The sequence below is a fragment of the Rhodococcus sp. C1 genome, from assembly GCF_020809065.1.
GTDB lineage: Bacteria > Actinomycetota > Actinomycetes > Mycobacteriales > Mycobacteriaceae > Rhodococcus_F > Rhodococcus_F qingshengii.
The window spans coordinates 2,761,728-2,819,398 of sequence record NZ_CP078080.1; the positions used below are offsets into that span (position 1 = coordinate 2,761,728).

General features: G+C 62.7%; 47 protein-coding genes and 1 tRNA gene (2 of these 48 cut by a window edge). 26 read left to right on the forward strand and 22 right to left on the reverse strand.

What is annotated here, in order from left to right; all coding sequences use genetic code 11:
• Nucleotides 1-424 carry the final stretch of a hypothetical protein gene (locus tag KTR60_RS12780; RefSeq protein ID WP_054827139.1) on the forward strand. The gene continues 1,004 nt to the left of window position 1, outside the view, so the window shows 424 of its 1,428 coding nt (coding positions 1,005-1,428); its start codon lies off the left edge, out of view; it ends in the stop codon at nucleotides 422-424.
• A 313-nt stretch (nucleotides 425-737) separates the two neighbouring features.
• Nucleotides 738-1,400, forward strand: coding sequence for a GAP family protein (locus KTR60_RS12785; protein ID WP_030535592.1), 663 nt, complete (start codon nucleotides 738-740; stop codon nucleotides 1,398-1,400).
• 51 nt (nucleotides 1,401-1,451) lie between these two features.
• On the opposite strand, the gene KTR60_RS12790 is transcribed toward KTR60_RS12785, so the two are convergent.
• Nucleotides 1,452-2,915 carry a glycoside hydrolase family 5 protein gene (locus tag KTR60_RS12790; RefSeq protein ID WP_030535591.1) on the reverse strand — a complete coding sequence of 488 codons (1,464 nt, stop codon included), beginning with the start codon at nucleotides 2,913-2,915 and terminating at the stop codon, nucleotides 1,452-1,454.
• 176 nt (nucleotides 2,916-3,091) lie between these two features.
• Between KTR60_RS12790 and KTR60_RS12795 the strand changes: the two genes are divergently transcribed.
• Nucleotides 3,092-4,012 carry an alpha/beta hydrolase gene (locus tag KTR60_RS12795; RefSeq protein ID WP_030535590.1) on the forward strand — a complete coding sequence of 307 codons (921 nt, stop codon included), beginning with the start codon at nucleotides 3,092-3,094 and terminating at the stop codon, nucleotides 4,010-4,012.
• A gap of 51 nt (nucleotides 4,013-4,063) precedes the next feature.
• Here KTR60_RS12795 and KTR60_RS12800 read toward each other — a convergent pair whose 3' ends face one another.
• Nucleotides 4,064-5,230, reverse strand: coding sequence for a PucR family transcriptional regulator (locus KTR60_RS12800; protein WP_007735099.1), 1,167 nt, complete (start codon nucleotides 5,228-5,230; stop codon nucleotides 4,064-4,066).
• A gap of 196 nt (nucleotides 5,231-5,426) precedes the next feature.
• Between KTR60_RS12800 and KTR60_RS12805 the strand changes: the two genes are divergently transcribed.
• The 5 genes from KTR60_RS12805 (at nucleotide 5,427) to KTR60_RS12825 (ending at nucleotide 9,991) form a co-directional block, all read left to right on the forward strand.
• Nucleotides 5,427-5,684 (forward strand): DUF3311 domain-containing protein, encoded by a 258-nt coding sequence (locus tag KTR60_RS12805; protein WP_003942271.1) that lies wholly within the window; start codon nucleotides 5,427-5,429, stop codon nucleotides 5,682-5,684.
• Nucleotides 5,681-7,177, forward strand: a complete 1,497-nt coding sequence (locus tag KTR60_RS12810; protein ID WP_030535588.1) for a sodium:solute symporter family protein — start codon at nucleotides 5,681-5,683, stop codon at nucleotides 7,175-7,177. The genes KTR60_RS12805 and KTR60_RS12810 overlap by 4 nt, the downstream gene beginning before the upstream one ends.
• Nucleotides 7,174-8,763: an amidohydrolase gene (locus KTR60_RS12815; protein WP_007735103.1), complete on the forward strand. Its 1,590-nt coding sequence runs from the start codon at nucleotides 7,174-7,176 to the stop codon at nucleotides 8,761-8,763. Before KTR60_RS12810 ends, KTR60_RS12815 begins: the two co-directional genes overlap by 4 nt.
• A 50-nt stretch (nucleotides 8,764-8,813) precedes the next feature.
• Nucleotides 8,814-8,969, forward strand: coding sequence for a hypothetical protein (locus KTR60_RS12820; RefSeq protein ID WP_157770401.1), 156 nt, complete (start codon nucleotides 8,814-8,816; stop codon nucleotides 8,967-8,969).
• Between the two features lie 107 nt (nucleotides 8,970-9,076).
• Nucleotides 9,077-9,991 (forward strand): tyrosine-protein phosphatase, encoded by a 915-nt coding sequence (locus tag KTR60_RS12825; RefSeq protein ID WP_007735104.1) that lies wholly within the window; start codon nucleotides 9,077-9,079, stop codon nucleotides 9,989-9,991.
• 174 nt (nucleotides 9,992-10,165) lie between these two features.
• On the opposite strand, the gene KTR60_RS12830 is transcribed toward KTR60_RS12825, so the two are convergent.
• Complete coding sequence (locus KTR60_RS12830) at nucleotides 10,166-10,741, reverse strand: TetR/AcrR family transcriptional regulator (RefSeq protein WP_007735105.1); 576 nt, start codon at nucleotides 10,739-10,741, stop codon at nucleotides 10,166-10,168.
• Nucleotides 10,742-10,849: 108 nt separating this feature from the next.
• On the opposite strand from KTR60_RS12830, the gene KTR60_RS12835 reads away from it, so the two are divergent.
• The 3 genes from KTR60_RS12835 to KTR60_RS12845 all read left to right on the forward strand — a co-directional run bounded on the left by KTR60_RS12835 (nucleotide 10,850) and on the right by KTR60_RS12845 (nucleotide 13,477).
• On the forward strand, nucleotides 10,850-12,031 hold the full coding sequence (locus KTR60_RS12835; RefSeq protein WP_007735106.1) for a GDSL-type esterase/lipase family protein: 1,182 nt from the start codon (nucleotides 10,850-10,852) through the stop codon (nucleotides 12,029-12,031).
• A 71-nt stretch (nucleotides 12,032-12,102) separates the two neighbouring features.
• Nucleotides 12,103-12,609, forward strand: a complete 507-nt coding sequence (locus KTR60_RS12840) for a glyoxalase/bleomycin resistance/dioxygenase family protein (RefSeq protein ID WP_039973461.1) — start codon at nucleotides 12,103-12,105, stop codon at nucleotides 12,607-12,609.
• 52 nt (nucleotides 12,610-12,661) lie between these two features.
• Complete coding sequence (locus KTR60_RS12845) at nucleotides 12,662-13,477, forward strand: MerR family transcriptional regulator (RefSeq protein ID WP_052027951.1); 816 nt, start codon at nucleotides 12,662-12,664, stop codon at nucleotides 13,475-13,477.
• 19 nt (nucleotides 13,478-13,496) lie between these two features.
• Here the strand turns inward: KTR60_RS12845 and KTR60_RS12850 are convergent, their stop codons facing one another.
• Nucleotides 13,497-13,652: a hypothetical protein gene (locus KTR60_RS12850; RefSeq protein ID WP_003942131.1), complete on the reverse strand. Its 156-nt coding sequence runs from the start codon at nucleotides 13,650-13,652 to the stop codon at nucleotides 13,497-13,499.
• A 276-nt stretch (nucleotides 13,653-13,928) separates the two neighbouring features.
• Between KTR60_RS12850 and KTR60_RS12855 the strand changes: the two genes are divergently transcribed.
• Nucleotides 13,929-14,978 carry a lipoate--protein ligase family protein gene (locus KTR60_RS12855; RefSeq protein WP_003942269.1) on the forward strand — a complete coding sequence of 350 codons (1,050 nt, stop codon included), beginning with the start codon at nucleotides 13,929-13,931 and terminating at the stop codon, nucleotides 14,976-14,978.
• A gap of 45 nt (nucleotides 14,979-15,023) precedes the next feature.
• On the opposite strand, the gene KTR60_RS12860 is transcribed toward KTR60_RS12855, so the two are convergent.
• Nucleotides 15,024-16,184 (reverse strand): hypothetical protein, encoded by a 1,161-nt coding sequence (locus tag KTR60_RS12860; protein ID WP_007735109.1) that lies wholly within the window; start codon nucleotides 16,182-16,184, stop codon nucleotides 15,024-15,026.
• Nucleotides 16,184-17,131: a metal-dependent hydrolase gene (locus KTR60_RS12865; protein ID WP_030535581.1), complete on the reverse strand. Its 948-nt coding sequence runs from the start codon at nucleotides 17,129-17,131 to the stop codon at nucleotides 16,184-16,186. Before KTR60_RS12865 ends, KTR60_RS12860 begins: the two co-directional genes overlap by 1 nt.
• Before the next feature lie 225 nt (nucleotides 17,132-17,356).
• On the opposite strand from KTR60_RS12865, the gene KTR60_RS12870 reads away from it, so the two are divergent.
• Nucleotides 17,357-18,013 carry a TetR/AcrR family transcriptional regulator gene (locus KTR60_RS12870; RefSeq protein WP_007735111.1) on the forward strand — a complete coding sequence of 219 codons (657 nt, stop codon included), beginning with the start codon at nucleotides 17,357-17,359 and terminating at the stop codon, nucleotides 18,011-18,013.
• On the opposite strand, the gene KTR60_RS12875 is transcribed toward KTR60_RS12870, so the two are convergent.
• Nucleotides 17,979-18,713 (reverse strand): energy-coupling factor transporter transmembrane component T family protein, encoded by a 735-nt coding sequence (locus KTR60_RS12875; protein ID WP_007735112.1) that lies wholly within the window; start codon nucleotides 18,711-18,713, stop codon nucleotides 17,979-17,981. The two genes, KTR60_RS12870 and KTR60_RS12875, sit on opposite strands and share 35 nt — an antisense overlap.
• Entirely contained in the window at nucleotides 18,710-20,749 is a 2,040-nt protein-coding gene (locus tag KTR60_RS12880) for an ATP-binding cassette domain-containing protein (RefSeq protein ID WP_007735113.1), read from the reverse strand. The genes KTR60_RS12875 and KTR60_RS12880 overlap by 4 nt, the downstream gene beginning before the upstream one ends.
• Before the next feature lie 111 nt (nucleotides 20,750-20,860).
• Between KTR60_RS12880 and dapB the strand changes: the two genes are divergently transcribed.
• Nucleotides 20,861-21,616: a 4-hydroxy-tetrahydrodipicolinate reductase gene (dapB, locus tag KTR60_RS12885; protein ID WP_007735114.1), complete on the forward strand. Its 756-nt coding sequence runs from the start codon at nucleotides 20,861-20,863 to the stop codon at nucleotides 21,614-21,616.
• Entirely contained in the window at nucleotides 21,613-22,077 is a 465-nt protein-coding gene (locus tag KTR60_RS12890; protein ID WP_003942246.1) for a hypothetical protein, read from the forward strand. The genes dapB and KTR60_RS12890 overlap by 4 nt, the downstream gene beginning before the upstream one ends.
• A 34-nt stretch (nucleotides 22,078-22,111) precedes the next feature.
• Here the strand turns inward: KTR60_RS12890 and KTR60_RS12895 are convergent, their stop codons facing one another.
• Both KTR60_RS12895 and KTR60_RS12900 read right to left on the reverse strand, forming a co-directional pair.
• A complete protein-coding gene (locus tag KTR60_RS12895) occupies nucleotides 22,112-22,768 on the reverse strand; it encodes a DUF3105 domain-containing protein (protein ID WP_003942235.1) in 657 nt (218 codons plus the stop codon).
• A 48-nt stretch (nucleotides 22,769-22,816) separates the two neighbouring features.
• The gene (locus KTR60_RS12900; protein WP_228402210.1) at nucleotides 22,817-23,764 is read right to left on the reverse strand and encodes a hypothetical protein; all 948 of its coding nucleotides are present in this window, start codon (nucleotides 23,762-23,764) and stop codon (nucleotides 22,817-22,819) included.
• Nucleotides 23,765-23,964: 200 nt separating this feature from the next.
• On the opposite strand from KTR60_RS12900, the gene KTR60_RS12905 reads away from it, so the two are divergent.
• Nucleotides 23,965-24,363, forward strand: a complete 399-nt coding sequence (locus KTR60_RS12905; protein WP_007735116.1) for a DUF1801 domain-containing protein — start codon at nucleotides 23,965-23,967, stop codon at nucleotides 24,361-24,363.
• Nucleotides 24,364-24,370: 7 nt separating this feature from the next.
• Here KTR60_RS12905 and KTR60_RS12910 read toward each other — a convergent pair whose 3' ends face one another.
• Nucleotides 24,371-25,528, reverse strand: coding sequence for an isochorismate synthase (locus tag KTR60_RS12910; RefSeq protein WP_007735117.1), 1,158 nt, complete (start codon nucleotides 25,526-25,528; stop codon nucleotides 24,371-24,373).
• 199 nt (nucleotides 25,529-25,727) lie between these two features.
• Here KTR60_RS12910 and KTR60_RS12915 point away from each other — a divergent pair, with 199 nt between their 5' ends.
• From KTR60_RS12915 to KTR60_RS12955, 9 genes are all read left to right on the forward strand, one after another.
• The gene (locus KTR60_RS12915) at nucleotides 25,728-25,958 is read left to right on the forward strand and encodes a phosphopantetheine-binding protein (RefSeq protein WP_003942230.1); all 231 of its coding nucleotides are present in this window, start codon (nucleotides 25,728-25,730) and stop codon (nucleotides 25,956-25,958) included.
• Entirely contained in the window at nucleotides 25,946-26,746 is an 801-nt protein-coding gene (locus tag KTR60_RS12920) for a 2,3-dihydro-2,3-dihydroxybenzoate dehydrogenase (RefSeq protein WP_007735119.1), read from the forward strand. Before KTR60_RS12915 ends, KTR60_RS12920 begins: the two co-directional genes overlap by 13 nt.
• A gap of 41 nt (nucleotides 26,747-26,787) precedes the next feature.
• On the forward strand, nucleotides 26,788-28,452 hold the full coding sequence (locus tag KTR60_RS12925) for a (2,3-dihydroxybenzoyl)adenylate synthase (RefSeq protein WP_007735122.1): 1,665 nt from the start codon (nucleotides 26,788-26,790) through the stop codon (nucleotides 28,450-28,452).
• A 36-nt stretch (nucleotides 28,453-28,488) separates the two neighbouring features.
• Nucleotides 28,489-29,136, forward strand: a complete 648-nt coding sequence (locus KTR60_RS12930) for an isochorismatase family protein (RefSeq protein ID WP_007735125.1) — start codon at nucleotides 28,489-28,491, stop codon at nucleotides 29,134-29,136.
• A 47-nt stretch (nucleotides 29,137-29,183) separates the two neighbouring features.
• Nucleotides 29,184-29,636, forward strand: a complete 453-nt coding sequence (locus tag KTR60_RS12935; protein WP_003942217.1) for a flavodoxin family protein — start codon at nucleotides 29,184-29,186, stop codon at nucleotides 29,634-29,636.
• A gap of 207 nt (nucleotides 29,637-29,843) precedes the next feature.
• The gene (locus KTR60_RS12940; protein WP_228402211.1) at nucleotides 29,844-42,305 is read left to right on the forward strand and encodes a non-ribosomal peptide synthetase; all 12,462 of its coding nucleotides are present in this window, start codon (nucleotides 29,844-29,846) and stop codon (nucleotides 42,303-42,305) included.
• A gap of 40 nt (nucleotides 42,306-42,345) precedes the next feature.
• On the forward strand, nucleotides 42,346-43,359 hold the full coding sequence (locus KTR60_RS12945) for a Fe2+-enterobactin ABC transporter substrate-binding protein (protein WP_003942170.1): 1,014 nt from the start codon (nucleotides 42,346-42,348) through the stop codon (nucleotides 43,357-43,359).
• Nucleotides 43,356-44,657, forward strand: a complete 1,302-nt coding sequence (gene entS / locus KTR60_RS12950) for an enterobactin transporter EntS (RefSeq protein WP_007735127.1) — start codon at nucleotides 43,356-43,358, stop codon at nucleotides 44,655-44,657. The genes KTR60_RS12945 and entS overlap by 4 nt, the downstream gene beginning before the upstream one ends.
• Nucleotides 44,654-45,499 carry a siderophore-interacting protein gene (locus tag KTR60_RS12955; protein WP_007735129.1) on the forward strand — a complete coding sequence of 282 codons (846 nt, stop codon included), beginning with the start codon at nucleotides 44,654-44,656 and terminating at the stop codon, nucleotides 45,497-45,499. The genes entS and KTR60_RS12955 overlap by 4 nt, the downstream gene beginning before the upstream one ends.
• Here KTR60_RS12955 and KTR60_RS12960 read toward each other — a convergent pair.
• Complete coding sequence (locus KTR60_RS12960; protein ID WP_007735130.1) at nucleotides 45,448-46,896, reverse strand: MFS transporter; 1,449 nt, start codon at nucleotides 46,894-46,896, stop codon at nucleotides 45,448-45,450. The two genes, KTR60_RS12955 and KTR60_RS12960, sit on opposite strands and share 52 nt — an antisense overlap.
• Before the next feature lie 522 nt (nucleotides 46,897-47,418).
• Between KTR60_RS12960 and KTR60_RS12965 the strand changes: the two genes are divergently transcribed.
• Nucleotides 47,419-47,829 carry a hypothetical protein gene (locus KTR60_RS12965; protein WP_228402212.1) on the forward strand — a complete coding sequence of 137 codons (411 nt, stop codon included), beginning with the start codon at nucleotides 47,419-47,421 and terminating at the stop codon, nucleotides 47,827-47,829.
• Between the two features lie 87 nt (nucleotides 47,830-47,916).
• Here KTR60_RS12965 and KTR60_RS12970 read toward each other — a convergent pair whose 3' ends face one another.
• From KTR60_RS12970 to nuoL, 10 genes are all read right to left on the reverse strand, one after another.
• A complete protein-coding gene (locus KTR60_RS12970; protein ID WP_228402213.1) occupies nucleotides 47,917-49,542 on the reverse strand; it encodes an ABC transporter permease in 1,626 nt (541 codons plus the stop codon).
• Nucleotides 49,539-50,330 (reverse strand): ABC transporter ATP-binding protein, encoded by a 792-nt coding sequence (locus KTR60_RS12975; RefSeq protein WP_019748159.1) that lies wholly within the window; start codon nucleotides 50,328-50,330, stop codon nucleotides 49,539-49,541. Before KTR60_RS12975 ends, KTR60_RS12970 begins: the two co-directional genes overlap by 4 nt.
• 120 nt (nucleotides 50,331-50,450) lie before the next feature.
• A tRNA-Cys gene (locus KTR60_RS12980) sits at nucleotides 50,451-50,521 on the reverse strand.
• A 104-nt stretch (nucleotides 50,522-50,625) separates the two neighbouring features.
• Nucleotides 50,626-51,252 carry a class I SAM-dependent methyltransferase gene (locus KTR60_RS12985; RefSeq protein ID WP_007735133.1) on the reverse strand — a complete coding sequence of 209 codons (627 nt, stop codon included), beginning with the start codon at nucleotides 51,250-51,252 and terminating at the stop codon, nucleotides 50,626-50,628.
• Nucleotides 51,253-51,272: 20 nt separating this feature from the next.
• Nucleotides 51,273-51,989 carry a hypothetical protein gene (locus KTR60_RS12990; RefSeq protein WP_007735135.1) on the reverse strand — a complete coding sequence of 239 codons (717 nt, stop codon included), beginning with the start codon at nucleotides 51,987-51,989 and terminating at the stop codon, nucleotides 51,273-51,275.
• Entirely contained in the window at nucleotides 51,986-52,570 is a 585-nt protein-coding gene (locus KTR60_RS12995) for an RNA polymerase sigma factor (protein WP_007735137.1), read from the reverse strand. Before KTR60_RS12995 ends, KTR60_RS12990 begins: the two co-directional genes overlap by 4 nt.
• Nucleotides 52,571-52,600: 30 nt before the next feature.
• Nucleotides 52,601-53,284, reverse strand: a complete 684-nt coding sequence (locus tag KTR60_RS13000) for a lysoplasmalogenase (RefSeq protein WP_007735138.1) — start codon at nucleotides 53,282-53,284, stop codon at nucleotides 52,601-52,603.
• Between the two features lie 4 nt (nucleotides 53,285-53,288).
• Entirely contained in the window at nucleotides 53,289-54,884 is a 1,596-nt protein-coding gene (gene nuoN / locus KTR60_RS13005) for an NADH-quinone oxidoreductase subunit NuoN (RefSeq protein ID WP_007735139.1), read from the reverse strand.
• Entirely contained in the window at nucleotides 54,881-56,485 is a 1,605-nt protein-coding gene (locus KTR60_RS13010; RefSeq protein ID WP_210378358.1) for an NADH-quinone oxidoreductase subunit M, read from the reverse strand. Before KTR60_RS13010 ends, nuoN begins: the two co-directional genes overlap by 4 nt.
• Nucleotides 56,479-57,671: the 3' portion of an NADH-quinone oxidoreductase subunit L gene (nuoL, locus tag KTR60_RS13015; RefSeq protein WP_007735142.1), read on the reverse strand. The gene runs 700 nt beyond the window's last position; 1,193 of the gene's 1,893 nt are visible here — the last part of the coding sequence; its start codon lies beyond the right edge, outside the window — the gene reads right to left on this strand; it ends in the stop codon at nucleotides 56,479-56,481. Before nuoL ends, KTR60_RS13010 begins: the two co-directional genes overlap by 7 nt.

A 57,671-nucleotide genomic window follows, 5' to 3' on the forward strand; every position in this document is an offset into this window, starting at 1 on the left:
GACTCCGAAGACGACAGGCGGCGCAAAGAATCTCGACAGCGCAGTCGACATGCGGTTCTGGTCGATGTGCAGCAATGAATCGCTGGCAACGACGAAGGTAGCGACGTGTCTGTTCGACGAGCAGATGGCCACTGATGCGGATGGTCGCTACACGATTGTCGCGTCGCTCCCTGAAGACCGACCCGCAAACGCTACGAAGGAATGTGGGGTGTCATGGCTTTCGCTCTCGCCGGCCGGTGACGGCGCAGGGCATCCCGACGATTCCCTCTTGATCATGCGGAACATGCTGCCGGCCAAGGACTTCAGCCACGCTGCACACGATACCAAGACGCCCGGCGACGAGAAGGCCGTGATGGGAGAGTATTTGCCGGACGGGCAATATACGTCCAAGCTCGCGTTCGAGGGCAGTGGCTGCGCGAAGTAACCCGTCTTTACGCGTGAGGTCACTACTCGAGATTGTGTCTGGTGATCCTCCTCGATGATGTCGGCTGCGCTCTGCTGCGAGCGCAGCCGACACACCGTTAGCCAAGTCTTTTCGCGATCTTCGGTGGGGAATCGAGGCCTGCGGTTCAGGCACTCATCCCTTTCGAATGAGGCATCAACTACGCAGGCGCTCGCAGTGTCAGCATTGTCGCGCAGCGGTATCAGCTGTGCTCTGTTGTCCGTCGTGGCGGACAGGGGCGCCTTTTCTCGCCTACCGCCTATCCTGCTTGCTGCAATCAGAAATGAGTTTTGACATGGGTTCCGTTGTCGGAGAACTTCTCCCATTGGCCGTCGGTGTCGCCGTGTCGCCGGTGGCCGTCATCGCCACTATCTTGATGTTGCTCTCCAAGCGAGCGGGTAGCACCAGCGCCGGGTTCGCGGTGGGCTGGTTACTCGGAATCTTCATCGCTACAGTTCTTTTCGTCATCTTGTCCAGTGTCGTCAGCACGTCAGACGACGGACCGTCCGCCACGGTTTCGTGGATCAAACTAGCTCTCGGTGTCCTTCTGTTGGCCGTCGGGGTCAAGCAGTGGCGGGGGCGCAGCGGCGAGCACGAAACACCGAAGTGGATGCAAGCCGTCGACGAGATGACCGCGGCCAAGGGATTGGGCCTTGGATTCGCGCTCGCCGCGATCAACCCGAAGAACCTGCTCATGTGCATCGCGGCCGGAGTGTCGATCGGCTCGGCGTCGTTGGCGACCAGCGGAGCGATCACCTCGATTCTCGTCTTCACGGTCATCGCCAGTTCAACTGTCGCGATCCCGGTCATCGGATACGTGGTGGCTGCTGATCGCCTGCGAAAGCCGTTGGCCAATCTCAAAGTCTGGCTCCAGGACAACAACACCACGGTGATGAGTGTGTTGATCTTGGTCGTCGGAGTTGTTCTGATCGGCAAGGGAATTGGCGGAATCTTCTGATACCCGCTCTTTCGCGTGGTGTGAACGCGCGATTCCCGGATGATCGTTCGATCAGGCGCGCTTGACCGCGTAGTCGCCGTCGGCGTGGCCGATCAGTTGCCATCCGCCCTCGATCGGGGACAGTCGGACGTCGGAGAGATTCGTGGTCTCGAGCTGTGGCCGGTCGGTGCCGGGGTACCAGGCCTCGACCCGTCCGGTGCCGCTCCCGTCAAACCCGTCACGCGATACCTCCGTCAGCGTGCCGGGCGCTGCCCGCGGATACGCTCGCGAGAGTGGCGCGGCGAATCCCTCTACGAGCCCGAGTGATTCACCGGACGGGCAGTCGATGCGATTCAGATTTCCCTGTGGCTGGTGGGTATTGCCGTCGCGAACCGGGTGGGGGTCACCGCACGCTTGTGTCCACGACCACCACGCGCCGCCCATCCGGTACTTGTCGGTGGCATCGACGAAGCGGTCGACGTCTGCTCTCTGCTCGTCGGCGTCGCCGAACCAACCCCATTCACCTGTCCACAACGGTGCGTCGTACCAGGCGGCAGCGAGGTCGGCGATCTTGAATCCGTCTTCGATTCCGGGAAATTCGCTACTGACCGTTATCGATTCGCTGTAGAGATGGGGCGAGAAGACCACCAGGGGATCGGTCAGGTAATGGCGTGGAGGCAGCGCGTCGAGGCCGAAAGCCGACCAGATCGCGCTGGGCTCGAAGAACACGAGGTGTGGAAATCCTCCTGCTTCGGCCTGTCTGATGGCGTCGGTAGCCCGCTTGTAGAACTGCCCGATCTGATCAGCTGCCGTGAATGGATCGCGCAGGCCGGGGTTCGGTTCGTTCAACAGGTCGTATCCGGCTACAGCTGGTTCGTCTTTGAACTCGGCAGCCAACCGCGCCCACGTCGCGACGAGGCGACTCTGGATTCCTTGCTCGTCGTCGTAGAACGCCTGGAAGGCATGGGCGATCGCGGGTGCGGCTTCCCTGAGTCCACCGATGTTGCAGGTTGTCCATCCGCCGGTCAGGGTTGCCCACTCGGGTGCGCCGTCCCAGCCGACTCCCGGCTCCATGAAAGACGGGCACGACTGGTCGCTCGGGGTGCCGACGTACGGGCCCCATGCATCCTGATGCATGTCGAGAATGGTGTAGATGCCGTGGTCTTTTGCATCCTCGACCGCTACTCGAACGCGGTCGACGTACGCAGTGTCGAATGCACCGCGGGTCGGTTCCAGGAGGGACCACGCGACGTTGAGTCGGACGACGTTGAAGCCCAGCGCTGCCATCTGCGCGAAGTCCGTTCTTCCCAGCGGCGTAACGGTGGGTAGACCGGTGCCGTTGGTTGCGTAGTCATTGAGACCGTTGGCGTTCACGCCGCGGAGCAACACCGTTCGTCCGTCGACGTCCTTGATCGTTCGATCTGCGACGGTCAGTTGGGGGAGAGTCCAGCCCGGATCCGGTGGTGCAGCGTTCGCCGCCGGAGTTGCAATCTGGAGGACCAGGATTGCGAGGGTGGCAAGCAACAGCGCACGCATCCATCGACCTTTCTAGACAAACGTCCAATTCCGAGTCGAGGCTAGCGTGAGAAGACCTCTTTCCGGCGCGGTTTGCTCATACCTGTCACGGCCCCGCGTTGCCGAGAACACGTCGGACACGTGCTCCTGCTGGAGGTGTCATCATTGTCGACAAGTCTCGACCCGAGGGAGCCCTGGTGAAGCTTGCATTGACTGATCTGATCGAACAAATGCCTCGTGACGATTTGGCGAGTACGCGAGCGTTCTATGCGTCGCGGCCTGCCGGTGTCGGTCCGAGTTCCCTGCAGGAACTGCTTGTGGTGCGAGCATCCAGGGTGGTTGATCCCACGGCGAGCCGGGCTGTTGAACACACACTCGACATCGAGGGCCGATCCGTTTCGGTGCGCGTAGTCACTCCGAAAGACGGCGATGTCAACGGGGTCTATCTGTATCTTCCGGGTGGGGGTTTCTACATGAGTTCAGCGGCCAGCGCTGACGCCCGAAGCATGAGACTTGCCGACGAGGTCGGGGTAGTAGTGGTTACCGTCGATTACCGGCTTGCACCGGAATTCCCTTGGCCGGCAGCGCCGGACGATTGTGAGGCAGTCGCCTTGTGGCTGCTTGAGGTCGCTGCCGAACGGTTCGGGACGACCAGGCTCGCCATCGGTGGCATGTCGGCGGGAGCAACCTTGGTGACGACGACGTTGCTGCGCCTTCGTGATCGAGGTCTGGCCAAGGCATTTTCGGGTGCGGTGCTGGAAGCGGGCACGTACGACGTCAGTGCCCAGACTCCCGCGGGCCGCACCATCAGCGACGAATACTTCATCGAAGCCTACGTCGGCCATGTCGATGATCGCACTCTTCCGGATATTTCTCCGACATTCGGCGACCTCAGCGGCCTGCCGCCGACCCTCGTTGTCGTTGGATCAGAAGACGTGGTCCTGGCAGAGAACCTTGCCATGGTGGCGCGACTGTCGGCGGCCGGAAACGACGTCGACTTGCGTCTCTATCCTGATGTCCCGCATGGATTTACAAACCATCCAACGCCTGTTGCCCGGCGTGCTGCGCTAGATATGGGTGCTTGGCTTCGGAATCGACTCGACTCCGACCCCGCGTGACAAGCACGGGCGCGGTTCAGTGTGCCGAGGAAAAGCGGACTGTGTTCGGTGTCAGATCTTGGCGAGCGTTTTACGATGAAACAATTCGAGGCTCACCATGGATTTCATCAGGCCGTCGAGGGTTCGCGCATCCCATCCAGTCAGATGCTGCCAGCGGTCGAGTCGATAGGTGACAGAGTTCGCATGTAGGTGGATGTCACGGGCGGCGGCGCTGACAGAGAACCCGCTTCGCGCGAAGGCGCGGACGGCGTCCATCAGATGTGAGTGCTCTTCGGCCACAGATGCCCCGGCCTGTAGAAGCGGCAGCAGCTCGTCCTGGTGGGTGGCAAGAGTGGCGATGAGCCATTCGTCGGCAAAACTGACCGTCGTGCCCGGCGCTGTCGCCAACTGCAATGTGCGCTCGGCGTCGGTGATGCTTTGAGCTGCGCCGACGAGCCCGACCCGGGGCATCCCGATACCTAGTGACGTTCGTGGATGATCTCGCATGATTGCGTGGATGACTTCGGTTGGTTCGCCCTGACACATCACGATTACTCGGGAGCCATGTCGACTGCAATGCGCGACAACATGCACGGAATCCAGGGTTCGTTGCAGGTGTTCCACTTGTGCTTCTGACCATTCGTCCTCGACGGCCGACAGTGCTTGGAACGATTTCTGTGTATCGAATCCGAGGGTTTGTGCCAGCTCTCGGGCGTTGCTCAGTTCCATATCCGTTGCACTGTGCAGTGTTTCGAAGAATCGGTATCGAACGCCGGCGCGGATGGCCTGCTCGCTGCGCGTTGCCTCGGAGTGTCCGACTGCGACTGCGCTCGTCGCGGCGTGAACGAGGTCCCAGAGTTTGCCGCCTGCTTGCAGCAGCTCGTGTGTTGGTTTCGTGGACCGCTGGACCATCGTGTCCCAGAGCTCACGAGATGCAATGTGATAGGTCTCGATGACATCGGAGAGGGGGAGCCCTTGCATCGCGCGACGGCGCCCGAGTTCGCGGTTTCGGTCGGTGTCTTCTGTGGTGATCGTTTCGTTCTCGGCGACGGCACACAGCATTGCGGACAACTGTTTGCGGATGTAGTTGCCTTGCTCGGCCACTGGTACCGCGGAGTAGGCCGGGAGTTCGCTGCGAATCTGTTGTACCGCGCGCTCGGTGAGCGCTTCGAGCTCGTCGGAAACCTCGCGACACAACCGTCGGATCGTGTCTTCTTCTTCGACGTCGGTTACGTCCACGGGGTTACTCCTTTGTGCGTGCTTGGTCTTGCGTCCCGTGAATTTCACGAACGAGCGTCGTGGATTCCGGGGTTCACCCATGGTCCCGCCATAGTGACGGGAGGCACACTCAACGCTAGACCGGACGACGATTCGACGGCAAAACGCCCCTCGCCTCATCTGCTCCGGATCGATCAACGGCTAAGGAGCCACAATCATGTCCAACGAGGCGAAGAGTGCCTTGCTCGCAATCGGAGTTCCGTTCGTCGGGGTGCTGGGCGGGATAGTTGCGCTCTCCGGATCCGAACTGACTGTTCTCGGATTTCCCATTTTGTTCGCGTGGCTTTTCCTGTGGATGCCGCTGACCTCGTTGTGTCTCCACATGGCATGGAAGTTCTTTGACCGCAAGGACTTCGAGGAAGCGGAACGAAACGAACTGGCTCAGGCCAAGACCGAGATCGGGGATCCGACATGATCGCTGCAACATTTACGCTCGTGCTACTCCTCGCGCTCGGCGCCGGAGTGCTTTCACGCCGTGGAAGCAAAAAAGAGATCTCCGACTACCTAGTGGGCGGGCGGTCTTTCGGTCCCGTGCTGGTTTTCATCCTGGGAGCAGGTGAGGCCTACAGCATCGGCACGCTCATTGGATTTCCCGGGGGTGTGTACGCCCACGGGGCAAGCTACGGCGTCTGGTTCATCGGATACATCTTGCTTGCCTACCCGATCGGATACTTCTTTGCGCCCTATCTCTGGCGGGCAGGCAAGCGGTATAACGCGATGACGCTGCCCGATGTGGCAGGGCGGCACTTTCGGTCGCGCGGGTTGGAACTGACAATCGCGATTGCCTCGGTAGTCTTCCTCATTCCCTGGGGGCAGTTGCAGCTTGCCGGCCTCCAGGTCGCACTGAGCGGACTTGGCATCACCATCAACCCGACGGTGGCGGTTTTCGTCGGCGCTGCGCTTGCTCTGCTCTTCCTCCTGCTTTCGGGTGTGCGTGCACCGGCGTTCGTGTCTTACGTCAAGGACGCAGCTCTGCTGTTGGGAGCGATCCTGATCGGACTGGCCGCCACGGCCAAATCGGGCGGTATCACGAAGCTCTTTGCCGATGCGGCATCCCATGGGGCCGGGCAGGCCTCGCAATCCACCGTCACCGGTTCGTCGCTGACCTTCGTTCTCACCACAATTGTGTTCCAGTCACTCGGTTTTTTCGTTTTCCCCTTCATCGTGCAAGCGGTGCTATCGGCGAAGTCCGAGGCAACCCTCAAGCGAGTCGCCCGATTCAACCCGCTGTACATGCTCATGTATCCCTTCCTCGTCGCTGCTGCCTTCGGCGCAATTTCATTGCTGCCCAACAAGCTCGAGGGCGCAGAGTCCAATGAGGTGCTCCTGCAACTGTCCCGTCTCGTGCTCCCGGACTGGCTGACCGGAGTGGTGGCGGGTGGTGCGGCACTGTGCGCGATCGTTGTTCTGTGTGGCTCGGCGCTGGGAATCGGCTCGATCGTCTCGCGAAACATCGTTCCTGGAATACCCGAATCACGTCAGAGAGTGTGGGTGCGCGGGGTCATCGTCGCCTACCTCGGCCTGTCGCTGATCCTCACCCTCGCCGCACCCCAATTGCTGCTGACGCTGGTGAATACCGCGTATTACGGGGTGACCCAGGCCGTGGTGGTGTTCGCGACGATGATCTTCGGATGGAAGCTGCGACCGGCAGCGCTCGCGATGGGCGTGGTGCTCGGCGACGTGCTGGTGCTCTGGCTGTACCTCGACACACACGGCACGGTATCGATGTGGTTGGCGGACAAAGGCATGAACATCGGTGCCGCAGCGCTCGTTCTGAACGTGTTGTTCGTGTCCGCCACCCGAGTGATGTGGCCTCCTGTCGAAGCGGTTTCGGGCCTCCGTGCAGAAAATCGATCGGCACCAGTGCCTTGCCCCGCAGCCCCGACCACGAAGGCGGATATCCGATGACTCGGACACTACTCACCGCAGATGCAATCCTCACCCAAGACGCAGCGTCACCCCAGGTTGAGGCGCTCGTCCTCGATGGAGGCCTGGTTGTCGCCACCGGAAGTCGAAAGGACATGGGGGAGTACGCCGGACCGGAAACTCGTCGGCTCGATCTCGCCGGCGCTACTGTGATCCCGGGGCTGATCGAGTCACACATTCACCCGACCTACTCCGGCTTGACTGACGGATGGGCCGATTGCCGGACGCCACCGTGCGCCTCGATCACGGATATCCAAGGGGCTCTGCGGAACTCCACTCCCACTCACGGCTGGATACGTGGATGGGGGTACGACGACACACAACTTCGAGAAGGTCGCCATCTCACACGCGATGACCTCGACGCAGTCTGCACCGACCGCCCGATCATCGTTCTGCACATCTCGGGGCACTTTGCGGTGGCAAACACTGTTGCGCTTGCAACTGCAGGCATCGACGAATCGACGGTGGATCCCGGGGACTCGCAGTTTCCGCGTGGGGCGGACGGGAGGCTCACAGGGATGGCCTGGGAAATCGACGCCGTGGCACGGTTGAGCGGCGCGATACCAGACCTGACACAGGCAGAGGTGCAGACCGCGTTGCTGCGTAGCTTGACACTGGCGCGTTCGCGAGGAATCACGACCGTCCACGATTTAGGGGTCGGCCTGTCGGCGGGCATGCAGGAGTTGGCCGCCTATCGTGCCCTGGACACCATGGGCGAGATGCCCGTGCACACGGTTGGCTTCCTTCGGGGTGATCTCGCGATCGCAGAACTGGAGGAAAGGAACATCGCTTTCACGGCTGCACCGGCCCCAGGGTCACGCTTCCGCCTGGCCGGCGCCAAATTCTGGGCGGATGGGTCCATTCAAGGATTGTCTGCAGCCTTGCGAACTCCGTATACCTGCAGCCCGAACCATCACGGTGATCTGCTCTATCCGCAGGAGCAACTCGACGACATGGTTCTCCAGGTGCACCGCGAGGGAGGTCAGGTCGCGGTGCACGCCAACGGCGATGCGGCTGTAGCCGCCGCCATCGCGGCGCTGCGCAGTGCGCACCGCAGTGACGGACGTCGAGCGCGGCACCGTATCGAGCACTGCCAGGTGAGTAGGCCTGCGGATCTCGAGGCGATACGTGATGCCGAGATCGGGGTGAGCTTTTTCGTCAACCATGTTTTTCATTGGGGCGATCGTCACCGTGACCGTTTCCTCGGTCCTGAGAGAGCCGGCAACCTGGACCCGCTGGCGTGCGCCGATGACATCGGCTTGAAATTCGGGCTGCACTCGGATTGCCCGATAACGCCGATGGATCCCCTCCAGACGATTAGGACTGCTGTGAATCGGCTGACCATGGGCGGTGCCGTGCTTGGCGCCCACCAACGGATCGGAGTGCAGCGTGCAGTGCAGGCCATGACTGTGGACAGTGCGTACTTGGTCCATGACGAAGGACGGGTGGGGATCTTGGCGCCGGGTCGTCGTGCGGACCTTGTCGCGCTCGACGGCACTCTTGCTGCTCTCGCAGACGCTTCGTCCGACATTCCTCAGCCTGCACTGGTCATGGTCGACGGCAGGTAGCGCATGAGATTGATTTCGTCCCAACGGTTACCAGCTCGAGGTGGAGATTCGTGCAGTTGCTCGACAGTGAAGTTGTTCGGCGCTGTGCAGTTACGGCTGCCGCCGCGGCCGCGGTCTGTCGTTCGAACGGGCCCGGCGTGGTCGATGGCGACGCAGTGACGGGCAAGAGTTTCTTCCTGCAGGATGGCGGCTGGCCGGGCACCTGAACACATGTCCGGTTTCTGGAGCAAAGTCGGGACGAGGAGCGTGCCACCCTTGTAATCTCGCACGGGAGTTTGCGGGGCGCGGGGTATCCCGCACAGCGAATGAGAGGATGAAGGTGACAACTGTCTACACGCGCCGCCGAGGGGCGCGCCCTTTCGGAATCGCCCTCGCTGCGCTGGTCGCCATGGGTGCGGCCCTGACAGGCCCCACACTCGCCTCCGCCTCGAGCGGCGACCTGCAATTGGGTTCGAGTCAGTTCGGATCGTCCGGGGAGCAACCGCCGCTGCCGGAGATCCCACCGCCGTCCGCGGCCGAGATCAGGCTCGACGAGGCGCGGAACTTCCGCGACATCGGCGGGTATCGGACTACCGATGGCAGGACCGTCCGGACAGGCCTGGTGTTCCGTTCCAACAAGCTCAGCTCGCTCAATGAGACTGATCTGGCAAAACTCACCGCCGCGAACCTGACCCTCGACGTCGACCTGCGCAACGCCTCCGAACGTGCGGAGGATCCCGATCGGATCCCCGCCGGGGTCACCTACCAGGTCGCCGACGTCGTCAGTATCGAACACGGCATCGCGTTCCACGAGTTCGTTCCCTTGACCCTCGGTCGCGCGTTGATCGACGGCGCAGTCAAGGGAACCTCGAACATCGGCCAAAGCATCGGCTACCCGTTCATGGTCAACTACCGTGGTTCCGATGTCGCCTTCCGTGACCTGCTGACTGCGATCGCGAACAACTCCGACGGCGCAACCGTCTACCACTGCAGTGCAGGGAAGGACCGCACCGGTTGGGGTACCGCGATCCTGCTGACCATTCTGGGTGTCCCGCGTGAGTTCATCAGTGCCGATTTCATGGCGTCGAACACGTACCTGGGCCGGGACGACGCGGTGGACCTGTCGTGGCTCGATGCGGCGTATGCACAGGTGGACCGGCTCTACGGCGGTATGGATACTTACGTACGGGAGGGCCTCGGCGTCGACCAGGGCACTGTCGACTCTCTGCGCGCCAAGCTTCTCCTCTAAGCGGAGCTCCACGCCCGGCTTCTTGCCTACTCGGACCTTCTTCTGTCCCAGTGCGACCTGTGGTTGCGGGAGCGCGCGATTGTGTGGCGCCGCTCCTGGGGTGGGCCCGAGGTTTCTTGGCCGTGTGCGATCACCAAGTGGCGCAAGAACTTGGCGCGCAAGAATCACGCCTGGTCATGGACTCGACGCTGGCCAATTGGTCAGCATCGAATCGAGAGCCTCGAGGGTTCTTGCCCAGCTTTCGGCGCTGTCCGGTGCACTGTGGCTGAACGATCCACCCAACTCGAGGCTGGCGTACCCATGAAAAACGCTGCCGAGCAACCGAACTGCGTGGGTCTGATCGAGATCGGTGAGGTTGTACCCGCGCAGAATCGATCGCATCATCTGCGAGTGTCTGAAACCCGCGCTCGCGGCCGCGGTCTCCGGGGTGAGGCGCATCTGTGACGCGGCGTACCGACCAGGGTGTGACCTCGCGTAGTTGCGGTACACGTTCGCGAAGGCGGTCAAGGCGTCGCGGCCGGACCGACCGGCCACGGCGTCGGCAGCCTGGTCGGCCATCTCTTCCAAGGCAAGCAGCGCGATTCTGGTTTTGAGGTCGTTCGAACTCTTCACGTGGGAGTACAGGCTTGCGACCTTGACGTCGAACGCTCTGGCGACCGCCGATACGGTCACCTGCTCGAAGCCCACCTCGTCGGCCAATTCGGCGCCCGCCACGGCGAGGCGTTCGGGTGTCAGTCCTGCGCGAGGCATGTCCGTTGGTCCTGTTCGTCGAGAAGTGAAACCGCTTGCCTAAATAGTATAGGCAAATTACTGTGTGCTGTAGTTAAAACCTTCGCAACTTATCTACAGGTGAATGAGATGAACAGCCAGAGCAGCTGGATTACTACCGCAATTTCCGAGGAAATCGTGCGCGGAGCCCTCGAGCTCGAGCGGACCGAACGCGGTGTGCTGACACACCGTCTGCCTGCCAGAGCTCGCACGCAATTCGCTGACGGGCAGATGGCAATGGCGCAATCACAACCGTCCGGAGTGCGGCTGGTGTTCCGAACCAGCGCTACGGCCATCGAACTCGACACTCTGCCCACGAAAATGATCTACATCGGTGCTCCGCCGAGGCCGCAAGGGGTGTACGACCTGATCGTCGACGGCGAACCAACCGGGCACGCAATCGCTGAGGGTGGCAACACGGTGACGATCGACATGGCGACCGGTACCGCTCAGAGACAATCCGGACCCGTCAGCACCATCCGCTTCGCGGACTTGCCCGCGCGATCCAAGACCGTCGAGATCTGGTTGCCGCACAACGAAACCACCGAACTTGTCGCATTGCGAACCGACGCCCCGCTCGAACTCGCAGTCGGCACGAAGCGTGATGTGTGGCTCCATCACGGAAGCTCGATCAGTCAAGGCTCCGGCGCTGAAAGTCCCTCCCGCACTTGGCCTGCTCTCGCAGCCTCCCTCGGCGGCGTGGATCTGATCAACCTCGGGTTCAGCGGCAGCGCTCTGCTGGACCAGTACGTCGCCCGCGCTATGCGAGACACTCCTGCCGACCTCATCAGCATCAAGATGGGCATCAATCTGGTCAACTCCGACGTGATGCGCCTGCGGGCCTTCACGTCGGCAATGCACGGCTTCCTCGACACGGTCCGCGACGGTCATCCAGTGGCTCCACTGCTGGTCGTCTCGCCTGTCTATTGCCCGATTCACGAAGACACGCCTGGACCTGGTGCATTCGATTTCGACGCGCTTGCCAGAGGCGAAATGCGATTCGTTGCTACCGGCGATCCCGCCGAGCGCGCAGCCGGAAAGCTGACGCTGCGCTCTATTCGGGAAGAGTTGGCGCGCATCGTAACCCAGCGATCGGCGGATGATCCCAATCTGCATTACGTCGACGGGTGCGATCTCTATGGTGCGGCCGAGAACGAAGAGTTGCCGCTTCCCGATCAGCTCCATCCGGACGCTGCGACGCACCGTCTCATCGGCGAACGCTTTGCCCAACGGGTATTCGCAGACGACGGCGCATTCGCACGCTCGGTGTGATCGCGCAATCTGGTTCGATCGGATTTCACACGATTTGACCCTGACGTAGCGTGAGGGCTCACGATGACTTCATGACCGATACTTACCCAGCATTCGACATCAGCCCCGTCCCTGTCCCCGCTATAGACGCCGTGCCTCCGGAACAGTTCCGAGGTCTCTACGGAATGCCCATGTTCGTGTCGGTTCCGACATCGGATCTGGCCGAATCTGCCGACTTCTGGATCCGTGGGCTCGGTTTCTTCGACCTCTTTTCGGTACCGGATCGACTGACGCACCTGCGACGCTGGGCATTTCAAGACGTTCTGCTCGTGCCCGGCGAATGTGCAGATTCACCACCGTCCGTCAGTGTGAGCTTTGCGTGTGTGCTGAGTCAGATGGACCAGATAGCACAGGCGTGTGAGGAATTGCGGCCCGGATGCACCAGCGGTCCACATCTGAAGCCGTGGAATTCACTGGAGTTGGAGATTGTGACACCGGAGAACGCGCGCGTGATCATGACGGCCGCTCGTCCGTACGACCCGAACAGTGCCGAGGCCGAGCATCTGCGAGGGATGGGAATTGACGGACCCGACGACTGAACCGAGGTCTGACGCTGTGGCCTCCCGAACCGCGTCTGTCAGACTGGATCACGTGACGGACCAACTCTTCGGAGACGAGGCAGACAGTGCTCTCACTGTCGGTGCTGCCGCATCACGACTAGGCATAACCGTACGTACCCTCCATCATTGGGACGCAATCGGTTTGGTGCGTCCGTCCGGGCGCAGTGACGGGGGCTACCGGCAGTACACCGACGCGGACCTCGGCCGCATCGGCCGGGTGCTTGTCTACCGTGACGTGGGTTTGTCGCTCGACGAGATCAGGATATTGCTCGATGCGCCCGCAGCCCACGTGGACGAGACGCTGCGTGGGCAGCGCGCCGAGTTGCGGCAACGGATAGCCGACTTGGAGGAACTGGGCGAGTCCTTGGATCGCATCATCGATGCCAGGAAGTCGGGTGTGCTGTTGCCGGCACACGAGCAGGTCTCGATCTTCGGCCGACACTGGCAGCCGTCATGGGGACCTGAGGCGCACGAGCGTTGGGGTGACAGTGCGCAGTGGGCGCAGCACGCGGAACGGTCGGCGGGTAGGACCGCTGAGGATTGGCAGAAGATCGCCGACTGCGTCGAGACGCTCAACGAAAATCTGGCGCTGGCCTGCCGATCCGGTGTCGAACCGGGAAGCGCCGAGGCGAATTTGCTGGCAGAACGGCACCGAGCGTCGATCGGGGTTTACTTCGACTGCACACATTCGATGCAGGTGTGTCTGGGACGGATGTACGTGGCCGATCCGGGATTCACCGCGTTCTACGAGCAGGTCGAGACCGGTCTGACAGTGTGGCTCCGCGCTGTCATCGATGCGAATGCTCGGGCCAACGGGGTTGTCCCCGAATCGGCGACGTGGGTGTGAGTGAGCTGGTGGTCGCTCGTCAGTCCAAAGACGCACACGCAGTGCACCACGGTCGGCCGTCGACTCCGGGCGCACGATGGGACACTGCGATGCGCGCGGCCAAAATGCAGCTTTCGTTGTCGTGATAGACGTCGAGATCCGAAGGAACCGTCGAGTGGAACGCCGGGACCTTCATGTCTACCTCCGTTGTGGCTCGCCAGGGAGTTGGCTCGTTGCGGCAATCCTCCCACCACAGAGATCATCTCGCCTGTCGGCAGAAGCAGGGCCGTTGCTCGGCCAAATTGCCAGGGGTCGACACGTGCGGTCCCGTCCGCGCGATTGTGCAGCCCCGCAGCGACTTACAGGTGTGGTTACTTGATCGCCCTGCCTTCCGAACAGATGCGCACTGCGCGCGGGGTGTGATCTTCGACGGCGCTCACCGCAGAGAATCCCGCAGGGATAGGCTGGACGGATGCGTGGAGAGTACAAGGTTCCTGGTGGAAAACTGGTCGCGGTCGACGTCGAGGTGGCGGACGGTCGGCTGTCCGAAGTCGCAGTCTCGGGGGACTTCTTCCTCGAGCCCGACAGCGCGCTCGACGACATCAACGCGGCGTTGCGCGGAATGCCCGCCGACTCGGATGCAGAACAGTTGGCGCATGCCATATCCACTGCGCTCGACGAGTCCGTCTCGATGATCGGCTTCACGCCGCAGTCGGTCGGCATCGCGATCCGGCGCGCACTCGGCCACGCCACGAGCTGGGCGGATCACACCTTCGACCTCATCCCGCCGGTGGTTCTCGATCCCGCGATGCACGTCGCGCTGGACGAGGTCATCGCGCGTGAGGTCGCATCGGGTGAGCGTCCGCCGACATTGCGTTTCTGGGACTGGGACTCGCCCTTGGTCGTGATCGGATCGTTCCAGTCCGTGCGTAACGAGGTCGACTCCGAGGCGGCTGCGCGGTACGGCATCGGGGTGGTGCGCCGAATCTCCGGTGGCGGCGCGATGTTCATGGAACCGGGCAACTGCATCACGTACTCGTTGGCAGTACCGGCGTCATTGGTCGAGGGTTTGAGTTTCGAGCAGTCCTACGCGTTTCTCGATCAGTGGGTCATGGGAGCGCTTGCCGAGGTCGGTATCAACGCTCGGTATGTGCCGCTCAACGATATCGCCTCGGACAAGGGCAAGATCGCCGGCGCCGCTCAGAAGCGATTCGCGTCCGGCACTGTGCTCCATCACGTGACCATGGCCTACGACATCGACGCTGAGAAGATGACGCAGGTGTTGCGAATCGGACGAGAGAAGATGTCGGACAAGGGAACCAAGAGTGCGGCCAAGCGCGTCGATCCGCTGCGTTCGCAGACCGGAATGACGCGTGCAGCAATCCTGGAGTCGTTTGCGCAGCACTTTCGAGGTCAATACGACACCCACGACAGCGATTACACGGACTCGGAGTTGGAGCAGGCGCGCAAGCTGGTGGACACGAAGTTCAGAACCGAAGAGTGGACTCACCGCGTCCCGTGAAACCGAGAAACCGGGACGAGACCCGAGCGGTCTCGTCCCGGTCGCCTAGGTAGCCGGAGTCGCTGAGTTTGCCCCGAGGAGCTCGGCGTCGGCCGTCCCGGAGTTCCGCTTCGGAATGGTGAAAGTTGCGCTCACGCACAGGATTGCGATGACGAAGCACGCCACTGTGTACCAGAGGTTCCCGATGGGATCTCCAGCGCTGGTGGAACCGTCGACCGCGTCGAAGAAGTCGGGAAGCGCACTCGCCCACAGGACGGCCATGACAACCAGGTACACCACGCTGTAGATCTGCACGAACCTGTTGGTGTGTGCAGGAGTGTTCGAATCTGCCGAGCGCAGGTGCGTCCATTGGCGGACGAGAACCACGATCGCGACCACTGTGAGGACTGCAAGTTCAGCGGCGTAGAGGAACCCGCGGACAGTGTCGCTTCCTATACCGAAGACCGTCGCCGGGAGCGGGAGAATGAACGTACCCAGCGAGGCCAGCAGGCCGATCACGATGGTGCGCCATACCAATTGAAGTCCGGAGAAGTGCTTGCCGGCATCGACGTGCCGTCCGACGAAGTACTGGACGCAGAATGCCAACGACATCGGCCACAGCGCGGCGAAGACGACCACGCTGGGAAGTGGAACCGCGTCGAACATGGGTTGGTTGATCGGGTTCGACGTCGACCACTCCCACCACCGCAACTGGGGCCCCAGGTGGTCGAAGATTTCGTAGAACGCATGGTGGACGAAGCCGACGCAGACAGCGCCCAGTAGTGGACCGTATCTGCGGAAAACGCCGAGCATTCTGACTATTTCGAAGGCCAACGTCGCCATCAGTGGATAGATGGCAACGATGTACAGCGGCAGTCGACCCCACATGAAGTCGACGGTGAACACGTTGTGCGCGAACATCGTGTCCACTTGTTCTTCGATGCCGAACGCCGCCGGGAAGTACAGCGGAGGCTCGATGATGAACAGGTAGGCGGTGGCGCCGAACCAGAGAACCAGATTGGTGGGGTCGCCGTTGCGGCGCAACCGCACGATCGCCAGGACCAGTGCGAGCACCGAGCCGACGATGATGGTCCATTCGAGGACGGGCAGGGTCCAGTTCTCCAGCGCCGCCGGGTTACGGAACTCGACGAGTCCACCTGCTTCCTGACAGGAGAAACCGAGTTCTGTTGCGAGCTGGGAAAACGTGGGGGAGCAGTGTTCTGCCATCAGTTGGCCCCTGACGTGATCGACTCGGCTTGTGCCTGAGATTCGGCGGTGTACCAGCGTGTGCAGTCGTAGCCGTCGTCGTAACGCTTGAACCACTGGTCGGCGAGTGCGGGGAGTTTCTCGTGGTCCGGGTTGTGATTGGGCATCTGGCTGCGGAAGACACCGCCGAGTGCAACGAGTTGTTCTCCGAGTTGAAGGTGATCGAAGGCGCGAGGCATCGTGCCCTTGGTCAGATACGGAGCGAACGACGTCAGAATCTTCTGCTTGGTGCGGTGGGTGGCGAACATCGACAGTGAGTCGACTTGCCGCTCGGAGAGCGGAACGTGCTGGTTGAAGCCTGCGCAGGCGATACGAATCACCTTCATCACGTGCGCGAAGATCGACGGTGCCATCCGCATCCGGTAAAGCTCGCTTCCGACAACGGAATTGAAGATGATCAGAGCCGAGCTGCGATGCTCGACCTCCTCGACGAAGTGCCAGATGAACAGCGACGCGACGCGGTCGTCTCCCGGGCGGAACAAGGTCGCCTCGTTGTCGAGCATCAGCTTGAACACCGGAGTGAAGGTCGCCTCCAGGTCCGCGGTGTATGCAAGCCGGTAGTTCAGCGAGGTCGCCTCGGTCAGTAGATCGAATTCACCGATCACAGCGTCGAGCGTGTTCTGTAGTCCGGGGTAGCGCCTGATCAGAGCCTTCACATGCTGGCGGTGCGCGGTCGAGTGATGGCCTTCCTGACGCATGAACGCCACGGCTTCCTCGGCCACTTCAGGATCGCTGATCCGCGACTTGGTCTGCATGATCATCTTCACGATCATCTTCTCGAAACCGATGGCCAGGAACGAGACCGCGTTGGACATGCTCGACCAGGCCGGATTCTCCGGGTTCCACAGGAAGGGAACGTCCTGATCCTCGAATCCGAAGTCCATTTTTCGGGGTTGAAGGTTGGTCACTTGTCGAACCTCGTCTTTCGGAGGGGCTGGTCAGGTGGCCGCTCTGGCACTCGAAGCCACGTGTGGCGGTAATCATACATATTGGTGTGCAGTTGTATGTTCACTTTCGGCGAGGGGAGTGAATTCGAGGGGCGCAGATGCAAAACCTGCCTGTGTTAGCCTGTGGCTCTTGGACTTCGAGCGCAAAGACATGGTTCGAGCCTCGTTCGAGCGAGGAAGTGGGCAGTGGCACGAAGGCGTGGGTGGGGCGGCAATCCACCGGACAGTGACGAAGATGCGTCTCGTCGCATTGTCGAGGCCGCGGTCGAGTTGATCGGACGGACGAGTTCGGAAATCAGCATCGGCGACGTCGCCGAGTCACTGGGCGTGATCCGGCAGACCGTGTATCGATACTTCCCCAGCGCTGACGCTCTGATGCGGGCAGCTGCAATCGCGTCGGTCGACGGCTACCTCGATCGGCTCACCACACACGTGAGCGGCATCGAAGATCCCGTCGAGGCGATGACCGAGGGTGTCGTCTACACCCTGACCCAGGTCCACCGAACGCCGCATCTCGGCATTCTGCTCACCAGCACGAATTCGAGTCTTCATCCCGAAGGTCTGACCTCTCAGGAGGCGCAGGCCTTCGGAATGGCGATGATCACCCGCTTCGACGTGGACTGGGTGCGTTTCGGATACGACGACGCATCACTTCAGGAACTGGTCGAATACGTCCTGCGGACGATGCAGTCGTTTTTCCTCGCGCCCGGCGACCCGAAGCGGAGCGACGAGGAACTGCGGCGATACCTACGGCGCTGGATGGGTTCTGCGATCATCGCCCAGGGAAATTCTGTCAGCGGTGATCCGATCAGCGCAGAACCAGAGTCAAAACAACCGCGCTGACGCACGCGGCGATGACGACGATCAGCGCGAACAGGTCGGCGAGCTGAGGGCGCTTGGGGTACGCCGCGATCAAACCGGTGCCCCCGCGAGCGGAGATCGCTTCACCCATCTCGGCAGAGCGCCGAATTGCCACCGACATGGTCGTGGTGATCAGATCGACTATCGAATTGTCGGCAGCGCTGTTCACCACAGCTTTCGGGCGTAGTCGTCGCGCCGCCACCAGGGTGAGCATCTCGTCGATCAAGAGCGGAAGTGAACGAATGCAGAGGGCCGTCGCGATCGCCCACTCGTCGACCGGGATCTTGAGGAATCGCAGCGGTCTACCGAGCGTTGCCAGTGCCGGCGCCACATCGCTCATCGACGTGGTCCATGCCAACATCAGTGAGACGCAGAGCAATACAAGACCGAACGTCACAGCTTGCAGGTAGATGAAGACTGCGTCGAGGCCGATCGGAAGATTGATCAACGCGCCGAGCAGGATCAGCGCCCACAACCACCACGGAGGTCGCGGAACTGCAGTCGGGGGGATGCGTCCGATCACCGCGGTCAGCAACAACAATCCGAGTACGACGCCGATCGCCGGCCAGGACGGAGCGGTCACGACTATGATGCTGACGAGAACGACGGCAACGATCTTCGTTCCGGCCCACAATCGGTGGATCGGCGATGAAGTCGGGACTTCGCGCAGAAGTGTTGTCACGTCGTCGATCCTTCCAAGGCGCTGCTGGCGGCAGGGTCGAGGATGCGACCCTCCGACAGTCGAATTGTTCTGCTGCACACGGCGTCCATGCCGTCGACATCGTGGGAGATGACGACTACTGCGGTTCCGTTCCGACGAATCCACCTGAGTACGTTCAGGATTTCGTGTCGACCGGGTGGATCGAGACCGGCCAACGGTTCGTCGAGGATGAGTACCCGCGGTTGGCGCACGAGGAGACCGGCCAGGACGACGCGTCGCATCTGTCCGCCGCTCAACTCGTCGATGCTGCGGCCGGCGATGTGACGGTCGAGTCCGACGGCGTCGAGCGCCCACGAGACTTGCACCGATCCGATCTCCGGACCTCCGGCGGCCTCGATGTCTTCGGCGACGGTTCGGCGTTGCAGCTGCAGTCGCGAATGCTGGAACGTGAGACCGACGGTGCCGAGTTGGCGTGAGACGGGTTTGCCGTCGAAGACTGCGGTTCCCTTGCTCGGTGCGATCAAGCCCGCCATGATCCAGGCCAGAGTCGATTTACCGGAACCGTTGCCGCCCAGAACCAGCAGCCCGTCGCCGTCGCCGATTGTGAGATTTACGTCCGACAGTGCGCGCCGCGACCACGGAGTCCGGTCGTTGTACGTGTGGGTGACATCGGTGAGTTGGAGGACAGCTCGAGTGCTGACCGGCCACGGCGCAGACGGCGGACCCCCGAACGTCGACGTCATCCAACCGGGTTGGTGATCGATCTGCCGTCCGCGTTGTAGTTGAATCACCCGATCTGCGTTGCGGGTGTCGGCGTGGTGATGGGTGACCAGTACCACGGCCATCGGGTGGCGTCGCGGAAGTTCGGCAAGGAGCGAGACCAATTCCTCCCGGCCGGCCTGATCGACCATCGCGGTGGCTTCGTCCGCGATCAGCAGAGCGGGGCGCCGCGCCAGCGCGGCTGCAACAGCCAGACGTTGCATCTCGCCACCGGACAGCCCGGAGGTCTCACGCATACCCATGCCCGCGAGTCCCACCTCGGCCAGCAGTGCATCGACGTCGGGATGCGACTCGGGGGGGAGCCCCCAGACGACGTCGTCCGCGACGCGGGTTCCGAGGATCTGGCTTTCGGGTCGTTGGAGGACGACGGCGGTTCCGCCGTGTCGGCCGAGACCGGCGGACCCGGGTCTCGTCAGCGTCCCGACAGTCGGCGCGCGACCGGCGAGCAACCGGGTGAGTGTGGACTTGCCCGAGCCGTTGTGGCCGACGACGGTGACGAACTCTCCTCGTCGCACGGTGAAGTTGACGTCGACGAGGGCCGGTGTCGTTGCACCCGGATAGGTGAAGCCCACGTGATCGAAAGTGACCGGCAACGGATCGATCGGACGGTCGTCGGGTGCTGTCTGGAGCGGGTCGGCCGAAGGGAGTGCAGCCAATCGGTCGAGGACGGCGCCGAGGACAAAATAGGAGACGACGGTACTGAGGACGATTCCGGAGATGATGGACACGCCGATCCACAACCACCAGTAGTCGATGATCGAGCCGATGCTGTTATCGATCCATTCGGCTGCGCCGACCAGTGTGGGGGCACGCTTCAAGATCTCGGCCACGCCCAACGCGGTGTTCTCGAGCGAGGTCAACAACAAGGTGCGCAGCGGAGCGAGAACAAGCAACAGGACTATGGAGAACAACGCCAGCGCGGGCCCGATGACCAATGACGACAGCAATGCGGAGACGAAGCCGAGACCGCGCCGCTTGACCGTACCGATGATTCCGCCGAGGAGAGCGCTCAATGCGACCGCCGCCGCAGATCCCGAACCCGCCGCGACGAAGGCGACTGCCGTGGCCGAGATACCGGCTGTCGTCACGGCGCGGACTCGGAAGCGCTGGGCAACAATTCCCATCGGAACGGCGGCCACGAGGTTGAGGGCGCTGGCCATGGGGATGACCGTGGCAATGACGGACAACGCGACCGTGAATCCGGCCATGACGGCACCCGTTGCCAACTCGAGTGGTCGAAGGTTGCCGGTTTCGCGGACTTGCGGACGGTTGCTCACTACGTCCAGTGTGCCAGTGGTGACATAACTCCCGCCCGACTGATGGTGAGCGCATCGGGGTGATTGCGTAGGCTTCACCTCAAACAATGCATCGGACGGAGCGTGGAAGACGTGAGTGCAGCACCCATCAGGGTCGGGGTTCTGGGAGCCAAGGGCAAGGTCGGTCGAGCGATCTGCGAGGCAGTGGAAGCTGCTCCCGATCTGGAACTCGTCGCTCAGGTCGACACCGGTGATCGCATCGAGACGTTTGTCGACACCCGCACTCAGGTAGTGGTCGATTTCACGCACCCCGACGTCGTCATGGGAAATCTGGAATTCCTCGTGGCCAACGGAATTCATGCAGTGATCGGCACCACCGGTTTCGACGAGTCCAGGCTTGCGACTGTTCAGTCCTGGCTCGACGCCCAGCCGGCAACGGGTGTTCTGATCGCCCCGAACTTCGCCATCGGTGCTGTGCTGTTGATGCGCTTCTCGGCTGCCGCGGCGCGCTTCTTCGATTCCGTCGAGGTCATCGAACTCCATCACCCCAACAAGGCAGATGCTCCCTCGGGCACCGCATACCGAACGGCCGCCATGATCGCCGAGGCTCGCGCGGAAGCAGGCGTCGGACGTAGCCCTGACGCCACCACGACAGAGCTCGAGGGTGCGCGTGGAGCCGACGTCGACGGCGTCCGGGTTCACTCCGTGCGGATGGCCGGACTGGTCGCGCATCAGGAAGTGATTCTCGGAACTCAGGGCGAGACGCTGACCATTCGCCACGACTCGATCGACCGGAATTCGTTCGCGCCGGGCGTTCTGCTCGGTGTCCGCCAGATCGGCTCGCGTCCGGGTCTGACGGTCGGTATCGATTCCTTTCTCGATCTATGAACAAGACCACCCGCACCGTCGCACTGATCGTCGCGATTTGCATTGCGCTCGCGGTGTACTTCGTGCTGCTCGGCCAGCGCGGAATCCAGCTCATCCAGGACGGTGGCGGCGCCGCGATCGGTCTCGGGATCGGCGTGCTGATCCTGCCGTTCCTGGGGCTGTGGCTCGTCATCGCCACGCTCCGTGCCGGCTTCACGCACCAGCGCCTCGCGCAGCAGATTCACGACGAGGGCCTCGCTGTCGATGCGTCTGCGCTTCCGAAATTGCCTTCGGGCCGGATCGAGCGAGCGGCTGCCGACGAGTTGTTCGCCCAGATCAAGGTCGACTGGGAAGCAGACCCGGACAACTGGAAGCAGAACTTCCGACTTGCTCGCGCCTACGACTATGCCGGTGACCGAAGCCGGGCTCGGGAAACCATGCGACGGGCAGTCGAACTGGAACGCCGTTCACGAGGCAAGTAGGTGTCTACGCCGCGAAGCGGGGCCTGCTGAGACGCTACCGCTCCGGAACGGTTGTGGGAGATGACGGATCCGGAGTGGTTGGGTCGAATGGCGGCGGGTTGTTCGGGTCGAAGCTCGTCACCGGCACCGAACAGGTCGCGCCCACTTCGGGATACGTGTTCGGGTTGACGCGCAGAGCCGAGACGAACTGATCGATGCGCGCGTCCGCGGCGTTGTCGAGCTTGAGCTGACGGCCCCACGACTGCAGCGAGATCGGCGAATCCAGGGTCGGATACGGCGACATCAACGTGTAGCTCATGCCCTCGACTCGCTGTGCCAAGCGAGCCTGATCCTCGCTCGAGACGAGGTCGGGGTTGTACGTGATCCACACGGCCCCGTGCTCGAGAGAATGGACCGCATTCTCGGTCCGAATCGCTTGTGGATAAACAACTCCGGTGCAGTTTGCCCAGACCGAGTCATGACGGCCGCCGAAGGGCGGTGAATATGTGTACGCCACGCGTTCGTTCGGGCGTACGTGTTGGGCTGCTGGGTAGTCGACCGTGACAACTCCGTCGATGGCTTCGGACGGATCCGGGTTGTCGATGCTCGGAACAAACGCATCCGGGCGCGGTGATCCTTCGAGGGAATTCGCACACGAAGCCAATGCGAGAACTGCCGAGACCACCACTGTCGCTCGAAGTTGTTTGTTCACTCGGCCATGATAGCGGCGCCTGTCCGCTTTCCCGGGGACGCGAATCGACTACGACCCGAGAGAGCCGCTCGCTCCGCCCGACAGTGCGATGTCGCTGGCGCCGCGAAGAATTCGGATTGGTGGTAATGGCCCTCGGTATGCCTCGGAGCCACTGATCAGATCACCGGCAGCGTCGAACGCGATCGCCTCACCTTGTGGCTCGTCGGGAAGGGGGACGCGAATCGGGTTGGTGTTCAACGCTTTCACGACATCGCCGTCGGGAGCTGCGTACAGGTAAGCGTCGGTATACGTGCGGAGCGCTACCACCGTGCCGTCCTTGCTCACGGCGCCGCCGGTGACAGCCATCGTGCCGGCGTGGGGGACGGGCCCACCGGGTGTGAGGGTGGGAGTAAATCTGAGCTGAACTACTTTGGCCAACATGGTCGGCGAGCCCGTACTCAGATCCTGAACCTGCTGTCGCTCAGCGGTTGTGTAGACCACGCTTGCACCTAGGTAGTCCTTGGTGACGATGACGGGAGCCCCGTCGCTCTGGATCAGTAGTGTCTCGGCGTCGTGCCCGCCGTCGGGATAGACCAGGGGGTAGGAGGTCGCCGCACCTGAAGCCGGATCGAGGTCGATCAGCCCGACCGACGTTCGTACCGCGTTGTTGTCGCCGATGTCTGCCAGCCACAGATGGCCGTCGGGAGTCGACGACAGATCCTCGACGTCGACACGAGGGGTGCCCACGCTGATCCAGCGCTGCACGTGGCAGTTCGAATCGAGTTCGGCGACCCGATCGTCGGAGCCGCTGTCGCCGATTGCGTACATCCCGGCCGCGGTGACGGTGAGTCCGGACAGCTCGGAAAGGCCTGCATCGGTGGGTGTGCACAGTACGTCGAAGACGCGGGCCTGTTGCGCCGCCGCAGGAACAGTGTGAACGCCGACAATCGCGGCGGCGAGAACAACCGATCCGGCAGCCCAAACGACTGAGTGGGTGAGCGGTCGATTCCAGATCACGATGCAGTCCTCCAGGCCGAAGAATCGGGACTTAGTACCCAGAGAATACTGGACGTCCGTCTCACTTTGACCGAGACTGCAAGAAATCGCATCTGCCGAGACGCCGTGATGCGTCAGTGATTCACCGAGTGAATCCGCGTGCAGGAGGGGATACTCGACTCACCGGAGATCGGCGGCGACGAGCAGGAAGTGACGAAGCGATGGCGAAGAGTGAGTCCGACAAGCAAGGCGCAGATTCCCCGTCTCGGTTGATCGACAAGCGAATCGAGGAACTCGGAGACTGGCGGGGCGAGATGCTCGCCCGGATACGAACTCTGATCAAAGAAGTGGATCCGGATGTGGTGGAGGAATGGAAGTGGCGAGGTGTTCCCGTGTGGTACCACGCCGGAATGATCTGTACCGGTGAGACTTACAAGAGCGCAGTGAAGGTGACCTTTGCCAAAGGCGCATCACTCGACGACGCTTCAGGACTCTTCAACTCCAGCCTCGAGGGCAATACGCGACGGGCGATCGATTTCCACGAGGGCCAAGCCGTCGACGAAAAGGCGTTCAAGGCACTCGTTCACGCCGCGATTGCCCTGAACACCTCGAAGAAGTGACGCCCTGTCAGAGATGATGTTCAGCGAGGTCGAACGCACTGAGTAGCGTGCGGAATTTTGTACTGGTCTCTCTCAATTCGATTTCCGGGTCGGAAGTAGCGACGATGCCGCCGCCGGCGTAGGCCCGCGCCGAGAGGCCGTCTGCTGCGATCTCGGCGCAACGAATAGCTACCATCCACTCGCCGTCTCCAGTCCGGTCGCACCAGCCCACGGCACCGGCATAGAACCCACGATCGGCTTCGGTTGCGGTGATGTGCTCGCGTGCGGCGACCGTCGGTGTGCCGCAGACAGCGGGAGTCGGATGCAGCGCCATTGCGAGTTCGAGCGAGGTCAGGCTCGGGTCGATCAGGACACCTTCGATCTTGGTCCCGAGATGCCACAGTTGCGGTGTCCGAAGGATTTCCGGTGCGCTGGGTGCATTGAAGGACGTGCACAGTGGTCCGAGTATCGCGCTGATGGAGTCGACGACAAACGCGTGTTCGGCCAGATCTTTGGTCGACGCGCGGAGTTGCTCGGCATTCGCCTCGTCCTGATCCGAATTCGGATGGCGTGCAATCGAGCCCGCCAGCGGGTGGCAGGTGACGACGCCGCCTCGCCTTTCGATCAGAACCTCGGGCGTCGAACCGACCAGCGAACGCCCGCGGTACTTTCCTCCGGCGGGGGACAGGTCGACGCAGAAACCGTTGTGCGCGTGATCGAGTGCAATCAGTTTCTCGGCCAGAGCGGCGGGGAAGATCGTGGACTCGGCCTCGATGGTCAGGGAGCGTGCGAGGACAACTTTGTCGAGTTCGCCTGCTCGAAGTCGTTCGATGGCTCCGCGGACCCTGTCGGTGTGGATCTGCGGGCTGGGTTCGAATCCGACTACCCGCGAAGTGGGTAATGACGGGATGTTCGAGTGATATAGATCACCGCGGACTCGTGTGAAACTCAGTGGCGCGGTGAGGGCGGACGGCGTCTCCGGGGAGAACGGCAGGGCGCCGACGACCGAGTCGATGCGCCCGGTCTTGAGGGCTTCGGCAGCGTCGAAGGCCGAGTCGAATTCTTCGACTACTCCCGAAGTGCGGATCGACGTTTGCCTACGTGAGAGCAGGAAAACGGAGTCCGTTTCATCGTCAGTCCGGTTGTTGCGCAACGGGAATTCGGAGACTTCGGCGAGTGCTGACATGGACACCCTTCCAGTTCGACAGATTGCTTGTTATGTTGAGGCTAGCCTTAGTTTGGGTGAATTTGTGTTGCGAGCGTCCGGGTTGTGTACTTCCGTACCGTTATGGTTAGGCTGGCCTAAAGTCAAGGCGTGCGGACGGGGTCGACACGAGGTTGGGTTGGCTCGATCTGAGCGCGTCGACCACTACTCGAGGAGACCGATGAGCAACACCGTGGACCGTGACCAGATCGTGCGCGACGTCGCCGAGGTTCTGTCGATGAGGGCAGAACAACTCGGCGACGACGCGGACCTGGGTGACGAAGGCCTTGACTCGGTTCGCTTGATGACGCTCGTCGAACGGTGGCGGGGAGCGGGCGCGGATGCCGACTTCGCGGAGTTGGCAGAAGAGCCCACGATCAATGCCTGGGTTCAGGTCCTGTGCCCGCAGTGAGCGAGCGCCGAATCGCCGTGGTCACCGGTGCTGCGGCGGGGATCGGCGCCGCAGTGGCCCGTACGCTTGCGCGCGACGGGTATTCGCTGGCGTTGCTCGATCGCGACGACGTCGAATTGAAGCGGGTAACTGCGGAATTGGCAGAAACAATCGTCGAAGGCGCCGATATCGAGAGTCACGTCGTGGACGTGACCGACCGGCAGGCAGTCGACGCTGCAGTGGCCTCGACGATGGACACGTTCGGCCGGATCGACGCGCTCGCGCACGTCGCCGGAATTCTCGACACCGGATCGGTGCTGGACTCCGATCCGGACCAGTGGCGGAAGATATTCGGCGTCAACGTCTTCGGATTGCTGAACGTGCTGCAGAGCGTGGGACTGGAAATGCGTCGCCGTCGGGCCGGGGCGATGGTGGTCGTCTCGTCGAACGCGGCCGGTGTCCCACGTATCGGGATGGGTGCTTACGGTTCGTCCAAAGCTGCTGCCACCATGTTGGTTCGAACCGCTGGACTGGAGCTGGCTACTGACGGCATTCGTGTCAACGTGGTCGCTCCGGGATCCACCGACACAGCGATGCAGCGGTCATTGTGGTCGGACCCTTCCGACGATTCGGGTGCCGACGCGGTCATCGAAGGCAATCTGGCGAGCTATCGCCTGGGTATTCCGCTCGGAAAACTGGCCACCGCAGACGATATCGCCGACTCGGTGCACTTCCTGCTGTCCGACCGGGCGGCCCACATCACCATGCAGGCGCTGTACGTCGACGGTGGAGCGACGCTCAAAGCGTGAGACGTATTTGCTGACAGTACTTTCGAACAGGAGTCACTTGCATGACCTCGAGGATCGCTCGCGAGCCCTTGGCACCCGTCGCACAGTATCCACCCGATTTGGTGACGCATTATCGGGAACGAGGCTATTGGACTGACGAGACGCTGGCCGGATTCGTCACGGCCGCGGCCGCACGGCATCCCGACAACGAAGCGGTGGTCGGCAGCGATGCCTCTGGCACACAGACACGGCTGACGTATTCCGACCTCGATCGTCGCAGCTCGGCCGTGGCCGGAGGCCTGTCCGGCTTGGGTGTTCGCGCCGGTGACCGGGTGCTCCTGCAGCTACCGAACATCGTGGAATACGTCGAAGCATTGTTCGGTGTGCTGAAGCTCGGCGCACTGCCGGTTTTCGGGTTGCCGGCGCATCGCCGAACCGAAATCGGATACTTCTGCCAGTTCGCTGATGTCGCTGCCTATATCGTCGCCGACCGTCATGGCGGGTTCGACTACCGCGCGCTGGCGCGTGAGGTGAACGAAGGCCTCGAGACTCCGCCTGTTGTGATCGTGGCCGGTGACCCCGAAGAGTTTGTCGGTTTCGATTCGCTGCGCGGATACGAGGTTCCCGTTCTTGCCGACGTCGATCCGTTGTCGGTCGCCTTTCTTCAGCTTTCCGGTGGCACGACTGGTGTTCCGAAGCTGATTCCGCGAACGCACGCCGACTACCTCTACTCGGTGCGAGCGTCCAACCCGATCTGCGGCGTCGACGAGTCGACGCGCATGTTGGTGGTTCTTCCTGCAGCGCATAATTTTCCGATGAGTTCGCCGGGCATCCTGGGTGTTCTCCACGCGGGCGGCTCCGTGGTTCTGGCGCCGGACACCATGCCCTCCACAGCTTTCGGCCTGATCGAATCAGAGCGAGTCACGCACGCTTCCTTGGTTCCACCGATCGCGTTGGCCTGGATGGCCGCCCCCAGTAAGGCAGATCACGATCTGTCGAGCTTGCGGGTTCTCGGCGTCGGCGGAGCGAAGTTCAGCGCCGAAGCCGCTGCACGCGTACCCACGGAGCTGGGCTGCACCCTCCAGCAGGTGTTCGGGATGGCCGAGGGGCTGGTCAACTACACCCGCCTCGACGACACGCAAGAATTGATCGTCAGCACTCAGGGCCGGCCCATTTCACCCGACGACGAGGTTCGTGTGGTCGACGACGAAGGCGCGCTCGTCGCGCCCGGAACCACGGGGCACTTACTGACTCGGGGTCCGTATACGATCCGTGGCTATTACCGGGCGGATGCGCACAATGCCGAGGTCTTCGACGCCGAAGGTTTCTATCGCACCGGCGATCTGGTCAGCGTCACCGATACGGGACACCTGATTGTCGAGGGCCGCGCAAAGGACCAGATCAACCGCGGCGGCGAGAAGGTGGCCGCCGAGGAGATCGAGAACCACCTGCTCTCGCATCCTGCTGTCCACGATGCGGCCGTCGTCGCTGTTCCCGACGAGTACCTGGGCGAGCGAACCTGCGCCGTTCTGGTGATTTCCGGAGATGCCCCGACCGTCGGCGAGATCAAGCGATATATACGAGGCCGAGGCGTTGCGGCGTACAAGGTTCCGGATCGAGTGGAGTTCGTGACCGAGTTCCCCGTCACCGGCGTCGGAAAGACCAGCAAGGCGGCCTTGCGCCGTGTTCTCAGCGAATCGATTGCTGCACAGACTCTGTCGAGTTGATCGGTTCCCACCCCCACATTTTCGAGGAGATTCATCATGGCGCTACCCACAGCAGTGCGATACGAGATGCCCACCGAGTTTCCGCAGAATCGGGTCGACTGGACTCTCGATCCTTCCCGAGCGGTGCTGCTTCTGCACGACATGCAGGAATATTTCGTGAACGCGTACGACCGAAGCGTCGACCCGCTCCAAACCGTGGTTCCGAACATCGACCGGCTTCGTTCGTCGGCGCGAGCTGCCGGAATCCCGATCGTCTACACCGCGCAACCCGGTGATCAGGATCCCGAGGAGCGCGCGTTGCTGTCGGATTTCTGGGGACCGGGTCTGAAGGCAGATCCCGCTCACACCGACGTGATCGCCGAGTTGGCTCCGCATCCGGACGACGTGATGCTCACAAAATGGCGCTACAGCGCTTTCATCAAGACAGATCTGCGTGAGCGGCTGCGCGAGAGTGGGCGTGACCAGCTGATCATCACCGGAATCTATGCCCACATCGGTTGCCTGACTACCGCTTTGGACGGGTTCATGCAAGACGTGCAGATCTTCTTCGTGGGCGACGCGGTAGCCGACTTCTCCCTGGACGAGCATGTCGGCGCGCTCGAGTACGCGGCCGGGCGCTGCGCCTCGGTCACCCGAACCGACGACCTGGTCAAGGCGATGAGCGCGGAAACGGTTTCGGCGTAGGCGTGAACGGCGACGGGTGCGCCACCCGTCGCCGTATTGTCAGGTGTGTGAAGACATTGTTGGTGGTTCACCACTCGCCCTCGCCGACAACCCACGAATTGTTGGATGCAGTCCTGGCCGGGGCTCGCGATCCCGAGATCGAGGGCGTCGAGGTGAAGGTGATGCCGGCGTTGGCGGCGACGGTGCCCGACGTCCTCGCTGCTGACGGCTATCTTTTCGGAACCACCGCCAATTTCGGTTACATGTCGGGCGCGCTGAAATACTTCTTCGACACCACGTACTACCAATGCCTCGGCGCGGTTTCGGATCGACCGTACGGCCTGTGGGTTCACGGCAACAACGACACTGCCGGTGCAGTGTCCTCGGTGCGCAAACTCGCCACCGGGCTCGGATTGGTCGCGGTGGCGGATCCGCTCGAAGTGACTGTGAGCGTGGACAAATCTGTCCGCGATGGTTGTTATGAACTGGGCGGAACCGTCGCGGCAACGCTGATGGACTAGCCTTCACTTTCTCGTTTAGATTCACGAAAGAGACTGTCCCGCAAGCGGTTGTAGAAGCGCGTGTCCTCTGATTGACGCGTCGGGAGCCGTCGGTTCTCGGGTCACCGGCGAGGCGGATTCCCCGATTCATTGACATTTAGTTTAGGCTACCCAAAACGACGTTAGGTCACCCTTGGGTGACGTGTGTCCACAGACGAGGGGATCAGTGTGAGCGTTCTTCCAGGTTCGAACTCCGGAGCGGCGAGCGAAGCTACGTTTGCTCTCACAGGAGCTCAACTCGGGATTTGGAACGCACAGAGGCTTGATCCCGAATCTCGGAGCTACCTCGTCGGTGAGGTGCTCGAAATCTCGGGCGACGAACCGATCGACACCGAACTGCTGACAGCCGCCATCACGGCGACGATCGGTGAAGCCGAAACCATGCGGCTGCGGATGATCGAGACGGCGGACGGCCCGCGTCAGTACATCTCCGACGAGCCGGTTGGCATCATCCCGATCACCGACGTCCGTGACGAGCGCGATCCCGTAGCCGTGGCGCACGCACTGGTCGACGCCGAGCGCAGCCGGGCGTCCGAGTACTGCCGCCTGATGGTGGAGCGTCCGCTGTACACCTACTCGCTGATCAGGCTCTCCGATCGCGAGATCTGGTGCATTCAGCTCTATCACCACCTGATCGTCGACGGATACAGCGCAGCAATGATTTCGCGCCGAGTCGCCGCGCACTACACGGCCGCGAAGAAGGGAACCGAGGTCGCGCCAACGCGATTCGGTTCTATGACAGATCTGGTCAGCGAGGACGAGGCGTACCGGGCTGGCGAGCAGTTCGCGGAAGATCGTGACTACTGGCGTGATGTCCTGACGCCGTTGCCCGCGTTGGACGGACGCGGCCAGCAGGTCACCGGTCCGGCGGAACGAACGATCCAGGTTCGCGAGGTCATTACCGCCGACGCCCTCAGCTGCCTCAAAGAGGTGGCAGACGCGACGGGAACAACGTGGGCCGAGGCACTGATCGCCTGCTACGGCGCGTTTCTCCACCGACTGCTCGGCGAGACGGATGTTGTCATCGCGATGCCACTCATGGCGCGCGTAGGCCGCACGGCACTCAAGACGCCGGCCATGGCAGTCAACGTTCTGCCTCTCCGGTTGACGATTCGCAGCCACGATCGACTCGGTGACCTGAGCAAGCAGGTGGCCGCCACGATGAAAAGCCTGCGCGCACACCAGCGCTACCGCGGTGAGAATCTTGCTCGGGACCTGGGCGTCGCCGGAACCGGCGCACTGCTTCACGGGATCGGAATCAATCTCAAGGCTTTCGACTTCGCCCTCGATTTCGCCGGCGCTGTGGGTGTACTGCGAAACGTCGCCGGGGGACCGCCGGAGGACCTGGGTTTGACGGTTACGCCCATTGCGGACGGCGAAGTTCTACTCGGATTCGAAGTGGACGCGCGTACCAATACTCGGGAATCGGTTCAGCGTCGCCTCGCCGGTTTCGTCAGCATCGTCAACGCGATGGTCGGGGAGGGAGATCCTGCCGTCGGTCAGGTGGAGATGATGCCTGCGGCCGAAGCCGCGCGGATTCTCGCCGGCCGCGAAACTGCACCGCTGCCCGGCTCGGTCGAACTCGTTCCCGACGTGTTCGACCGCATCGTTGTCGAGCACGCGGATGACACAGTCCTCGTGTGCGGTGACGAACGTTTGACAGGCGCAGAACTCGGTGGCCGCGTCCACAAGCTCGCCCGGTTGCTTCGGGCCCGCGATGTCGGCCCGGACGACATTGTCGGACTTGCGCTTCCGCGTACTTCCGAGATGGTGGTGGCTCTGCTCGCGACATTGAACGCGGGCGCAGCGTACGTGGCCCTGGATCCGCAGCACCCGGCCGAGCGGTTGCGAGATCTGATCGACGACGCGCAGCCGAAGGTCGTGATCACCACTTCCACTCTGGCCGAGCAACTCGTCGGAGGTTCTCGGCCCGACCCCCTCGTCATCGATTCCGACGCAGTCCGCGAAGAACTCCGTGCTAATTCCGAGCTTCCACTCGAACTCGGTGAACTGGCGACAGCACGGCATGGTGATCACCTGGCGTATGTCATCTACACCTCGGGATCGACAGGCAAGCCCAAGGGTGTGCTGGTCAGAGGCGGTGGATTGGCGCACCTGCTTCACCACCATCGCGCCACCATCTACCGGGACACCGCCGAGCGCGTCGGGAACCGTCAACTGCACACCGCGCACACAGCGTCGTTCGCCTTCGATGCGTCTCTCGATCAACTGTTGTGGCTGCTGTGTGGTCATCGTGTGCACGTATACGACGAGGAACTGCAGAAGGACGCGGTTGCTCTGGTCGCGGCGTTCGAGCGAGATTGCGTCGACGTGGTCGACACGACGCCGTCGATGGCGGCAGCGATGGTGGACAACGGGTTGCTGCGTACGCAGCGGTTGCAGCTCCTCGTCGTGGGTGGCGAGGCGGCACCGCCCGCACTGTGGGACGCGATCATCGAATCCGGTGTTCCGGCTCGAAACCTGTACGGCCCCACAGAAACGACGGTCGACGCGATCGCGACCACGGTCGAAGGTGCCGGACCGCGTATCGGGTACCCCCTCGCGGGTACCCGTGCGTACCTTCTCGACAGCGCGCTCGAGCCGGTCGCCGACGGTGAACGAGGTGAGCTCTACCTGGCGGGACCGCAATTGGCCAGGGGCTACCTCGGCCGCGCCGGCGCGACCTCCGAGCGTTTTGTCGCAGATCCTTTCGGGGCTCCGGGAGATCTGATGTACCGCGCCGGGGACGTGGCGCGGTGGGTGCCGGGGCGGGGCTACGACTTCATCGGTCGCAGCGACAAGCAGGTGAAGATTCGCGGACATCGAGTCGAGTTGAGCGAGGTCGAGGCTGTTCTCGGATCGGTACCCCGAATCGGCGCGGCTGCCGCGCTGATCCGTACGGATGGGGGACGGCCCAGCCTCGTCGGCTACGTTGTAGCCGCCGCCGGCGCGACGCTTCCGCCGCAGGAAGAATTGCGCCGTGACCTCGCCGGTCGCGTACCGGATCATCTCGTTCCCGCCGCAATCGTCGTTCTGGACGAATTACCCGTCACGGTGAACGGAAAGCTCGATCGTGCGGCACTACCAGCCCCGGCTGCCGAATCGGCAGGTCGCGCCGCATCCACACCGCGCGAGGAAATCCTCTGTGACGTGGTGGCCGAGGTGCTCGGCCGCGAACGCGTCGGCGTGGACGAGGACTTCTTCGGCCTCGGTGGTGACAGCATCACGGCAATCAGTGTCAGCAGTCGCCTGCGGGTGCGCGGACTGATCGTTACTCCCAAAGAACTACTGGCACAGCGAGATCTGGGAACCATCGCCGCTGCGGCACGTGAGATTGCCGATGACGCCGACGCCGTAGCCTCGGTTGCGGACGTGGCCACCGGCACCGTGATCGCCCCGCCGATCGTTCGAGCACTGATCGACAAGAATCCGACAGACGAGGCAATCGCGGGCTACGCGCAGTGGACCGCAGTGCGCATCGACGACAGCCTTTCACTGGGTGACCTGCAGTCCGGCGTGCAGACGATCCTCGATCACCATGACGCTCTACGCCTGCTCCTGCGCCGTGACAACGACAGCGGCACTACCGAATTGATCGTCCGGGACCCCGGCGCGGTGCGCAGCGAGGGACTCGTTCGCGCGGTGTCCGACACCTCCGAGCCGTCCCGGATCAGAGACCTCGCGGAGGCGTCGGCGGCGAGTCTCGACCCACGTGCCGGTGAACTCCTGCGAGTCGTACTGGTCAATACCGAGGCCGGTCGACCCGACCAATTGATCGTCGTAGCTCACCATTTGATCGTCGACGGTGTGTCCTGGCGAATTCTGCTTCCAGACCTCCACGAAGCCACCGATGCTGCACGCGAGCGTAGGTCGGCCCGGTTGGCTGCAGGCGGAAGTTCGTGGCGTCGATACGCAGGGTTGCTCGCGGAATTCGGGGCCTCTGGCAGCAGGGCGTCAGAGCTCGAGTACTGGAAGTCCGCGTCGGTGCAGGCGGACGACGAGCCGATCGGCAGTCGTCGTCTCGACCCGAAGATCGACGTGACCGCAACCGCCTCTCGCACGACAACCATTGCGCCCCCGGCCGTCACCGACGCGCTGTTGACCACGCTTCCGGCGGCGTATCGAGCCAAGGCCGACGAAGTGCTTCTCTCGGGTTTGATGCTTGCCTTGCGCTCATGGCAGCACGGCCGCGGCCTCATCGGGCTGCCCGCGCAGACAGTTACCGTCGAAGGTCATGGCCGCGACGCGCTCACCAGCGACACCGACTTCGCCGGAACCATCGGGTGGTTCACCAGTGAGTTCCCCGTCCGGGTTCCCACCGATGCACTGCTCACCGCAGACGATCTTGCCGACGCACTGAGCGGCGGAGCAGCTGCGGGACATCTCCTTCGTGCGGTGAAGGAGGCAAAACGCGCCGTACCCGGAGGCGGAGTCGGCTATGGAGTTCTGCGGCATCTGGATCCCGACACCGCACCTGACCTTTCCGCGTGCGCTACACCCGAACTGCTGCTCAACTATCTGGGCCGCTTCCCGTCCTTGCCCGGAACCGGATGGCGATTGCCGGAGCAGGATCCATTCGCGGTCATCGAGCCGGCGACGAAGGTTATGTCGGAAGTGCTGGCGCTCAACGCATTTGTCCGAGAGGACGACTCGACGACGCTGGCAGTCGAATGGACTGCGGCGGGTTCAGTGCTCGACGGCGCGACGATCGTCGAGCTGCAAGAGCATTGGGAACGTGCGCTCGCTGCCCTGACCGCGCATGCCGCGCTCTTCGAGGGTGGTTTGACGCCTTCCGATTGCTCGGCGACGATCTTCGGCCAGGGCGCGGTGGTCGATCAGGCCGGGATCAACGAACTCGAAGCCGTCCACGGACCGCTTGCCGACGTCCTTCCGCTCTCGCCGCTACAAGAAGGTCTCCTGTTCCATGCGGTCCGTGACGGAGCCGCAGACGTCTACACACTTACTGCACGCTTCGACCTCTCCGGGCCACTGGACGAGGCGAAGTTGGCCGACGCGTTCGAGACCGTGATCGACAGGCACCCGAACCTTCGCGCAGCTTTTCACTACGAGCAGTTCGAACGGCCCGTTCAGATCATTCCGCGCGGCGCAAAAGTCGAGTGGCGTTCGGTCGATCTGACCTCCGTTCCAGCTGACACTGCATTCCGCTCTGCAGATCAGCTCGAGGACGAGGCCGCCAAGCATGTCTTCGACGTCAGTACACCGCCTCTGCTGCGTGCACTACTGGTTCGGCTGCCCGGCGGGGTGCACCGTTTGGTCCTCAACGCGCACCACCTGCTCACCGACGGTTGGTCGACTCCGATCGTCCTGCGCGAGCTGATGAACGTCTACCACGACGGCGACAGCCGCCTCCCTGCGCCGACGCCGTATCGCGACTACTTGGCATGGATCGCCGGCCGTGATCAGGACTCTGCCCGCGCAGCGTGGAGCGAGCGTTTGCGTGGGCTCACCGCGCCGACTCTCGTTGCCGATGCCGGAGCGCCGCGAAGTGTGCCCGTCGCGCTCGAGGTTCCTCTCGCGACATCGGACGCCGAAGCGCTGATCGAACTCGGCCGTGCGCGAGCGCTGACGGTCAACACCCTGGTTCAGGGTGCGTGGGCAGCAGCGCTCGCCGAAGCGACAGGACAGTGGGACGTCGTGTTCGGGGCCACGGTGTCCGGCCGACCTGCCGAACTCTCGGGGGTGGAGGGAATGGTCGGGTTGTTCAGCAACACGATTCCGGCCCGCCTCGACATCGTCGCGGACCGGCCTTTGCTCGATCAGTTCGTCGATCTCCAGAACGCCCAATTCGACATCGTGGACGTCGAACACACCAGTTTGGCCGAGATCGAACGCATCGCCGGAATCGGGCAACTGTTCGACACGCTCCTGGTGTTCGAGAACTTCCCGAACTCCGGTGCAGGACAGCCTGCATCGCACACACTGCGGGTCGAGGGATTCACCAACCGCGGAGTCACGCACTATCCGATGACGTTGATGGCGCCGCCGAGCACCGGTCTGGATCTGGTTCTGTACCACGATCCGGCAGTTGTCTCCGACGCCACGGCGGAGCGAATGGTCACACGGCTCGCGGAGATCCTGCGTGGGTTGCTGACCGAGCCGACAGCTCCCGCATCCGCGGTGCTCACGGTAGTCCGACAGGCAGCGTCCGTTGCCGATGCGGTGTCTGCCGCGAAAAATGTCGCTGTCACGAAAAAGGTGGCCGCGTCCGATCCTGCGATCGATGTCGATCCCGCGGTCGTGGATGCAGTGTGCGCCTGTGTCGCAACGGTGTTGGAGATTCCCGACGTCGATCCGGGCGACAATTTCTTCACTCTCGGCGGTCACTCGCTCACTGCGATGCGGTTGGTGGGAAGCCTGCGCAAGCTGGGAATTCGCGTCGTCGTCTCGGATGTCTTCGACACCCCGACCCCCCTCGGTCTTGCCGTGGCCGCACGCGTCGATCGGACGAAGTTCTCGCCGGATTCGGTCGTTGGCGTCGATCGACCCGTCGTGACCGTGGCGACGTTCCGCGCCCCGGCGGTGGCGGGAAATCCTGATCACGAGCGGTACTGGGTTCGCACGCTCGCGGACCTGCCCCTCGAAACGGACCTTCCGTATGACCGCCCGCGCGGCGAAGAGTACCGCCCGCACACCTACCTCCGTCAGCTACGCGATGCCCGGTTCGGTGACGAACCAGGATTCGACGCGGTGCTGTTGGCCGCCGTGGCGGCGACGCTGAACAGCTTCGGCGGTGGTCGGGACCTTGCGGTCGGACTGGTCTCGGAAGGGACTGACACCCTGATTCGGGTCGACCTGTCCGGTCGGCCTAGAATTGCCGATGTCGTTCGGCGAGTCGAAAACGCTGTCTCCGAGGCACTTGCGCATTCCGATGTCAGCCTCGACCGAATCGCCGATCTACTCGGGCGTCCGACGAGCAGCCTGTTCGCTGCCCGTGTCGGTCACTCGCCCGGAAAGAGCGTCGACCTCGAATTCGTCCGAACCGCAACAGAACTTCGATTGACGGTTGATGCCGGGCTGTTCGACGCCGCGACTGCGGACGCATTGCTCGACGGTGTGATCGCGGTCCTCGGTCACGAAATCAGCACTGTCGTCGCGGATCTGCGACTGGCGGAAAACAAGCCGGATCGCGACCCGGGCCGACGCGCGACGCCGCCGTCGGGGATCTCGCAGTTGTTCGCTCGACACGTCAGCCGCCACCCCGACGACATCGCGGTGATCTCCGGCGAGGTCGGAATTACCTACGGGGAACTGTCGGCGCGCGTCGACGAGCTGGCCCGCGAACTTCTCGCGGTCGGCGCCGGACCCGAGAAGGTAGTCGCCGTCGCGCTGGATCGAAATGCGGATCTGGTGGCCGGACTGCTCGCGGTACTGCGCATCGGCGCTGCGTACCTGCCACTCGACGTCGATTACCCGACTGAGCGGCTCGAGTTCATGATCGAGGACGCGGCTCCGGTGTGTGTCCTGACCAGTATCGACAGCGCCGGGCAACTTCCGTTGACGGTCGCCACGAGTGTCTTCGTGGACGGTGAGTTCACCAACTCGGGTGTCGTGCTTCCTCCGCCGCCCGCGGCGGGTGATCACCTCGCCTACATGATCCACACCTCCGGTTCGACGGGTCGCCCCAAGGGCGTGATGGTCTCGACGGGCAACCTCGCAGCCTTCGCGGACACGGTACTCGAGGATTGCTGGATCAGGCCGGGCGATCGCATCGTCGCGGTTACAACGGTGTCGTTCGACATCGCGGCACTCGAGTTGCTGTGCCCGCTCGCGGCGGGCGCGACTGTCGTGATCGCAGACCGCAGGACGGTTCGCGACCCGGATGCGTTGTCGGCGTTGATCATCGCAAGCGATGCGACAGTGATGCAGGCAACGCCGGCGCTGTGGCGAGTGGTCACCGAACACGAGAACGCAGTCGGACTCGCCATGGTGCGAGCCCTGGTGGGAGGGGAAGCCCTCCCGCAGGATCTGGCCGACGATCTGGTGGCCAACGCTGCTTCGGTCCGGAATGTCTATGGACCCACCGAGGCCACGGTGTGGGCGACATCTTCGGTCATCACGACCGGCGACCGAGTCACGATCGGTCAGCCCTGGACCGATGTGCACGTGCGAATCCTCGACGACGACCTGCGTGAGGTTCCGGAAGGCGTTGCGGGCGAGCTGTATCTGGGCGGTGCGCAGGTGGTCCGCGGATACCTGAACCGCCCCGATCTGACCGTCGCTCGGTTCGTCGCCGATCCTTCTCTGCCGGGGGCACGCCTCTACCGCACCGGCGATCTGGTCCGACGCCGGCGAGGGGTTTTGCACTTCCTTCGTCGTGCTGACGATCAGGTGAAGGTTCGTGGTTTCCGCATCGAGCTCGGCGAGGTCGAAGGCGCGCTCGGATCGGTGGCAGGTGTGTTCCGCGCGGCAGCCACCGTTCGCGTCGATGCGGCGGGTACCGGAAGTCTGCACGGATATGTGGTTCCCGAAGGTGCAACCACGCTCGATTCGGTACTGGTGCGCAAGGAGATTGCGCGGCTCCTACCCGAACACATGGTGCCGCAGACCATCACGGTGCTCGAAGCACTACCACTCACCCTCAACGGGAAGGTGGACCGGAAGGCATTGCCCGACACCGCGCCGGATCGTGTGCCGAGCCCACTCGTAGCCGTCGATGCGGATCGTCGGGCACGGCTCGAATCGCTGAGCCCGGGCTGGCAGGACGTGCTGCCACTCGGTCCCTTGCAGGAAGGCATGTACTTCCAGTCGGTTCTCGACGGCGCCGGCGGCACGGATGTCTATCACATGCAGCCGCGATTCGAGTTCTCCGCCGATGCCGCCGTCGACGTTCGCTCACTCCGAGCAGCGGGGGATGCGCTCTTGCGGCGCTATCCGAACCTGCGGGCCGGCTTCACACACGGCGGTTTCGACGCTCCGGTGCAGTTCGTGCCCAGGGCAGCCGAAATGCCTTTCCGCGAAATCGATCTGAGCGCAGTCGCACCCGAGGACTTGGATATCGAGGTCCGCGCCGTCGACGAGGCTGAATTCGGCAGGCTGTTCGACTTGAGTGCGCCGCCACTCATTCGAATGGTGTTGGTCTGGTTGCCAGGTGGGGGAGCGCACCTCGTCTTCACTCAGCACCACCTGCTCACCGACGGTTGGTCGCAGACCTTGATGTACGCGGAGTTTTTTGCGCTCTACGAGTTTGCTCGCACACACGGCACGGACCCGGTTGGACTCGACGGCGCGCTCGACAAGCCTGCGGACTTCCGTGATCACCTGCGATGGATCGCCGAAGCGGATCGCACGGACGCCATCTCGTCCTGGAAGGACTACCTCGCGGATCTCGAGCAACCCACACTCGTGGGTGGTACGGGATCAGGCGGACGCGCTCCGTTGCCGGTGTTCACCCGGGTTCAGCTCGAACAGAAGATCACCGAGCACGTACGCGAGCTGGCCAGACGTAGCGGAGTGACGCTGTCCACCGTCGTCTCTGCGGCGTGGGGCCTGGCATTGCGCGCCGTGACGGGGCGTGACGACGTGGTCTTCGGATCGACGGTTTCGGGACGTTCACCCGAGGTCGAGGGCGCCGACCGCATGGTGGGCTTGGCGCTCAACACCATTCCCGTGCGTGTCCGGGTCCGGCCAGGCGAGGAGATCTCGGCGTTGCTCGGACGCCTGTTCCGTGAACAAGGTTCGCTGCTGGGGCATCACCATCTCGGGCTCGGCGACGTGCAGCGAAGTGCAGGGTTCGCCACGCTCTTCGACACGCTCTACGTTTTCCGCAACACCCCTCGCGACGAACAGGCACGTCGAGACACGTTCGGTCGCAGTGGAATCGTCGGGTTCGATGCGGTGGACGGCACGCACTATGCGCTCACGCTCGACGTGGATCCGGGTGTCGGGGACGCGGCGATGGCGCTCACACTCGAAAACCGTCCTGACCTGATTCCGCACGACGTGGCTCAGGACATCCTGTCCCGCACCATCACGATTCTCGAAGTGATGGCGAATTCCGATACCGCCACGGTGGCGGACACGGCGGTTCCGCTTTCGCGCACCCCCGCGGAATTCGCTTCGGAGCACGTCGTGATGCCACGGCCGGACCAGGCCGGCGGTAGCGTGGACGCACTACTGCGCGAAAGGGCAGCGGCAACTCCGGACGAGACGGCGCTGGTCTTCGGAGACGTCACACTGAGCGCAGCCGAGATGAACTCTCGGGTGGACAGACTGGCACGGATACTCGCTTCGGCGCTGGGGCAGTCGGTACCAGGCGGGGGACCGACCCGTGTTGTCGCGCTCGCGCTTCCGCGTACTGCCGATCACGTCGTCGCGATCTTCGCCGTCATGAGAACCGGAGCGGCCTACCTTCCCTTGGATCTGGCTCACCCGCCGGCACGCCTGCGCGAACTCATCCTCGACAGCGATGCGGCGCTGGTAGTCACCACGACTCAGACGCGTGACCTCGTTGTTCCCGATGGACAGCCACGTCTGGTCCTCGACGACCCGGACGTGGCCGGAGTACTCGACGGGCAGTCTTCGGCACCAGTTGTCGACGAGGCCGCGGTCTGCGGGCCGACCTCACCGGACCAGCCTGCCTACGTCATCTACACCTCGGGCAGTACCGGAAAACCCAAGGGCGTCGTGGTGGGTCACCGCGGGTTGACGACGATGTATCACAATCACAAGGCCGAGATATTCACTCCGACCGAAAACAGTGTGGGTGGCCGACGTCTGCGCATCGCGCATACAGTCTCGTTCTCGTTCGACATGTCGTGGGAGGAACTGTTCTGGTTGCTCGCGGGGCACGAAGTTCACGTGATCGACGAGCAGGCGCGACTGGACCCCGCGTCGCTGGTGAAGCATTACCGCGAAGTCGGTATCGACGTCGTAAATGTAACCCCCTCGTATGCAAGGGAACTGATGGCCGCCGGTCTCCTCGACGGTGAGCGGACGCCGGTGTTGGTGATGCTCGGCGGAGAAGCTGTACCTGCCGAGTTGTGGTCGCGATTGCGCGATCAGGACGGTGTCGACGGGTACGACCTTTACGGGCCGACGGAGTTCACGATCAACGCGATGGGATCCCCGGTTCAGGGGAGCGAGACACCCTGCCTGGGTCGTCCGATTCTGAACGCGTCTGCGCGGGTACTCGATTCGGGTCTGCGGGAGGTACCGATCGGAGCGGCGGGCGAGCTGTACATGTCCGGAGACGGAACGGCGATGGGTTACCTTCACCGGACCGCGTTGACCTCCGCTGTGTTCGTTGCTGACCCCTACTCCGTCGGCAAGCGCATGTACCGCACGGGTGACGTTGTACTGCGTCGCCGCGACGGCGAACTCGAATATCTGGGTCGCGCAGACCATCAGGTCAAGATCCGAGGCATTCGGATCGAATTGGGTGAAGTCGAATCCGCGCTGGCGTCGTTGCCGGGAGTGTTGCGAGCGGCAGCGTCAGTCCGTAGCGAAGGCGGTGCGCCGCCGCGACTGGTCGGCTACGTCATCGAAGAACCCGGCGCTGATCCAGTCGATCTGCGAGCTGCGTTGCGGGAAAGCGTACCGGCACACCTGGTTCCGTCGGACATCGTCGTCGTGGATTCGATCCCGTTGACGCCCAACGGAAAACTGGACCGCGGTGCGTTGCCGGCACCCCCCGCCCGAGCAGCGGCCCGAGCACCGCGAACCGAGATGGAAAGGCAACTGTGCCAGGTCTTTGCGCGGGTACTCGGCGTCGAGGCAGTCGATCCCGAAGAGAGTTTCTTCGATCTCGGCGGCGACTCGCTTCGAGCTATGCGACTGGTGGGGGAGATGGAGCACGACCTGTCGGTGAGCGTCGGTGTGGGAACGCTGATGGCCCGTCCGACAGTTGCAGAACTTGCAGTACACCTTGACGAGTCGGCGTCCGAAATCGATCTGAGTCGTGATCGCCTCCTGACACTGCGAGCCGAAGGCAGCGGAGAACCACTGTTCTGCGTGCATCCGGCCGGTGGATTCGCTTGGCCCTTTGCGCCTTTGACCGGTGTTCTCGAGGCCGACCGTCCACTGTTCGGCCTGCAACTGCCCACAGTTGCCGGGGAGCCACTCGAACCGACGAACGTGGACCAACTGGCAGCGATGTACGTCGACACGATTCGCGGCGTGCAACCGAGCGGGCCGTATCACCTGCTCGGCTACTCGTTCGGTGGCAACGTCGTTGCCGCGATGGCTGCTCAGCTGGTCGATATCGGCGAGACAGTGGAGTTCGCCGGTCTGATCGATACTCATCCACTGGGAGATCGTGACGATCGCGGTCGCGACGATGCCGACGACCGAGATCTGGCCGCCGCCCTGCCACCCGAGATCCTCACTCAGGCACCGGGACTGGTCGACGCTGTTCGGGCGGGTTTTGATGCCACTCGTTTGCTCGTGGCCAGTTCGACCGACACAACCTACGACGGACCGGTTACTCTGATCACCGCCGACGCCGAGGCGTCCGGACAGCTGCTGGCCGATCGCTGGCGCAGAGTCCGCGGGGACCGGGACATGGCAGTACACCATCTGCCGTACGACCACGCCGGATTGGTGACCCCAGCCGGGTGGGCGGCGATCGCCCCGCTGCTCGACAGCCATTTGTCGAAACGCACGGCCACATAGTTCGAAAACCACACAGTTGAAACACAATGGGAGCTCAATGATGAAGTCCACACCGCCCCTCGCGATACGGAGTTGGCGACGATTCGTCGCCATCGCAGGGTTGCTGATCGTCGCACTCGTGGCGATGATCGGTTGCAGTAGCGATTCGAACGACGAACCGACCAAGGCTGCAGAGCCCACGACCCGCGTGATCGAAACCGAGAAGGGCTCGGTCACCGTGCCCGCGTCGGCGGAGCGCATCGTGGTTCTGAGCGGCGGTCTCGCCGGATACCTGTACGCCCTGGACGCACCGGTGGTTGCCACCGATACCCGCGTCCTCGGTGTCACGAACCTCGACGGTGGATTCCCGCCGGCTTGGGCGGACGCCGCAAAGGCGCAGGGCACCAAGGAATTGCCGGCCGGCGAGCAGCTCAACATCGAAGCCGTCGCGGCGGCTGAGCCCGACCTGATCATCGGCGGTGGCCAGGGAATCACCTCTGTTCAGTCCGAGGAACTCTACGATCAGCTCACTGCTATCGCACCCACCGTCTTGGTCCCCAAGACGGTCGCCGCGTGGGACAAGCAGCTCGAAATCGTCGCCGACGCGGCGGGCCGTTCCGACCAGGTTCCGGCGCTGATGAGCGCATACGAGGACAAGGTCAAAGAGGTCAAGGGCAAGATCAAGGTTCCCGAGGGCAACGTCGTCTACTTCCTCTCGGTCTCGAGCAACAAGCCGTACCTCGTTCCGCCGACGGCCGCGCTGCCCGCGATGCTCGCCGAGCTCGGTTTTAAGGCCGACGACGTCATGGCCAAGGCCGGCAACCCGCAGCTCTTCGGCTCGGGTGACTCGTTCGAGGTCAGCCCGGAACTGCTCTCGCAGGTCGCCGATGCTCCTGTCGCCTTTGTGATTCCGGTGTCCGGTCGCCCGATGGCCGAACTTGCCACCGATCCGCTTTACTCGCAGTTGCCGTCCTTCAAGGCAGGCACGACGTTCGAGCTCCCCGCCAGCAGCTACCGTCCTGACTACGACGGCGCAATGGCTACCCTCGACCTGATCGGCCAGACCTTCGCATGACTCGATTCGGTGGGCTGGTGATCGATGTTTCACCCTTGCGGACCAGCCGTCCCTTCAGGTACGCCTTTTCCGCGCGATTGATCTCGCTGCTCGGGATCGGACTGCTCGTCGTAGCCGTCCCCGCGCAGACGTACCAGCTCACCGGCTCGACCTTGCAGGTTGCCGGAGTGTCCACGGCGATGGCCATCGCCATGTTCTTCGGCAGCCTGTTCGGCGGCGTGCTCGCTGACCGTTACGATCGGCGACGAACCATCCAGTTGGCCCGCAGTGCTGCGGGTCTCGGCTTTGTCATTCTCGGGTGCAATGCGCTCTTGCCACACCCGTCGATGTGGGTCATCTACGTCGCGGCAGCTGTCGACGGCTTGGCCGGCGGTGTCAGCAGCTCGGCCTTGATGGCTTTGATGCCGACGTTGTTGCCGCGCAACAAGATGGCTGCGGCCGGCGCTTTGGTAGCGCTGACCACCGACATCGGGACGATGATCTCGCCGGCAATCGCCGGCGTGATCATCGCCTCCGGCGGCATTCCCGCGACATACTTTGTTGCTGCGGTGGCCACCGCAGCAACTGTCACGTTGTTCCAAGCCATCGGCCCTTCCCCTGCACCGGGCACGAATCACGAAAGCCCGATGCGCGCGCTGGTGACCGGCGTGAAATTCGCCGGCACGCACACAGTCATTCGCGGCATCCTGATCAGCGGTCTGTTGGTCATGTTCGTCAGCGGGCCGATGGTGTTGCTGCCTGCCTTCGTCGACCAGGTCCTCGGCGGCGGACCCACCATGCTCGGTCTGCTCTACGGCGCCCCCGCTGTCGGCGCTGTGGTCGGTTCCCTCACCAGCGGTTGGACCGGACGAGTCCACCGCAACGGCGCCGCGATGTTGATCTCTGTTGCGCTGATGCCTCTCGGCCTGGTGGTACTGGGTGCGTCGGGAGCAGCGATTGTCGCGTTCCTGGGCCTGGCCGGATTCGGCCTCGGCCGCGCACTCAACGACATTCTGAGATTTGCAGTCCTTCAACAGAACACGCCGGACGAATTGCGCGGACGCGTGTCCAGTCTGTGGATGGTGCAAGCCGTCACGGGTACGGCGATCGGTTCGATGGCAGCCGGGTTCCTCGGGCAGTGGCTCGAGCCTGGCGCCGCGCTACTGGTCTTGGGGCTCGCCGGTGTGACACTGGGCCTGGTGCTCCTGGCAGCATTGGGTTCGGTGCGCCGGGTAACTTCGGAGATCAACGAAGTCGATCTCTCCGAAAACACTGTGCCGGTGGGGAATGCTCCGCCGGAAAAGGAAGGTAGTTCATGAACCGAGGAGACCACCTCGCGACCATCGCCGAAGTTCTGGCGGGAACCACCGGCGCAAAAGTGCCGTACCCCATCGGCATTCGCGAACTCGAAGTTGTTCGCAGCGAAATGGTCGGGACCGGACTGTTGCGTCTGACCTTGGGTGGACCGGAGTTGGCGGGCTTCGAATCGCACGCTCCCGACGAGCATGTTCGCCTGGTCTACCCGGATGCAGACGGAACTTTACGTCTACCCGAACGCGACGGATTCAGCCTGAAGTGGCCTCGTCCATTGCCGATCTCGCGTGAGTACACCGTCCGTCGATACGACGCCGAGGCGGGGGAGCTGGACCTCGACTTCGCGCTCCACGAAGGTGGGTACGCCTCTGATTGGGCTCAGGCGGCGACCGTCGGCACTCGGGTGCACGTGGCAGGTCCGCCCGGTGGCGTCGTGGTTCCGTGGACGTACGACCGCTATCTGCTGGCCGGTGACATCACCGCCCTTCCTGCCATTGCTCGTTGGCTCGAGATGATGCCCGCTGCTGCCGCCGGGTGGGTGTTCGTCGAGATCACCGACCCTTCACAGGAAATCGAACTCACTGTTCCGGAAGGCGTCGAGGTGCAATGGCTGCACCGCGGTGACGTCCCAGCCGGTCACTCGGATCTGCTCGAGCAGGCAGTACGGACGGTCACCGTGCCCGAAGGTGAGCGCCTCTACGCCTGGATCTCCGGTGAGGCCACCAGTCTCAAGCCGATTCGCAGATTCGTGCGGGACGAACTCGGCCTGAGTTCGGACGACCACCTGATCACGGGCTACTGGAAGCGCGGAGTCGCAGACTTCGACGAGGACGACGACGACCACTGAACATCGGTTGATGCCGGTTTCGGCATCGTCACCGCGACAACGAGTCCGACAATCGCAACGATTGCCGCCACTCCGAAAGCCGTGGCGAATGCCGAGTGCTGGGGAAGGCCGCCGGATGAAGTCGCGCTCGCGATGATCCCGGCGGCAATTTGGGTTCCCACAGCAGAACCCAGCGATCTGGCGATCGTGACTATTGCCGTCGTGACACCTACGCGGTCTGCCGGTGCGCTGTCGGCGGAGATGACGAACACTGCCGTCGACGCGGCGGCAACGCCGGTACCCGCAAGGATCAGCACCACAACGATCTGCCACATCGTGGTTGCAAAGACCCCGACGGCGCCGCTCAGGCCGAGGAAGGCAACTCCCGCTACCGCAATGGCTTTCGTGCCGACCCGTTGTGCGAGCTTTCCGGAAATCACCGACGCGATCACCGCTGCGCCGTAACCGATGCACAGCAGGATTCCGATGGCACTTGTCGATGCACCGCGGCCGAATCCGCTCTCTGCCGGCACGGCGAGTTGTTGCGGAAGTAGATAGACAACAGCGCCGTAGGTGAACCCGAAAACCACGCCGACGACCACGGCGCTCCACATCGAACGATGCCACATCATCGTCAGGTCGACCATCGGCTCGGTTGTCCGGCTCTGATACCTGGCCCAGATCGTGAACACGGCAGCGGAAGCGAGAACCAGCAGCATCGACGTCGGTGCGCCCCACCCGTTGCTCGATGCGCTCGCCAACCACGCCGTCAGCGTCAATAATCCGAGAGCCAATCCAGCAGCTCCTGGCCAATCGAGTCGGCCGCCGACGTTCGACATGTGATCTCGTGGTGTGCTCACGGCAAAAGCAATTGCGCCGAGCAAAACGAACGCGGTCGGAACTGCATACATCGCGGTGCGTGAGACATTTTCCGCCACCGGTCCCGCCAGCACGACTCCCAGAGCGCCGCCGGCCACTACGACAGCCCCGAGCAAACCCGTGGCCGTCTTCAGTCGGTCCGAGGACAAAGTGCGTCGTAGGACCACGAAGCTCACGGGAAGCAACCCGATTCCGAATCCCTGGAGAAATTGGCCGAGGACGAACAGCGGGAAGATCGTTGCGAGAGCGGACACGCTGCCGCCCAGGACAACGATTGTCGTGATCGCGAGCAAGGTGGGGCGGGCGCCGTACACGTCGGCTATTCGCCCGGCCATCGGCGTGACGAGGACAGTGCTCAACGTCAGAGCGACGGATGCGAGCGCTCCGATGTCGGCCGTCACTCCGAAGTCTCTCTGTATCAGGGGGAGTGCGGGGACGATGATGCTTTCGAGCGCGGCCACGGCAGCGATCAGCAGGGTCAGGCTTGCGATAGTTGCTACCGGTCGCGGCTGATTGCCGGAGACGCTCTCTGTGGTCATCGTGCTCTCTTTCGATCGGGGAGTGAGGAGCTTATGGACGCGACGAAACGCCGCCCCTCCAAGAGCCCGGAAGGGTTGTGGCACTGGATATATCGGGCTGTGAAGTAGACCGTCTCTTTATTTCGTTACGCGTACCGTTATTGTGGAGAAATGTAATGCGATTCAGCGCACAAAGCAAGGGTCGGATGGGGTGGAAATGGTGCCATGTATCGCCAGATCGCAACGGGCAGACTTTTGCTGCTACCGTCGGTTGGTGTCAGGCGATGTGACGATGGGGCTCATTTCTCGATGAGCATGACGCTGGTCACCAAAATGCTTCTCCGAGCAGGGAGTTCATCTGCCGGACACATCCAAGGTCCCCGTTTGAATGCCGGGTTTGTTAGCTTTCTGCCTGTGACGCGACGTCACGGAAAGTTCACGAATCACGGAGGATCATCATGGGTTCTATTTCAACGATCATCGGAATCTTCGAGCTCTACAAGCTTCTCGAGCCGCTGCTGAGCTCGCTGAGCTGATTCAGGTGTGATTTCGCTGTCGAGCCGGGGCGCCGAGGGACTCGGCTCGACAGCGGATCTCGAGGATCCGGCGCGATCAGGACCCGTGGAACGGATGTCGGCACCGGCAGAATTCCATCGCTCCGGTGTAGTGGTCCATCACCAGGATTTCTGCACACCGAGCGGGCTGCGGTGCGAACCTGAGGCAGCGCTCGATCCAGCCGCGCTCCAGCGAAGGGGCGGGGTGCGCGCAGTTCCCGCATCGGCCGGGACGTTCGGCGACACGTACGGAACCGTAGTGCTCCGGGGGCATGCCAAACATCTTGGTGGTGCGATGTTTCCAGGGCAATGGTTCGGCTCGAGCGGAAGCTATGTCACGAAAGCCCGGCGGCGATATGCGAGGACCGAACCCGTTGAGCTGCGCTACCTGGATCCCTGATAATCCGATTGCCCAGACTGAGTTTTTTGGTGCAAGTTGCGGCTACTGCGCTGACGCCCAGAAATTCTCGGACTATCTGGGCAACGATCATGTGGTGGTAACCGCGAACAGAATCCGATCCGGCTCGCGTTGCATACGGGTGATCGCGACGCGGCCCCCGATCCAAGCACCAAGTGCACCAATCGCAACAGCGACAGGGATGGCGAAATAGTTCACCGGGTTCGGTAGCAGCGCCCCGAGTAGAACGCCGGGCGCCGTTGTCGCGGCGAAGATGACGATGGCGAGGATGATCAGTCCGAAGGACGAGCCGTTGAAGGACCCGCGGGTGTTGAAGGAGAACGTCTTCTTCATCTCCGGAACCGGGTAGGGCGCTTTGGCGGATATCGCCACTACCAATCCTGCACCGACTCCCATCATCGAAATGCCGACGGCGATCGGCACGGCCAGTCGGTCGGTCCCGAGGTCCCCGAAGATCCGTACAGCAGCTGTTGCGACGACCACGAAGGGTGTCATCACGATTGCCCACGCGATTTGTCGGCCCCGGACGTCAGCGGCAGCGGCTTCGGGGATCATCACCAGATGCCAGATCGATGCGCCGTCGAATCCGTACAGATTCGATCCGGCTGCCATTGCCAGGTAGATCAGGAACCAGGCACCCCATGCGGCGGAGAAGGGGATCGATGACGAGATCAGCGGTCCGAAGCCGGAGACCAAGGTCATGATGGCAACGGAGAGCAGTTGTGTTCGTCGGCGCATGTCTCCGTGCCAGAGCGAAAGCTCGCGAGAGATGACGGTGCCCAGTCGGGATGCGCGCCAACCGGTTCGAATGTCGCGGCCCTGGTTCTTCAATTGCACGGAAGTGGCGCCCGCTGATTCTGCGACCTTCCCGTTGAAGTAGCGAACGACCAGGCGTTGCCATGACCACAGCAGTGCGAGATCGACCAGCACCAGGGCGAGGACTGCTCCGGCGGCGAGGAGCCAGGCGCCTCCTGCTGCTGCGTCGACACTGGTGATTCCCCACGCGAACGGGATCGAATGCGCGATCGTGAGCGGCCACGTGACGTCGCCGTCCACGACCGTGCCGAGGCGACTCTGCAGCGGAAATTGCAGCAGATACAGTCCGCCGAAGAACGTGCCGAATGCCAACAGTCCCAGTTCGCGGCTGCGACGACTCCGCAGGAGCTGCGACATCGCCAGCATCGCGACCCGTGAGGTGCCGACAATGAGCAGGACCGTTGCGGGCCAAGCGATAATGGCCAATGGCAGTGCGGCAGGGTGGTGTGTAGCGGCATAAATTGGAATCGCTGCTGCAGCCAACGCGGTAATCGGCACGGTCATACCGACCAGCGACGTCGAGAACAGTGCTCTGGCGAGTCGGACGGGTTCCAGGGGGAGTAGTTGGAAATGTCTGGGGTGAAGATTGTCATCTGACAGACCAGACATGATCGGCATCAAGATCCACATCACGGCGATAGCCGAAAGTGCGAGACTGGTTGTGCCGCTGACGAGATCGGGAGAAACACCGTTCTTTCCCGAAGCTCGTAGGCACAGTAGCGCTGCCCCCAGAACCCCGAACAACGCTGCAATGACCTTGATTACAGCTCTTCCACCGGTGAACTGACGTTTGTAGAGGGTCATGCGCATGCGGAGAACAGTGCGCCACACAGAGACCGACGGCTTCCAGCGTGTCGGTGAAAAGCTGGTGGTGGTCATGCGCGCATCCATGACAGTCCGTCGGGATTGGGACTGCGGCTACCGACAAGGCGAACGAATGCCTCGTCGAGAGTGTTGCCTGCGCGCACCTCGTCGACCGTTCCTGAAGCCACGACGCGACCGTCTGCGATGACTCCGATGTGAGTACACAGTTGTTCGACAAGGGCCATCACGTGACTGGAAAGAATGACCGAGCCACCTGAGTGGACGAACGAGAGCAGAATGCTCCGAATTCCGGCCGAAGAAATGGGGTCGACAGCTTCGAACGGCTCATCCAGTACCAGTAAGCGAGGGCCGTGCAACAAGGCCGAGGCCAACCCGATTTTCTTCGTCATGCCCGCTGAATAATCGGCGATGACCGTTCCACCTGCATCGGCGAGATCGAGCGCGGCCAACAGTTCGTCGCGTCGTGACGCGATGACGTCCTCTGGCATACCGCGCAGGCGTCCGAAATAGGTGAGTAGTTCATGGCCGGTGAACTGGGCGGGTAGCGCCAGACCGTCGGGTAGGACGCCGAGCAGACTCTTCGCTGCGACAGGGTCGTTCCACACGTCGTAGCCGTACACCAGGCTGCGACCGTAGTGCGGGCGAAGCAATCCGACAGCCATCGACAGTGTGGTCGTTTTTCCCGCACCATTCGGCCCAACCAGACCGAACAACGAACCTGAGGGCACCGCAAGGGAAAGGTCGTTCACAGCAACTTTCGCGCCGAACGCCATGCAGAGGTGTTCCACTTGCAAAGCCATCGGTCCGGGAGGTAGCTGTCCTGTCTCGGGGAGAGGGTGCATCGATCGAGGGTAACTGTCCGGAGCCATGTGCGCGGAGACGGAGCGGAGCGATGCAGGCTGCGTGCACCGAATGTCATTCCTAGGTGAGGGTTGCGACATGAGTCGCTGGTTCGCAAGGGGAGCGGATGGCAGGAGTCGAACCTGCGTGGACGGTTTTGCAGACCGCTGCCTTGCCGCTCGGCCACACCCGCATTGATCCAATTATGTTCGTAGTGAACAACAGTCGCCACCATTGTGATCAGGGTGAGTTGATCGCCGTGTGACGGATCGCAGGGGGTGCGGGGGAAGTGCCGGGTCAGGCGCGGGAGAACACCGCGACCAGGAATTCGGAATCCTCCTTGAACGGGCGAAGATCCCACGTGGAGAGCAGCAGATCAGCCTCGAGGCCACTCGCGGTCGCGTCGGCGAGAAACTCGGGGAACTCGTAGCCACGGCCGGCACCGAATCCGATGACCACTCGGCCGCTCGGAGCGAGATGACGAGCAAATCCTGACAATACTGCTTGCCTGGTGGACGGCGCGAGAAACGCCACCACGTTGCCTGCCGACACGATGACGTCGAAATCTGCCTCGACACCGCGGGCCGGCAGATCGAGTTCGGCGAGATCGCCGACAAGCCACGCCGGTCCGGGGTGGTCTTCTTCTGCGGCAGCGATGAGAACCGGGTCGACATCGACTCCGACAACCACATGCCCGACGTCGTGCAGATAACCGCCGAGTCGGCCAGGCCCGCACCCTGCATCGAGAACCCGGCCACCGCGTCCGAGCATCGCGTCGATCAAACGTGCTTCCCCGACAATGTCCTTGCCGTCCGCTCTCATGGAACGGAAACGCTCGACATATCGTGTGGAATGCGTCGAGTCGGCTGCAGTGATCTCTTCCCACTGGCTGGGGATGCGCTCGTTCGGGGCGTGTGCAGTCATCTTTCGAGGGTACCGACAGCTCACCGGGTGCCGACGACCGTCCCGTCTGCGGCATATCCGACGAGGGTTGGACGAGGGGACGTGAGCGACAGGGGAATCCATCCGTAGAAGCGGTCTTCGGCAAGAATTGTCGGATAGATCTGGCCGTCTGCGGTGTGAAGTTCGGCTCGGACAGCACCTCCCGCTCCTGCGTCGTAGGTCGCCTCGTGCGGACCGGCCTCGTACCCGGCGCCGCCCCCGAATGAATCTGCGCCGTACAAGTCAATTGATCTGCAGCCGTGTCCGAGGCCGATGAATTTCGACGGACCAACCTTGTCGATGTCGGCTGACGCCTCGAAAACCGGGGCGACGCACCTCCAGCCATTGGCGCCGTGGGCGACAAAGATGCTGAACAAGGTTCCGTCAGGTCCGGGAATGGACCCGACCCGCTCGGCGGTGGACGGATCTATTCCGCCGTTGGTTCCCGGCATCGTCTGCCAACCCGAGTACATGTCGGTGAACGCTTTCGGCATCATCCCCGTGGCAGCGGCGCAGCCCACCACCACTGCTGCGCAGATCGCCGCGACGAGAACGATGGCACCGACGCGACGGCGTGGAGCTTTGGTTGCCCCAATGTTGTTTTCGGTAGCCATGATTCGGGTGCGTGCGGCATCTTGGACGTTCTCGGGCCAGAGTTCGGCGGAAACCGTATCGCTCGGCCGCAGCTTCTCGAGCGTGGTGAGCGGATCTTTGGTCATGGGGTACTCCCGTGTTCGGCGGCAGCGCAAGGTCGGGCGGTGTTCATCGGGATAACGGTGTCGGATTCTGAAGTCAACCCGGCGCGCAATCGACGCCGAGCGCGAAAGAGACGAACATGCATGGCCGGAACCGAACACCCAGCGACCCGCGCGGCTTCGGTGGCGGTCAACCCGTCCCAGGCAGTCAGGAGCAGGGCTTCACGTTCGGTGACGGTGAGTGTTGCCAGTGCTTCGAGCAGTTCCGTGCGTTCGGTGACAGTGACGTCGGCGCCCGGCGTCGATGCCGCAATCTGCTCGATGCGTCCCATCTTCTCGGTGAGCGCGTCAAGGCGCCGAACGCTGCGACGGTTGTTGTTCACGGTGTTACGAGCCACCACCAACAGCCACGGCAGTGCCTGGTCGGGCACTTCGTCCAAGCGTCGCCAGGCAACGAGGAACGTCTCGGAGACAACCTCCTGCGCGCTGTGATGATCAACGTGGCGACAGGTATACGCGAACACCCGACCGGCGTAGGCGTCCCACAGGGCGGTGAACCGCTCTTCGCCGCTCGGCGGTGGCTGTTCCTCGGATTTCGGGGTCATATGAAGAGATGTCCGGCTGGTTGCTGATCCTTACAGCCTCTGAGCTAATGGACGGTTTGGCGTGTTACTCCGGCCGAGAACTCCCACTGTCAGAAGCAACAGAGCGAGGATGTACAGCGTCATGATCCAGATGCCCGCAGCGGCGGGCTGCCACTTGTTCGCCTGGCCGAGCAGGATGAGGGCGTCAGAGGTGAGGAACAGCGCGCCGCCGATACCGGTGATCGAGTTGTACGTCAGTGCGGTTGATGCGGTTCCCACCAGTATTGCGGCGTACACGGGGACGGCAATTCGAAGTTCAGGTTCGAGACCGGTCCAGGTGTACGACACAAGAGCGATCCCAGCGACGGTGTAAGCGCACAGAAACCATGGCCGCCTTCGTATCTCCCGAAGCGCGCCGTGTGAGAGAAAGAATCGGATGAAGCAGAGGTGACCGATCGCGAAGGCTGCCATCCCGATGACAAACGTGGTCTCCCAGATCAGGAACAAATCTCCGAAAGCACAGGCAATCAGTGCCGCAGCAACAATTCGAGGTCCGCGTCGGGCGACAACCCAGGCAGCCAGAATCGGAGCGAGCATGACCTTGGTGATCCCGTCCCAGGGCGCAGCATCAGCGGCATTGAGGATCAGATGGACAATCGCTACCGCTGAAAACACGACGAACCATGGGGCCCGGATGATGCTCGGCAGCCCGGGGTCGAGGTCAGATTCACGCATCGGCTCAGTGTAGGAAGTCCGCTGCACGCTCGGCGAGGTCGAGCGCCGGCTGGGGGAGTATGCCGAGGATGAGCGTGACACCGGCGCCGAGGCCGATCACGCTGCTGGTCAGTGCACTCGGTACCACGACGGTCGGAGCGTCTGCGGCCGATTCGGTGAAGAACATCAACACGATCACTCGCACGTAGAAGTACGCGGCGATCGCGCTGCACAGGACGCCGACGATCACGAGAGGTGCGGCCCCGCCCTCGGCTGCCGCGCTGAACACCGCGAACTTTCCGATGAACCCACTGGTCAACGGGATCCCGGCGAAAGCCAACAGGAACAGTGCAAACACAACTCCGACCAGCGGTGAGCGCCGGCCCAATCCGGCCCAGCGCGAGAGCGTCGCGACCTCACCGTCTGCGTCCCGAACCAGACTCACGACGGCGAACGCGCCCACGGTGCTGAATCCGTAGGCCAGAAGGTAGAACATCGCCGAGGCCAGGCCGGCGTCCGAATCCGCAACCACAGCGGTCAGAATGAATCCGGTGTGCGCGATGGCCGAATACGCGAGCATCCGCTTCATATCGGTTTGCGTCACAGCGACGATCGATCCGACAACCATCGTGAGAATCGCGACCGCCCACATCAGTGGACGCCAGTTCACGTACTCGTTGGGCAGAGCCACATAGAAGACACGAAGGATGGCACCGAATGCGGCGATCTTGGTCGCAGTAGCCATGAAACTGGTGATCGGCGTCGGCGCCCCTTGATAGACATCGGGAATCCACGAATGGAACGGCACGGCACCGACTTTGAACAGTAATCCCACGGCCACGAGTGCTGTCCCGAGCCACAGGAAGGCATCGGTACCCGACCCGCTGCGTGCTGCGTCGGCGATACCGGAGAGCGTGACCGTCCCGGCATAGCCGTACAGCAATGCGATTCCGAAAACGAAGAACGCCGACGAAAATGCCCCGAGCAGAAAGTACTTGAGCGCAGCTTCCTGGGAGAGCATGCGACGTCGGCGTGCCAGACCACACAGGAGATACAGAGGCAGTGAGAACACTTCGAGCGCAACGAACATCGTCAGCAGATCGTTGGACGCGGGAAAGAGGAGCATGCCGCCGACAGCGAAGAGGGTGAGCGGAAAGACCTCGGTCTGGGCGATACCGACCTTGACCGCTTCGTGTTCCGCAACACTTCCGGGGACGCTCGACGCTTGAGGGGTGAAACCGCCGAGCGCGTCGTGTTGCGCGATCACCTCGGCGGTGTTGCCCGAGCCTCGCTCGGCGATCAGCAGTACTGCGGGGATCGACACGAGAAGGATCGTGGCCTGCAGGAAAAGGGTCGGACCGTCGACCGCTACAGAACCCATCATCGCCGTCGACCGCGTGCCGGCGAGCAGAAGCACTGCCACGAATGCGGCCGCCAAGCCTGCGACACCGAGGACGAGTTGCACGGGGTATCGAAAACGCCGGGGTGCAAATGCCTCGATGAGTACGCCCACAACCGCAACACCGAACACGATCAACATTGGCGAGAGCAAGCTGTATTCGACACTGGGTGACGCCGTGCCGGCTGAGCCGAGGATGGTCACGTCGTTGAAGGAACTCATTTGTGGGCACCTCCTTCGTGGTCGGCGACGAGCGGGGTCGGAGCCTCGTCGACGACCGTATGGCTCACTGCAGGAGTGATGACGTCCAAGGCAGGCTTGGGGTAGATGCCGAGAAGCAACAGGAGTGCGATCAGAGGGGCGACCACCACGAGTTCGCGTCGAGCGAGGTCGCGGATCGTTCCCTGCTCTTCCTTCACAGGTCCGCCCATCATGCGCTGGTAGAGCCAGAGTATGTAGATCGCGGACAGGACAAGCGCGGCAGTCGCCGCGATAGCGGCCACGTGGTATCGCGAGTACGTCCCGATCAGCACCAGGAACTCACTGACGAACGGCGCGAGACCCGGCAGCGACAGCGTTGCCAACCCCGCAACGAGGAATGTGCCGGCAAGTACGGGTGCAACTTTCTGGACGCCGCCGTACGCCGCGATCGATCGAGTACCTCGCTGCGAGACGAGGAATCCCGCAATCAAGAACAGAGCCGCAGTGGAGACTCCGTGATTGACCATGTACAGCGCGGAACCCGCCTGGCTCTGGCTGGTCATCGCGAAGATTCCGAGAATGATGAAGCCGAAGTGCGAAATCGACGTGTAGGCGATCAGTCTCATGACGTCTGTTTGCGCGATCGCCAGTATTGCGCCGTAGACGATCCCGATAACGGCGAGCGTGATGATCCACGGTGCAAAGGTCGACGACGACTCCGGGAACAGTTGCAGGCAGTAGCGAATCATCGCGAACGTGCCCACCTTGTCCACGACCGCCATCATCAACACTGCTGTCGACGGAGTCGATTCCACCGCGGAGTCCGGCAACCAACTGTGCAGCGGCCAGAGCGGTGCTTTCACCGCGAACGCGAACATGAATCCGAGGAACAAGGCGTTGAGCACCCCGGGTCCAACACCGAGTTCACCGCTGTTTGCCGCTGAGGCGATCGCCCGGAAGTCGAAAGTGCCGCTGGCGAAGGGACTCTCGTCGCGCGTGGTGACCACATACAGGCCGATGACTGCAGCGAGCATGACCAGGCCGCCGAGGAGGTTGTAGAGCAGAAACTTCACGGCTGCGCGAGATCTGCCCACTCCGCCGAACCCGCCGATGAGGAAATACATCGGTATCAGCATTGCCTCGAAGAAAATGTAGAACAAGAGAATGTCCAAGGCGCTGAACGAAATCATCACCATGGACTCGACAACAAGGATCAGCGCGAAATAGGTGTGCGGCATTCTCTTGGGTGATGCCGGGTCTGCCGGGACGTCGTTCCAGCCCGCGATCAGTAGTAATGGCACCAGCACTGCGGTGAGAAGAACCAGAACGAGTGCGATCCCGTCGAGTCCGAGTGTGTAGCTGGTGCCGAAAGCCGGTATCCAGCTGTGGCTTTCGACAAATTGAAATTGTTCGCCGCCGCGGTCGAACGCAACTCCGAGAACGGCGGCGACCACCAGGACTGCCACGGACACAGCCAATGCGAGATACTTCGCAAATTGGTACGACCGTGCCGGCAGAGCGAGGACAACACCCGCTCCGATGAGCGGAAGCAACCAGAGCACCGTCAGCGCGGGGAAGCCGGTATTGGTCACAGAGTCGCTCACCGCCGCTTCGATCACCACAGTGTCACCGCCATCATTGTCGCGACCACGAGTGTTGCTCCGACAAACATCACCAGCGCGTACGAGCGAACAAACCCGGTCTGTAGCTTCCGCGTGAGCGCGGACAGCCCGGTGACGACCACCGCAAAGCTGCCCACGACGCCGCCTATTCCCTTGGTGTCGAACACTTCCAACGACTTGGTGAGTTGTTGTCCGGGCTTCATGAACACCGTCTCGTTGAAGGCGTCACCGTACAGATCGCGGCGAGCCGCAACGGTCAACGGTGAAACCGGAGTAGGTGCCACAAGTGGAATCTCCCGGGTGGCGTACTCGCGATACGCAATCGCGACGCCGGCGGCGACCGCGAGCAGCGCCAGCGCGGTGATCGACCATGCGGGTATCGGCGGTTCGACGTGATGTGAGCCGACAACCGGTTCGAGCCAGTTCTGCAAGCTGGACCCGATGGTCAGGAGCATCCCGGCGCCGACGGACCCCACCGCCAGGATGATCATCGGAGACGTCATCACCGCCGGAGATTCGTGAGGTTTCTGGTTCTCCCAGCGGGCCTTCCCGAAGAAGGTCATCAGCATCACGCGGCTCATGTAGAAGGCAGTGAGCGCCGCACCCAACAGCGTGACGATGCCCAGCACAACACCCTTGATGCCGCCCTCGCCGATCGCAACCTCGATGATCTTGTCCTTGGAGAAGAACCCGGCAAACGGCGGAACACCGATGATGGCAAGGTATCCGAGCCCGAACGTGACAAAAGTCAGTGGCATGAACGCTCGGAGCCCGCCGTAGCGCCGCATGTCGGTTTCGTCGTTCATCGCGTGCATCACCGAACCCGCGCCGAGGAACAGGCCTGCCTTGAAGAATCCGTGGGTGATCAGATGAAGGATTGCGAAGGCGTATCCAGCTGGTCCGAGGCCCGCCGCCAGGACCATGTATCCGATCTGACTCATGGTCGATGCGGCGAGCGCTTTCTTGATGTCGTCTTTCGCGCAGCCGATGATCGCACCGAACAGGAGCGTCACGGCACCGACGATGACAACCACGAGTTGAGCGTCGGGTGCGAGATCGAAGATCGGATTGGAGCGCACGATCAGATAGACGCCGGCCGTGACCATCGTGGCCGCGTGAATCAGAGCCGAGACGGGGGTGGGGCCCTCCATCGCGTCGCCGAGCCACGACTGCAGTGGCACCTGCG

Coding starts and splice junctions, on each gene's coding strand:
- KTR60_RS12850 (WP_003942131.1), bottom strand. CDS start 13,652: ATGAAGGTCCCGGCGTTCCACTCGACGGTTCCTTCGGATCTCGACGTC.
- KTR60_RS12970 (WP_228402213.1), bottom strand. CDS start 49,542: ATGACCACCACCAGCTTTTCACCGACACGCTGGAAGCCGTCGGTCTCT.
- KTR60_RS12905 (WP_007735116.1), top strand. CDS start 23,965: ATGGCGAAGAGTGAGTCCGACAAGCAAGGCGCAGATTCCCCGTCTCGG.
- KTR60_RS12955 (WP_007735129.1), top strand. CDS start 44,654: ATGAACCGAGGAGACCACCTCGCGACCATCGCCGAAGTTCTGGCGGGA.
- KTR60_RS12995 (WP_007735137.1), bottom strand. CDS start 52,570: ATGACCCCGAAATCCGAGGAACAGCCACCGCCGAGCGGCGAAGAGCGG.
- KTR60_RS12790 (WP_030535591.1), bottom strand. CDS start 2,915: ATGCGTGCGCTGTTGCTTGCCACCCTCGCAATCCTGGTCCTCCAGATT.
- KTR60_RS12985 (WP_007735133.1), bottom strand. CDS start 51,252: ATGACTGCACACGCCCCGAACGAGCGCATCCCCAGCCAGTGGGAAGAG.
- KTR60_RS12945 (WP_003942170.1), top strand. CDS start 42,346: ATGAAGTCCACACCGCCCCTCGCGATACGGAGTTGGCGACGATTCGTC.
- KTR60_RS12825 (WP_007735104.1), top strand. CDS start 9,077: ATGAAGGTGACAACTGTCTACACGCGCCGCCGAGGGGCGCGCCCTTTC.
- KTR60_RS12815 (WP_007735103.1), top strand. CDS start 7,174: ATGACTCGGACACTACTCACCGCAGATGCAATCCTCACCCAAGACGCA.
- KTR60_RS12915 (WP_003942230.1), top strand. CDS start 25,728: ATGAGCAACACCGTGGACCGTGACCAGATCGTGCGCGACGTCGCCGAG.
- KTR60_RS12785 (WP_030535592.1), top strand. CDS start 738: ATGGGTTCCGTTGTCGGAGAACTTCTCCCATTGGCCGTCGGTGTCGCC.
- KTR60_RS12855 (WP_003942269.1), top strand. CDS start 13,929: ATGCGTGGAGAGTACAAGGTTCCTGGTGGAAAACTGGTCGCGGTCGAC.
- KTR60_RS12910 (WP_007735117.1), bottom strand. CDS start 25,528: ATGTCAGCACTCGCCGAAGTCTCCGAATTCCCGTTGCGCAACAACCGG.
- KTR60_RS12805 (WP_003942271.1), top strand. CDS start 5,427: ATGTCCAACGAGGCGAAGAGTGCCTTGCTCGCAATCGGAGTTCCGTTC.
- KTR60_RS12860 (WP_007735109.1), bottom strand. CDS start 16,184: ATGGCAGAACACTGCTCCCCCACGTTTTCCCAGCTCGCAACAGAACTC.
- KTR60_RS12930 (WP_007735125.1), top strand. CDS start 28,489: ATGGCGCTACCCACAGCAGTGCGATACGAGATGCCCACCGAGTTTCCG.
- KTR60_RS12840 (WP_039973461.1), top strand. CDS start 12,103: ATGACCGATACTTACCCAGCATTCGACATCAGCCCCGTCCCTGTCCCC.
- entS (WP_007735127.1), top strand. CDS start 43,356: ATGACTCGATTCGGTGGGCTGGTGATCGATGTTTCACCCTTGCGGACC.
- KTR60_RS12810 (WP_030535588.1), top strand. CDS start 5,681: ATGATCGCTGCAACATTTACGCTCGTGCTACTCCTCGCGCTCGGCGCC.
- KTR60_RS12830 (WP_007735105.1), bottom strand. CDS start 10,741: ATGCCTCGCGCAGGACTGACACCCGAACGCCTCGCCGTGGCGGGCGCC.
- nuoN (WP_007735139.1), bottom strand. CDS start 54,884: ATGAGTTCCTTCAACGACGTGACCATCCTCGGCTCAGCCGGCACGGCG.
- KTR60_RS12890 (WP_003942246.1), top strand. CDS start 21,613: ATGAACAAGACCACCCGCACCGTCGCACTGATCGTCGCGATTTGCATT.
- KTR60_RS12975 (WP_019748159.1), bottom strand. CDS start 50,330: ATGCACCCTCTCCCCGAGACAGGACAGCTACCTCCCGGACCGATGGCT.
- KTR60_RS13000 (WP_007735138.1), bottom strand. CDS start 53,284: ATGCGTGAATCTGACCTCGACCCCGGGCTGCCGAGCATCATCCGGGCC.
- KTR60_RS12960 (WP_007735130.1), bottom strand. CDS start 46,896: ATGACCACAGAGAGCGTCTCCGGCAATCAGCCGCGACCGGTAGCAACT.
- KTR60_RS12925 (WP_007735122.1), top strand. CDS start 26,788: ATGACCTCGAGGATCGCTCGCGAGCCCTTGGCACCCGTCGCACAGTAT.
- KTR60_RS12990 (WP_007735135.1), bottom strand. CDS start 51,989: ATGACCAAAGATCCGCTCACCACGCTCGAGAAGCTGCGGCCGAGCGAT.
- KTR60_RS12835 (WP_007735106.1), top strand. CDS start 10,850: ATGAACAGCCAGAGCAGCTGGATTACTACCGCAATTTCCGAGGAAATC.